Annotated in this window: 42 protein-coding genes; 28 read left to right on the forward strand and 14 right to left on the reverse strand. The window is 67.7% G+C overall.

Features of this window, described 5'->3' with window-relative positions; genetic code table 11:
• The first annotated feature begins 231 nt into the window (after positions 1 to 231).
• The 3 genes from FBZ87_RS18175 (at position 232) to FBZ87_RS18185 (ending at position 2970) form a co-directional block, all read left to right on the forward strand.
• Positions 232 to 1422 (forward strand): glycosyltransferase family protein, encoded by a 1191-nt coding sequence (locus FBZ87_RS18175; protein WP_246134472.1) that lies wholly within the window; start codon positions 232 to 234, stop codon positions 1420 to 1422.
• The gene (glf, locus tag FBZ87_RS18180; protein ID WP_145611943.1) at positions 1415 to 2572 is read left to right on the forward strand and encodes a UDP-galactopyranose mutase; all 1158 of its coding nucleotides are present in this window, start codon (positions 1415 to 1417) and stop codon (positions 2570 to 2572) included. The genes FBZ87_RS18175 and glf overlap by 8 nt, the downstream gene beginning before the upstream one ends.
• A gap of 110 nt (positions 2573 to 2682) precedes the next feature.
• Positions 2683 to 2970, forward strand: a complete 288-nt coding sequence (locus tag FBZ87_RS18185) for a hypothetical protein (RefSeq protein ID WP_145611945.1) — start codon at positions 2683 to 2685, stop codon at positions 2968 to 2970.
• On the opposite strand, the gene FBZ87_RS18190 is transcribed toward FBZ87_RS18185, so the two are convergent.
• Positions 2965 to 3990, reverse strand: a complete 1026-nt coding sequence (locus FBZ87_RS18190) for a patatin-like phospholipase family protein (protein WP_145611947.1) — start codon at positions 3988 to 3990, stop codon at positions 2965 to 2967. The genes FBZ87_RS18185 and FBZ87_RS18190 overlap by 6 nt on opposite strands.
• A gap of 405 nt (positions 3991 to 4395) precedes the next feature.
• On the opposite strand from FBZ87_RS18190, the gene FBZ87_RS18195 reads away from it, so the two are divergent.
• From FBZ87_RS18195 to FBZ87_RS18205, 3 genes are all read left to right on the forward strand, one after another.
• Positions 4396 to 5895, forward strand: coding sequence for an ATPase domain-containing protein (locus FBZ87_RS18195; RefSeq protein WP_145611949.1), 1500 nt, complete (start codon positions 4396 to 4398; stop codon positions 5893 to 5895).
• A gap of 152 nt (positions 5896 to 6047) precedes the next feature.
• The gene (locus FBZ87_RS30100) at positions 6048 to 8360 is read left to right on the forward strand and encodes an ATP-binding protein (RefSeq protein WP_145611950.1); all 2313 of its coding nucleotides are present in this window, start codon (positions 6048 to 6050) and stop codon (positions 8358 to 8360) included.
• Between the two features lie 106 nt (positions 8361 to 8466).
• Complete coding sequence (locus FBZ87_RS18205; protein WP_145611952.1) at positions 8467 to 9696, forward strand: DUF2252 family protein; 1230 nt, start codon at positions 8467 to 8469, stop codon at positions 9694 to 9696.
• A 7-nt stretch (positions 9697 to 9703) separates the two neighbouring features.
• Here FBZ87_RS18205 and FBZ87_RS18210 read toward each other — a convergent pair whose 3' ends face one another.
• Together FBZ87_RS18210 and FBZ87_RS18215 are read right to left on the reverse strand one after the other, a co-directional pair.
• Positions 9704 to 11656: a hybrid sensor histidine kinase/response regulator gene (locus FBZ87_RS18210; RefSeq protein WP_145611954.1), complete on the reverse strand. Its 1953-nt coding sequence runs from the start codon at positions 11654 to 11656 to the stop codon at positions 9704 to 9706.
• Between the two features lie 304 nt (positions 11657 to 11960).
• Positions 11961 to 12371, reverse strand: a complete 411-nt coding sequence (locus FBZ87_RS18215) for a con-10 family general stress protein (protein WP_145611956.1) — start codon at positions 12369 to 12371, stop codon at positions 11961 to 11963.
• A gap of 366 nt (positions 12372 to 12737) precedes the next feature.
• Here FBZ87_RS18215 and FBZ87_RS18220 point away from each other — a divergent pair, with 366 nt between their 5' ends.
• Positions 12738 to 13247: a YciE/YciF ferroxidase family protein gene (locus tag FBZ87_RS18220; protein ID WP_145611958.1), complete on the forward strand. Its 510-nt coding sequence runs from the start codon at positions 12738 to 12740 to the stop codon at positions 13245 to 13247.
• 67 nt (positions 13248 to 13314) lie between these two features.
• Here FBZ87_RS18220 and FBZ87_RS18225 read toward each other — a convergent pair whose 3' ends face one another.
• Positions 13315 to 14382, reverse strand: a complete 1068-nt coding sequence (locus FBZ87_RS18225; RefSeq protein WP_145611960.1) for an alpha/beta hydrolase — start codon at positions 14380 to 14382, stop codon at positions 13315 to 13317.
• A gap of 35 nt (positions 14383 to 14417) precedes the next feature.
• Complete coding sequence (locus FBZ87_RS18230) at positions 14418 to 16475, reverse strand: alpha-L-arabinofuranosidase C-terminal domain-containing protein (RefSeq protein ID WP_246134473.1); 2058 nt, start codon at positions 16473 to 16475, stop codon at positions 14418 to 14420.
• A gap of 344 nt (positions 16476 to 16819) precedes the next feature.
• Here FBZ87_RS18230 and FBZ87_RS18235 point away from each other — a divergent pair, with 344 nt between their 5' ends.
• Both FBZ87_RS18235 and FBZ87_RS18240 read left to right on the forward strand, forming a co-directional pair.
• Positions 16820 to 18475 (forward strand): GH39 family glycosyl hydrolase, encoded by a 1656-nt coding sequence (locus FBZ87_RS18235; protein WP_145611962.1) that lies wholly within the window; start codon positions 16820 to 16822, stop codon positions 18473 to 18475.
• Positions 18476 to 18536: 61 nt separating this feature from the next.
• Entirely contained in the window at positions 18537 to 21218 is a 2682-nt protein-coding gene (locus tag FBZ87_RS18240; RefSeq protein WP_246134474.1) for a glycoside hydrolase family 3 C-terminal domain-containing protein, read from the forward strand.
• A 57-nt stretch (positions 21219 to 21275) separates the two neighbouring features.
• Here the strand turns inward: FBZ87_RS18240 and FBZ87_RS18245 are convergent, their stop codons facing one another.
• Entirely contained in the window at positions 21276 to 22109 is an 834-nt protein-coding gene (locus tag FBZ87_RS18245) for a FadR/GntR family transcriptional regulator (protein WP_246134475.1), read from the reverse strand.
• 44 nt (positions 22110 to 22153) lie between these two features.
• Complete coding sequence (locus FBZ87_RS18250) at positions 22154 to 22384, reverse strand: tautomerase family protein (RefSeq protein ID WP_145611966.1); 231 nt, start codon at positions 22382 to 22384, stop codon at positions 22154 to 22156.
• Between the two features lie 705 nt (positions 22385 to 23089).
• Here FBZ87_RS18250 and FBZ87_RS18260 point away from each other — a divergent pair.
• The 4 genes from FBZ87_RS18260 to FBZ87_RS18275 all read left to right on the forward strand — a co-directional run bounded on the left by FBZ87_RS18260 (position 23090) and on the right by FBZ87_RS18275 (position 29396).
• Positions 23090 to 25939 (forward strand): TonB-dependent receptor, encoded by a 2850-nt coding sequence (locus tag FBZ87_RS18260; RefSeq protein WP_211106991.1) that lies wholly within the window; start codon positions 23090 to 23092, stop codon positions 25937 to 25939.
• Between the two features lie 175 nt (positions 25940 to 26114).
• A complete protein-coding gene (locus tag FBZ87_RS18265) occupies positions 26115 to 27650 on the forward strand; it encodes a tryptophan halogenase family protein (protein ID WP_145611970.1) in 1536 nt (511 codons plus the stop codon).
• A gap of 15 nt (positions 27651 to 27665) precedes the next feature.
• Complete coding sequence (locus FBZ87_RS18270) at positions 27666 to 28373, forward strand: SapC family protein (protein WP_186454835.1); 708 nt, start codon at positions 27666 to 27668, stop codon at positions 28371 to 28373.
• Between the two features lie 15 nt (positions 28374 to 28388).
• On the forward strand, positions 28389 to 29396 hold the full coding sequence (locus FBZ87_RS18275) for a cupin-like domain-containing protein (RefSeq protein ID WP_145611974.1): 1008 nt from the start codon (positions 28389 to 28391) through the stop codon (positions 29394 to 29396).
• 5 nt (positions 29397 to 29401) lie between these two features.
• Here the strand turns inward: FBZ87_RS18275 and FBZ87_RS18280 are convergent, their stop codons facing one another.
• Positions 29402 to 30952 carry a tryptophan halogenase family protein gene (locus tag FBZ87_RS18280; RefSeq protein WP_246134476.1) on the reverse strand — a complete coding sequence of 517 codons (1551 nt, stop codon included), beginning with the start codon at positions 30950 to 30952 and terminating at the stop codon, positions 29402 to 29404.
• Positions 30953 to 31090: 138 nt separating this feature from the next.
• Here FBZ87_RS18280 and FBZ87_RS18285 point away from each other — a divergent pair, with 138 nt between their 5' ends.
• The 5 genes from FBZ87_RS18285 (at position 31091) to ku (FBZ87_RS18305) (ending at position 38174) form a co-directional block, all read left to right on the forward strand.
• The gene (locus tag FBZ87_RS18285; RefSeq protein ID WP_145611976.1) at positions 31091 to 31423 is read left to right on the forward strand and encodes a hypothetical protein; all 333 of its coding nucleotides are present in this window, start codon (positions 31091 to 31093) and stop codon (positions 31421 to 31423) included.
• A 76-nt stretch (positions 31424 to 31499) separates the two neighbouring features.
• A complete protein-coding gene (locus tag FBZ87_RS18290; RefSeq protein WP_145611978.1) occupies positions 31500 to 32741 on the forward strand; it encodes a TolC family protein in 1242 nt (413 codons plus the stop codon).
• Positions 32738 to 33910 carry an efflux RND transporter periplasmic adaptor subunit gene (locus FBZ87_RS18295; RefSeq protein ID WP_145611980.1) on the forward strand — a complete coding sequence of 391 codons (1173 nt, stop codon included), beginning with the start codon at positions 32738 to 32740 and terminating at the stop codon, positions 33908 to 33910. Before FBZ87_RS18290 ends, FBZ87_RS18295 begins: the two co-directional genes overlap by 4 nt.
• A 170-nt stretch (positions 33911 to 34080) precedes the next feature.
• Positions 34081 to 37302: an efflux RND transporter permease subunit gene (locus FBZ87_RS18300; protein ID WP_145611982.1), complete on the forward strand. Its 3222-nt coding sequence runs from the start codon at positions 34081 to 34083 to the stop codon at positions 37300 to 37302.
• Between the two features lie 59 nt (positions 37303 to 37361).
• Positions 37362 to 38174 (forward strand): non-homologous end joining protein Ku, encoded by an 813-nt coding sequence (gene ku, locus FBZ87_RS18305; protein WP_145611984.1) that lies wholly within the window; start codon positions 37362 to 37364, stop codon positions 38172 to 38174.
• A 10-nt stretch (positions 38175 to 38184) separates the two neighbouring features.
• Here the strand turns inward: ku (FBZ87_RS18305) and FBZ87_RS18310 are convergent, their stop codons facing one another.
• The 3 genes from FBZ87_RS18310 to ku (FBZ87_RS18320) form a co-directional block, all read right to left on the reverse strand.
• On the reverse strand, positions 38185 to 38799 hold the full coding sequence (locus FBZ87_RS18310; protein ID WP_145611986.1) for a glutathione S-transferase family protein: 615 nt from the start codon (positions 38797 to 38799) through the stop codon (positions 38185 to 38187).
• Positions 38800 to 38886: 87 nt separating this feature from the next.
• The gene (ligD, locus tag FBZ87_RS18315) at positions 38887 to 41457 is read right to left on the reverse strand and encodes a DNA ligase D (protein WP_145611988.1); all 2571 of its coding nucleotides are present in this window, start codon (positions 41455 to 41457) and stop codon (positions 38887 to 38889) included.
• A gap of 3 nt (positions 41458 to 41460) precedes the next feature.
• Positions 41461 to 42345 (reverse strand): non-homologous end joining protein Ku, encoded by an 885-nt coding sequence (ku, locus tag FBZ87_RS18320; RefSeq protein ID WP_145611990.1) that lies wholly within the window; start codon positions 42343 to 42345, stop codon positions 41461 to 41463.
• 117 nt (positions 42346 to 42462) lie between these two features.
• Between ku (FBZ87_RS18320) and FBZ87_RS18325 the strand changes: the two genes are divergently transcribed.
• The 3 genes from FBZ87_RS18325 (at position 42463) to FBZ87_RS18335 (ending at position 46513) form a co-directional block, all read left to right on the forward strand.
• Complete coding sequence (locus FBZ87_RS18325) at positions 42463 to 43542, forward strand: zinc-binding metallopeptidase family protein (RefSeq protein ID WP_145611992.1); 1080 nt, start codon at positions 42463 to 42465, stop codon at positions 43540 to 43542.
• A gap of 139 nt (positions 43543 to 43681) precedes the next feature.
• Positions 43682 to 44902, forward strand: coding sequence for an ROK family transcriptional regulator (locus FBZ87_RS18330; RefSeq protein WP_145611995.1), 1221 nt, complete (start codon positions 43682 to 43684; stop codon positions 44900 to 44902).
• A gap of 99 nt (positions 44903 to 45001) precedes the next feature.
• Positions 45002 to 46513 carry a carboxylesterase/lipase family protein gene (locus tag FBZ87_RS18335; RefSeq protein WP_145611997.1) on the forward strand — a complete coding sequence of 504 codons (1512 nt, stop codon included), beginning with the start codon at positions 45002 to 45004 and terminating at the stop codon, positions 46511 to 46513.
• 7 nt (positions 46514 to 46520) lie between these two features.
• On the opposite strand, the gene FBZ87_RS18340 is transcribed toward FBZ87_RS18335, so the two are convergent.
• Positions 46521 to 47084, reverse strand: coding sequence for a TetR/AcrR family transcriptional regulator (locus tag FBZ87_RS18340; RefSeq protein ID WP_145611998.1), 564 nt, complete (start codon positions 47082 to 47084; stop codon positions 46521 to 46523).
• A 101-nt stretch (positions 47085 to 47185) separates the two neighbouring features.
• On the opposite strand from FBZ87_RS18340, the gene FBZ87_RS18345 reads away from it, so the two are divergent.
• Positions 47186 to 48595: an amidase gene (locus tag FBZ87_RS18345; protein WP_145612000.1), complete on the forward strand. Its 1410-nt coding sequence runs from the start codon at positions 47186 to 47188 to the stop codon at positions 48593 to 48595.
• 26 nt (positions 48596 to 48621) lie between these two features.
• On the opposite strand, the gene FBZ87_RS18350 is transcribed toward FBZ87_RS18345, so the two are convergent.
• Complete coding sequence (locus FBZ87_RS18350) at positions 48622 to 48933, reverse strand: helix-turn-helix domain-containing protein (protein ID WP_145612001.1); 312 nt, start codon at positions 48931 to 48933, stop codon at positions 48622 to 48624.
• Positions 48934 to 49016: 83 nt separating this feature from the next.
• Between FBZ87_RS18350 and FBZ87_RS18355 the strand changes: the two genes are divergently transcribed.
• On the forward strand, positions 49017 to 49379 hold the full coding sequence (locus tag FBZ87_RS18355; protein ID WP_145612003.1) for a VOC family protein: 363 nt from the start codon (positions 49017 to 49019) through the stop codon (positions 49377 to 49379).
• 52 nt (positions 49380 to 49431) lie between these two features.
• Here the strand turns inward: FBZ87_RS18355 and FBZ87_RS18360 are convergent, their stop codons facing one another.
• The gene (locus tag FBZ87_RS18360) at positions 49432 to 50463 is read right to left on the reverse strand and encodes an aldo/keto reductase (RefSeq protein ID WP_145612005.1); all 1032 of its coding nucleotides are present in this window, start codon (positions 50461 to 50463) and stop codon (positions 49432 to 49434) included.
• 99 nt (positions 50464 to 50562) lie between these two features.
• Here FBZ87_RS18360 and FBZ87_RS18365 point away from each other — a divergent pair, with 99 nt between their 5' ends.
• The 5 genes from FBZ87_RS18365 to FBZ87_RS18385 all read left to right on the forward strand — a co-directional run bounded on the left by FBZ87_RS18365 (position 50563) and on the right by FBZ87_RS18385 (position 57666).
• Positions 50563 to 51183 carry a TetR/AcrR family transcriptional regulator gene (locus FBZ87_RS18365; protein ID WP_145612006.1) on the forward strand — a complete coding sequence of 207 codons (621 nt, stop codon included), beginning with the start codon at positions 50563 to 50565 and terminating at the stop codon, positions 51181 to 51183.
• 268 nt (positions 51184 to 51451) lie between these two features.
• On the forward strand, positions 51452 to 54928 hold the full coding sequence (locus FBZ87_RS18370; protein ID WP_211106992.1) for a glycosyl hydrolase 2 galactose-binding domain-containing protein: 3477 nt from the start codon (positions 51452 to 51454) through the stop codon (positions 54926 to 54928).
• A gap of 187 nt (positions 54929 to 55115) precedes the next feature.
• Positions 55116 to 55964: a universal stress protein gene (locus tag FBZ87_RS18375; protein WP_145612008.1), complete on the forward strand. Its 849-nt coding sequence runs from the start codon at positions 55116 to 55118 to the stop codon at positions 55962 to 55964.
• Positions 55965 to 56077: 113 nt separating this feature from the next.
• Positions 56078 to 56632, forward strand: a complete 555-nt coding sequence (locus FBZ87_RS18380; protein WP_145612010.1) for an Hsp20/alpha crystallin family protein — start codon at positions 56078 to 56080, stop codon at positions 56630 to 56632.
• Between the two features lie 200 nt (positions 56633 to 56832).
• Entirely contained in the window at positions 56833 to 57666 is an 834-nt protein-coding gene (locus FBZ87_RS18385; protein WP_145612012.1) for a universal stress protein, read from the forward strand.
• Positions 57667 to 57671 lie beyond the last annotated feature (5 nt).

Consider the following 57671-nt stretch of genomic DNA (forward strand, 5'->3'; position numbering starts at 1 on the left):
GCCCTGTTCTTGCAGCTTCAGACGCCGGAACACGCGCGGAACACACAGCGTGGGCAACCGGCCACCTTCCCCGACAAAGAACCCCCGGATTTTCCGGGCGGCAGGAGTAATGCCATGCAGGACGCACGGGCACTCAGCCCTCGCCCACTCAGCCCTCGCCTTGACTCGATTACCCCCGGCGCGGCTCGCGCGCCCGATTTGGTCTGCTTTTCCCATCTGCGGTGGGATTTCGTGCGCCAGCGCCCGCAGCATCTGTTGAGCCGCGCGGCCAAACACTACCGGGTCCTGTTCATCGAGGAACCGGTCTTCACGGCGGAGGGTGACGCGGGCCTTCCCCGCATGGACATCACCCCGAGGCCCGAGGGCGTTTCCCCCGATGGCGTTTCCCCCCATGGCGTTTCAGTGGCGGTTCCCGTTCTTCCCCCCGGCCTCAACGACGACGCCGTGACCTTCCACCTGAGCCAGCTGGTCCACGCGCTGCTGGCCGGCCGCGACCCGTCGTCCCGGGTGCTGTGGTACTATACGCCGGCGGCCCTGGACTTCACCGGGGACCTCCCGGCGGCGGTGACGGTCTATGACAATATGGACGAGCTGTCCGCCTTCTTGGGCGCGTCGCACCAGCTGCTGGCCCAGGAAAACGCCCTGTTCGCCAAGGCCGACCTGGTCTTCACCGGCGGCATGAGCCTGTACGCGGCCAAGCGCCACCGCCATCCCGCCGTGCACGCCTTCCCCTCCAGCATCGACGCGCGGCATTTCGCCCAGGCCCTGAGCTATGATGGGGCCGAGCCGGCGGACCAGGCGGGCATCCCCCACCCGCGCATCGGCTTCTTCGGCGTGATCGACGAACGCATGGACCTGGACCTGGTGGGGCAACTGGCCGACCTCAGGCCCGACTGGCACTTCATCATGCTGGGCCCGGTGGTCAAGATCGACGCCGCCAGCCTGCCCCGCCGGGCCAACCTGCATTGGCTGGGCGCGAAGGGATATGACGAGCTTCCCCGCTACCTGGCCGGCTGGGACGCGGGCTTCATGCCCTTCGCCCTGAACGAGGCCACACGCTTCATCAGCCCGACCAAGACGCCGGAGTTCCTGGCGGCCGGCGTGCCGCTGGTGTCCACACCCATCACCGACGTGGTTAACCCCTATGGCACCAAGGATCTGGTCAGGATCGCGGACGGCGCAGCGGCCATGGCGATTCACCTGGACGGCCTGCTGACGCAGCCCCGGGATCTGTGGCGGGCGGCGGTGAAGCGCCAGCTGGCCGCGACCTCGTGGGACAAGACCTGGGCCGCCATGCGCACCCTGATCGAGGGTGTCGCCGCGGCGAAAGCACAGCCGGTGCGGAAAAGCCCGGCAGCCGCGCAGCCGGCACGGCACGCGTTCACGGCGGCACCGGCGGAGCAGGAGCCCGCCCATGTTTGACTGGTTGATCGTCGGTGCCGGATTCGCCGGCAGCGTGCTGGCGGAACGCCTGGCCAGCCAGCGGAACGAGCGCGTCCTCCTCATAGACCGCCGACCCCATGTCGGGGGCAACGCCTACGACCGCTACAATGAGGACGGGCTGCTGATCCATCAGTATGGCCCGCACATCTTCCACACCAACAACGGCCAGATCGTCGACTACCTGTCGGCCTTCACCGCATGGCTCGACTACAGCCACCGCGTGCTGGCGTCGGTGGATGGCCAGCTGGTGCCCATCCCAATCAATCGTACCACCCTCAACATCCTCTACGGGCTATCCCTGTCCAGCGACGAGGAGGCCGCCGCCTTCCTGCGGGCACGGGCGGAACCTGTGGACCCCATCCTGACGTCGGAGGATGTGGTGGTCAGTGCCGTGGGACGGGAACTGTATGAGAAGTTCTTCCGCGGCTACACCCGCAAGCAGTGGGGCCTGGACCCCAGCCTGCTGGACCGGTCCGTCACCGCGCGCGTGCCCACGCGCACGGACACGGACGACCGCTACTTCACCGACAGTTTCCAGGCCATGCCGCGCGACGGCTACACGCGGATGTTCGGGCGCATGCTGCACCACCCGAACATCAAGATCATGCTGCAGACCGACTACGCCGACGTGCGGGACGTGGTTCCCCACAGACGGCTGATCTACACCGGGCAAATCGACGAATTCTTCGGATACCGCCACGGCCCGCTGCCCTACCGCTCGCTGCGGTTCGAGCATGTGACCCTGGATCGGGCGCGGCACCAGCCGGTGGCGGTGGTGAACCACCCCCAGGACCAGGCCTATACCCGGGTCACGGAGTATAAGCACCTGACGGGCCAGGTGCACCCCAAGACGGCCCTGACCTATGAGTATCCCAGCGACGTCGGCGACCCGTACTATCCCGTGCCGCGCCCCGAGAACCAGGAGCTTTACCGGCGTTACGAGGCCCTGGCCGACGCCACGCCGGACACCTGGTTCGTCGGCCGCCTGGCCACCTACCGCTACTACAACATGGACCAGGTGGTGGGTCAGGCCCTGGCCACGTTCCGGCGCATCGAGGAGGGGCTGCCCCGGCACGGCCGCACCGCCGCACCGGCGGCGGCGACCTTGGAATTGGCCGGTGGCCGATGACGGGACCAGGCCATCACACGATCCATGGATCCCGGGTTCACAAAAAGGGCGACCGCGGATACGGGGTCGGGTGTTGATCGCGGAGCCCCATCCCTATTTGGAGAAGCAGCATGCCGCAGCCCCCCAACCGCCCACCCGGGCAAACCAGGAACAAGGGACCGTCGGACGATCCCCGGGCGCATTCCGTGGACGGCGCCACCTCCCGATTGCGCGAGGATATCGACAGCGGCCGCACGGGCGACAAGGTCGATTATCCGGATCCGGCGGCGGCCCCCCTGGGCACCGATGAGGAGGCCGCCGGCACCCCGACGCCGCCCGGGGCCGCAGAACAGGCGCGACGCGTGGAAAGGGCGATGGCGCCCCCACCCCGCAAAGGGGCCCGCCCCGGGCTTTCATGATAGAACCGGCCGAACCGGGGCGATGTAGGTGAAGCCTTCGGCCGCCGGCGCGGATCGCCACTGGTCGATGGCCGCCCGCATATCCTCCAGCCCGGCCCGCCAACGCTCGGCGATGGACTGGGCGGAGAAGTTGAGGCTCTTGCCCACCTTCTCATGCGGCGGGGCCTGGTGGGCGGCGTGCACCACGGTCAGGCCGCCCACCAGGCCGGCGCGCTCGCGCAGGGCGTATTCGCGGCGCAGGCCCGCCAGGGCGCGCTGGGCATGGCCGGCGCATTGCAAATCCTGGCACCGGGCCAGCGTGGCCGCCATGTCGGCCGGGGGCCGTCCGTCAATAGAGAACAGCTCGCTGGCGAAGCACAGCAAGTCACCCTCCGGCCTTTCCAGCACCGGCAGATCCAGCGGCATGTTGTTGCGGTGGACAGGGTCGCATAGCAGGCGGCCGTCCAGATCCACGGGCGGGAACAAGGGCATGGCCGCGGTGCTGGCCAGCAGGTGCCGGTCGGTGATGGGGTGGGCGGCGCTGTCGAAATAAACCTCCTGCCCCGTCGTCACGTCCAGGCATCCCACGGTCAGCCGGATGTCGCCACCGTTCAGCAAGCCATAGTCCAGCAGCCCTTCCAGCGTGGCGGCCATGGGATGGTGGTCCATGAGGGCGATGTCATCGGGCAGACCTGGCAGCATCGTCAGCAGGCCGGGGAAGCGCCGCGTGAAAAATCCCGGCCGGCCCATCATCAAGGTTCCCAGGGCATGCACCTCGTTGTAATCGTCCCGGCCGGCGGCCGCCAGCCAGGGCGGACTGGCCGCGCTGGCCAGTTCCCAATATCGCCGCAGCCGGGGCAGGCGCAGTTCCGCCGGGTTCCCCGCGATCAGCGCGCCCATGACGGCACCGATGGAGGCCCCGACGATCCAGTCAGGCTGGATGCCGGCCTCGGCCAACGCCTCATAGGCGCCACCATGATAGGCGCCCAGCGCGTTACCCCCGCCCAGCACTAGGATGGTCGCGTCAGCTTGCCTGTCCATTGGAAGGAATTCTCCACAGCCATCAGGTTACGGGCGTGTCAAGAAGTTGCCGCTCCGTCGGTTCCTTCGGGGTGTTTTCCCAATCGCCGGGGTATCCCAGTAGAATTCGCGATGTCACTGCTTCTGAATATTTCGGCTTACGTCCTTATGGTCGATTCCCGTCCTGGGGACTCGATGTATTTCTTTCCCGATTGGATGTTTCCGCCGACCTTCCCTCCCCGGGGAGTTGCTTTCATAAATTACGGTCTTTTTCGCCACTCCCGTCCTTAAGACCGGTTCGCCGGAAACGCCGCTGCATACCAAGCGCGACGGCTGTGGGGTTTCCGGGAACCACCGGCGGGATCGCCGGGTTGGAGGCCGCAGCCTTGGAGCATCCGCAACCTGCAATTCGGAACGAGGGCCGCCTTGGTTGAAACGAAGACCCTATCACCCAGGGCCGCAACCGGTATCCCCGGTCTGGACGATGTACTGATCGGCGGGCTGTCGCGCCACCACACCTTCCTGATTGAAGGGGAGCCTGGCTCGGGAAAGACGACAATCGCCCTGCAGTTCCTGCTCCAAGGCGCCGCCGAAGGGGAGCGTACCCTGTACGTCACAATGTCGGAGACGGAGGCCGAACTCCGCGAGGGTGCCAGCGTGCGGGGATGGGATTTGCCGCCCAGCATCCAGATATTGGAGCTCGTACCCCCCGAATCCCTTCTGGACTTGGACCAGCGCCAGACGCTGATCCACGCCTCCGAGCTGGAACTCGGCGAAAGCATCGAGCGTCTGCTCAAAGAGGTCGAACGCGTCAAGCCGGACCGTATCGTCCTGGACAGCTTGTCGGAGCTGCGCCTTCTGGCCCAGAGCTCGCTGCGGTATCGCCGCCAGGTGCTGACGCTGAAGCACCATTTCGCCCGCCTGGGGGCGACTGTCCTTCTGCTGGACGACCTGACCACCGATACCTGGGACAGGACAGTTCACAGCGTCGCCCACGGCGTCGTCCGCCTGGAACAGCTGGCCCCGGCCTATGGCGCCGAACGGCGGCGGTTGAGGGTGCTCAAATATCGCGGAACGGCCTTCAGGGGCGGCTTCCACGACTTCGTCATCGGCGCCGAGGGCGTCCGCGTCTTTCCCCGCCTGGTCGCCACCGAACACAAGACGCGCTTCACCCGCGATGAACTGAAAAGCGGCAACACCGCCCTGGACCAGCTTCTGGGTGGCGGGGTGCAGGCTGGCTCCAGCACGCTGGTCATCGGTCCGGCGGGAACAGGGAAGTCGCTGCTTGCCATGACCTTCGTCGCGGCCGCCATCGCGCGTGGCGAGAAGGCTGCGGTCTTCGTATTCGATGAGGAGATGGGCCTTCTCCTCAAACGGATGAACGCTTTCGGCATCGATCTGGAGACGCTTTGCGCCAGGGGCGACGTGTTCATCGAACAGGTGGACGCGGCCGAGCTGTCGCCCGGTGAATTCTCCCATCGGGTCCGCGCCGCCATCGACGAACGGGACATAAAGACCGTCGTCATCGACAGCCTGACGGGGTACGAAGCGGCCATGCCGGAAGAACGGGCCCTCATCCTCCACCTTCACGAGGTCCTGCTTTACCTCAACCGCCAGGGAGTCGCGACGTTCGTGACAGTGGCGCAACACGGGCTGGTCGGCACCATGGAAAGCCCGGTCGACATCACCTACCTGGCCGATACCGTCATCCTGCTCCGCTATTTCGAGGCCGATGGCGACATCCGCAGGGCAATATCCGTCGTGAAGAAGCGGACCGGCGCGCATGAAAGCACGATCCGGGAATACCGCATCGGGAATGACGGGCTTCAACTGGGCGAACCGTTGCGGGGGCTTCACGGTGTGCTGCGCGGCACGCCGCTTTATACCGGCGCGCGCGGCGCCCTGTTTGACGGCAACCGAACGTGATCCCCGGCCCGCATTCCCTCTGTACCCTTATCCTGACACCCACGGGGCGTGACGCGACAATCGCCGCAAGCATCCTGCGGGACGCCGGTCTCCCTTCATCCATCTGCCACGATGTGGGGGAGCTGCATCGACAAATCGTTGCCGGGGCCGGCATGGCACTGGTGACCGAGGAGGAATTGCTGAAGGCCGACCTCGCCCCCCTGTTCCGTTGGGTGGCGGAACAGCCCTCCTGGTCGGATCTGCCCTTCATCGTGCTGACCCTGCGCTCCGCGCCCGCCACCGGACCCGCGGCTGAAATGCTGGCCGATGGATTGGGCAACGTCACGTTCGTGGAGCGGCCATTCCGTCCGACCTCGCTGGTCAGTGTGATCCGGTCCGCCGCCCGGGGGCGCCGGCGGCAGTATGAGGCCCGCAGCCGCATCGAGGAGCTGCGGGAAAGCCGCGACCGGCTGGCGCATGAAACCCACATGCTCGAACTTCTGAACCAGACCGCCATGCGGATCGCCGCCGGCCTTGATCCGCAGACGGTAGGGCAACGCGTCGTCGACGCCGGCGTGGAACTGACCGGGGCTGCCTATGGCGCCTTCCACGACGCCACCGGTCCGGCCGGAGCTCCCCATCCGCCCTATGCCTGGTCGGGCCCATCGCAGGACGTCTTCGCGGCGTTCCCGATACCCCGGAACCTCGTGCGGCACGACGACATCACCCAGGACCCGCGGTACCGCCTTGACGACCCCGGCCGCGCCGGGCCGGGCATCGCCAGCTATCTGGCCGTACCTGTCCTCTCCCGCTCGGGCGACAGGCTCGGCGGCCTGTTCTTCGGCCACCCGGACGCCGGCATGTTCGACGAACGGTCGGCACAGATGGCCAGCGGCCTGGCCGCCCAGGCGGGCGTCGCCATGGACAACGCGCGCCTGCTCCGAGAGGTGCGGGGCATCAACGCCACCCTGGAGGCGCGGGTCGAGGAGCGGACGCGCGAGCGCGATCGGATGTGGCGCCTGTCGAATGACCTGATGGCGGTTCTGGATGCCGAGGGGACGCTATTGGCCATAAATCAGGCCTGGACGGCCGTGCTGGGCTGGCCGGAAGAGCGACTGCGCGTCACCAATCTGCTTGATCTGGCCCACCCCGAGGACATCGGCGGAATCAAGCACCAGATGAAGCGGCTGAAGCGTGGGGACCCGATATCGAACTTCGAGGGTCGGCTGCGCGCGGAGGATGGAAGCTTCCGCAGGATCGCCTGGACCGCGTCACCCGATGAAGGCTTGCTGTATACCGTCGGGCGCGACGTCACGGCCCAGCGCGAAGTCGAGGAGCAGTTGCGCCAGTCGCAAAAGATGGAAGCCGTGGGCCAGCTCACCGGCGGCATCGCCCATGACTTCAACAATCTGCTGCAGGGCATCACCGGCTCACTGGACCTTGTCAACCGCCGGCTGACGCAGGGGCGGACCAGCGATGTGGAGCGCTTCACCGCCGCAGCGATGGCTTCGGCCAACCGCGCGGGAGCCCTGACGCACCGCCTTCTGGCGTTCTCCCGCCGTCAGCCGCTGAAACCGTTACCGGTCGATGCCAACAGCCTCATCGCCTCCATGGCTGATCTGCTGCGCCGAACCCTGGGAGAGCGCATCGATCTGGAACTCGTGCCGGCGGACGGCCTGTGGCCAACGCTGTGCGACCCGAACCAGTTGGAGAACGCCATCCTCAACCTGTGCATCAACGCGCGCGACGCCATGCCGGATGGTGGCAAGCTTTTCATCGGGACTCGCAACGTCCATCTGGAGGGGCGGCAGGCCCTGGGCGCCAGCGATGTGCGACCGGGGCGCTATGTCTGCATTTCCGTGACCGACACGGGCGTCGGCATGCCCCCGGAAACGATCCGCCGGGCCTTCGATCCCTTCTTCACAACCAAGCCCCTGGGCCAGGGCACGGGACTGGGCCTGTCCATGATCTACGGCTTCATGCGGCAGTCCGAGGGGCATGCCCGGATCGAGAGCGAGCTGGGAAAGGGCACAACCGTCAAACTCTACCTGCCGCAACACGACGGGCGGGGTGAAGAGGCCGAGGCGAGCCTGGGGGCGGCGGAAGACCATCACGCGCGCTCGGACGAGGTCATCCTGGTGGTGGAGGACGAGCCGGTGGTGCGCAAGCTGATCGTCGAATTGCTGGGCGAGTTGGGGTACCGGGTGCTGGAGGCCCATGACGGGCCCTCGGGCCTGGCCATCCTGCAATCAGACCAGCAGATCGATCTGCTCATCACCGACATCGGGCTTCCGGGCCTCAATGGCCGGCAGATGGCCGAGGCCGCCCGCCCGGCGCGGCCCGGCCTCAAGGTCCTGTTCATGACCGGCTACGCTGAAAACGCCATGCCCTCGCAGGACTTCCTGGCGCAGGACATGGAACTAATCACCAAGCCGTTCCCAATGGATGTCCTGGCCCAGCGCCTGAGCAAGATGATGGCACGATAAGACGCCACCCCGGGAACCAGCGCCTACCGAATGCGGTTTAACACGGTTAGGGGTCCGGCCGCCTTCGGGGCGTCCGGCGCGTTGACCGATGGGGAAGCGACACCGCATGACCAGACCTGAGGATAGGGCGGAGCGGCTGCGGAAGATCCGCAACGGGAAGATGGCCAAGTCTGCCCATGCCTACGTCAGGGGCAGCACCGTCAAGTTCTACGAATGGCTGGAGTCCGGGCCGGGCGATCTGCCCCAGGGGCCGCCTGTCTGGATATGTGGTGACTGCCATGTCGGCAACCTGGGGCCCGTGGCCGATTATAAGGAGCGGGTGGCCATCCAGATCCGCGATCTGGACCAAACCGTCATCGGCAACCCCGCCCACGACCTGATCCGGCTGGGCCTGTCGTTGGCCTCGGTCGCACGCGGCGCCGACCTGCCGGGCGTCGTCACCGCCCACATTCTGGAAAACCTGGTGGCCGGCTATGAGCTGGCCTTGGCGGGTGATTTCGATGATGAGGGCGAAAAGGCCCTGATGCCCGGCAGCATCCGGAATTTGCTGGACCGCTCCGTCCGCCGGCGCTGGCGCCACCTGGCGTGGGAGCGGTTCGACACGGTCAAGCCCGAGGTGCCGCTGGGTAAACGCTTCTGGGCCCTGACCGACGCCGAACGCGCCGCCCTGCACGCCCTGTTCCGGGAAGAGGCGGTCCGGGATCTGGTCACCGGCCTGCAATCCCGTGACCGTGGTGACGTGGTCCGGCTGGTGGATGCCGCCTATTGGCGAAAGGGCTGCAGCTCCCTGGGCCGCCTGCGCTTCGCCGCCATGGCTCAAATCGGTGACGGCAAGGGCGCCTCCTTCTGCTTGATCGACCTCAAGGAGGCCGTGACGGCGGCAGCCCCCCGATCGCCGGAGGCAAGCATGCCCCGGGACAACGCGCTCCGGGTCGTGACCGGCGCCCGGGCGCTGTCACCCAAGCTGGGCCGCCGCATGGTGGCAACACGCCTGCTGGACAAGGCCATGGTGCTGCGCGAACTGATGCCGCAAGACCTGAAGCTGGAGGTCGACCGGCTGACGTCCGCCAAGGCCAAACCGCTGGCCGCCTACCTCGGTGGGGTCGTGGGGGTGGCCCATGGCCGGCAGATGGACCCTCAGGACCGGTCCGCCTGGCTGAAGGACCTGGCCCGCGCCCGCTCCGCCAGGCTGGACGCGCCCGGTTGGCTGTGGAGCAGCGTCGTGGACCTGCTTGGCATCCACGAGCGCGCCTATCTGGAACACTGCCGGCTGCACGCCCTGCCACGCTTCCGCACCGGGAACGCGGCCGCCTGCGAGCTGCAGCGCACGGGATGAGGGCCGGTCAGGCGGCCTCGAGCGCGTTGCCGATGGCCAGGGCCAGTTCCTCGATGCGGTAAGGCTTGGCGAGCACCTGGTATCCGTGCTGGGCGGCGGGCTCCTCGCTGTACCCAGTGGACAGGATGACCGGCAGGCTGGGACGCAGGCGCTTGACCTCCCGCGCCAGGTCCAGCCCATTCATCGCGCCGGGCATGACGATGTCACTGAACAGCAGGTCGAAGTCCCGCCCGGCCAGGATGAGGTCCAGCGCGTCCTGGCCATTGGGGACATGGGTCACGTCGTAGCCCAAATCTTCCAGCGCCGATCCGATGATCGGGGCCAGGATGGGGTCATCCTCCGCCACCAGGAGCCGGGCGGTGCCGCGCGGGGCGGCGCCCTGGAAAGAAACCAGAGACGCCCTGGGCGCGTCCGCCGCCCGGGGCAATATCAAGGACACGGTCGTGCCGGCACCCACGGCGCTGTCGATCCAGGCGGCACCGCCCGACTGGTGGGCGAAACCGTAAACCTGGGACAAGCCCAATCCGGTGCCCTTGCCCGTCGCCTTGGTGGTGAAGAACGGGTCGAAGGCGCGGGCCACCACCTCGGGCGGCATGCCGCCGCCAGTATCGGACAGATAAACCCGCACCGCGTCGGTCCGCCCCTCCCATCCGCTGACGTTTTCCGCGCCTAGCACCAAACTGCCGCCCGCCGGCATGGCATCGCGGGCGTTGGCCGCCAGGTTCAGCAGCGCCACCTCCAGCTGGACGGGGTCGGTCTGCACCGGCCACACACCGCTGGGTAGCGCCAGCGTCACCTCGATATCGCTGCGGACCACCTGCTTGATCAGCCCGATGCAGCTGAGCAGGGCGTTCCGCAGGTCCACCGGCTCCACATCCATCTGGCGCTGGCGCGAGAAGGTCATGAGCTGCTGTATCAGCTTGGTGCCCCGGTCCACCGCCTGCATCCCGGCCTCCACCAGGCGCGCGTTGCGTCTTTTGTCCCCACCGCGGCCAATCATCTGCAGGCATCCTGAAATGGCCTGCAACAGATTGTTGAAGTCGTGGGCCATGCCGCCCGTCAGCTGGCCGATCGCTTCCATCTTCTGGGCGTGGCGCAGCCTCTCCTCCAGCTCCCGGCGTTCGGTGTTGTCGCGGGTGATCTTGGCGAAGCCCACCAGCTTGCCGGTGTCGTCCCGGATGGCGTCGATGATCACATGTGCCCAGAACCGGGTGCCATCCTTGCGGACACGCCACCCCTCCTTCTCGTAACGGCCCTCGGCTTCCGCGATGGCCAGCGCGCGGGCGGGCAGCCCGGCAGCCAGATCTTCCTCGGTATAGAAGCGCGAGAAATGTTCGCCGACGATCTCTTCGCTGCGGTACCCCTTGATCCGCTCGGCCCCGGCGTTCCAGTTGGTCACGTGGCCGGTGGGGTCCAGCATATAGATCGCATAGTCCGTGACGCTTTGGACCAGCAGGCGGAAGCGCGCCTCGCTCTCCCGCAGGGCCTGCTGGGCCTCGCGCCGCTCCGTGATATCCCGGGTGACCTTGGCGAAGCCGATCAGGGTGCCGGCCTCATCCCTGACGGGGTCGATCACGACGCTGGCCCAGAACCGCGTCCCGTCCTTGCGCACGCGCCAGCCCTCAGCCTCGAACCGGCCCTCGCTGGTGGCGATGGCCAGGGCCCGCTGGGGCACCCCGGCCTCGCGGTCTTCCTGGGTGTAGAAGCGGGAAAAGTGCTGGCCCAGTATCTCACTGGTCTCATAGCCCTTGAAGCGCCGGGCGCCGGGGTTCCAGCTGCTGACCACGCCGGTCGCGTCCAACATGTAGATCGCGTAGTCGTCGATGGCGTCCACGAGAAGCTGGAATCGCCGGGTGTTGCCCCCTTGCGCCTCACCGGTCGCGATATCCGTTTCCAACGGCAAACCCTCAATCATGCGGCGGCCGGAAACAGGGCCACCGATGTCCAGTCCATAGGCCATTTAGATCATGGCATGGACCAGAAATTCATTAATAAATGTGGTATATTTATTTGGTCATAAGCAGGAAAAACTGAATTCTATTAAGTTCTTAGTCATCCAAATCCACCCAACCGTGCTGTGTTTTAATACCCCCGAAGAGCCGGACCACACCGTCGGCAGGGCTGAAACCTCTTTTCCGCCGGAAGGGGGCGGAGGCCGCTGGCCCAAGAAAACAGCGGGGCCATCCGACAAGGACAGCCGCCGCCGCTCTCAATCTGCGGGAGTCAACCGCGCATCAAAGTGTTCACCTCCACGCAGGGCGGTCCTAACGGTGCCCATGGGAGGCTTCACCGCCCTTGCGGCCCGCCTCGGACGCGCGCTCCGGATTGTTGGCGAAGTTGCCGCCACCGCCCCGGTTGCCACCGCCCGACGCCTCGCCACCCTTGCGGCCGGCCTCGGCCGCCCGCTCGCGGTCGTGGGCGAAGTTGCCGCCGGAGGCCTCACCGCCCTTGCGACCGGCTTCAGCGGCCAGTTCGCGGTCCTGAGAGAAACTACGCTTCTCGTCCGGAACGCTGGCGCCACCCTTGCGGCCGGCCTCGGCCGCCAGCTCATGATCCTGCGAGAAGCTGCGCTTCTCATCGGGCACGCTGGAGCCGCCCTTGCTGGCAATATCCCGCTGCTTGTCCTCGTCCATCGAGGCGAAGCCGCGATTGGAAGTTCCATTGTCCTTGCTCATGACGTCCTCTCCATTCTGGGGAAGCACCGCCGTCTCCGTAATGGTGCACCCGGCGCGCCATGCCCGGATGTCTTATCTTTCCGACGGTGTGTCATATAAAGGCCAATCGTCCGTAATGGTTCCAGATTTTATGAGATAAAACTATTTAATGAAGTATAGATAAGTCAAAGCTGCGCTTAAATTCCAGATATACATATACTTCCACTTGCGCGCGATCGGAAGCCCTGGTCCACGCCCATGCTTTCAAGGGTACCCGCCGATGAAGATTTCATTCCGCATGGAACGGGAAGCCAGTGTCCGCGCTTTTCCGCCAGCACATCCTGGGCGGGACCATATCGGACCGTCCATCAAACCGGAGAGGACGCCATGGCGCAAAAGACCCTGCAAACCATGTTCATCGAGGAACTGCGAGACATCTACAGCGCGGAACGCCAGATCATCCGCGCCCTGCCGAAGCTGGCCAAGGCGGCGTCGGCCGACGATTTGAGGCAAGCGCTGGAGACCCACCTGGAGGAAACCCGGGGCCAGGTGGAGCGGCTGGACAAGGTGTTCGAGACGCTGGACACAAGCAGCCGTAGCCGCGGCAAGAAGTGCGAGGCCATGGAGGGCATGCTGTCGGAGGCCAATGAGCTGCTCGACCTGGGCCTGTCGCCGGAGGCCCTGGACAGCGCCATCATCGCCGCAGCCCAGAAGGTTGAGCATTATGAAATCGCCAGCTACGGCTCCGCCATCGCCTGGGCCTTGGCGCTTGGGTACAACGAGGCCGCCGACATCCTGTCCGAAACGCTGGAAGAGGAAAAGAACGCGGACCAGATCCTGAACAAGGCGTCCCGCACCGTGAACGACACGGCGGCGGAACAGGTCCGTGCGGCCTGACGGACCGGAACACTGACACGGCCAGAGCAAAAGCCCCGGTCGAGGTCGACCGGGGCCCGCTGGCCAATCAGGGCGCCTCTCCGAAATCCAGGTTGCGGCTGAAGAAGGGGATGACCTGTTCCTGGATGCGGAACGCCACATGGCTGGTGTGGGTGCCCGGATAAATCTCGAAACTGTTGGGAATGTGGTAGGTGTCCAGAGCCTCATGCAGCTTGCCGGCGTCCACCTTCAGACCGTCCTGGTCGCCCACATCGATGGCGATGGCGCGGTACCGGCGCAGCCCCCCGATATACTGGTCCATGAAGGCCAGCGGAGCGTTGGCCGCCCATTTCGCCAACACCTCCGGCCGCTGCTGCCCATCCTTCACAGGCAGGTCCAGGTACAACGGCGGGTTCTGCGGGTTGGGAGACCAGGCGGCGGCGGTGGCCAGCTGCGCCCGCGCCATGAACGGCAGCGTGCTGGAATCCGCCGGCGCCTTCACCGCCTCCAGCGTTTCCCAGGTCTTGGGGTCGATGGGCCCCAGGGTCCGCGGCGAGAGGCAGCAGGGGCTGAGCATGTAAAGCGCGCCGAAGACATCGGCATGCTTCATGCCGATACGGGAGGTGCCGTAACCGCCCATGGAATGGCCGGCCAGGCCCCGGCTCTCGCGCTTGGCGATGGTGCGGTAGTGCCCGTCGATATAAGTCACCAGGTCGCGGGAAATGAAGGTCTCGAAATCGCCCGTGGTCACCGAGCTGGAATACATGGAGCCATTGTGGACCGTCTTGCTGTCCGGCAGGACGACGATCATTTCCCGCGCGCCTTGGGCGTAAGCGCCTTCGATCGTCTGGGGCACATGGATTTCCGCCATCCATTGGGCGGCACCGATGGAATAGCCGTGCAGGGCGTAGACCACGGGGTAGCGCTTCTTTGGATTGGCGGCATAGCCGGGGGGCAGAACCACGTAGACGTCACGGTCCACGGCATCGCCCTCGAGGTTACCTTCCAACGTGGGGGCATGCACGGTGATATGTTCCACCGTCACCGCGCGGGCGCCAGGCACCGGGGCGGGGGCCTCCGTTGCCACCTGGGCCCGGGCAGGGCCGACGCCCCCCACCGCCAACGCTATGGCAAGGCAATAGGCCGCTTTTCTCATTCGTTCCTCCCTGGAATATCATTGGCCTGGGGAAATCACTGGCCGGCGACCCGGGCGGGGCCGCCCATGCGGATCGGAAACTCGTAGATCGAGGTGGAAAGCGCCGGCACGGTCAGCGGCCCGCGCAAGGACGGGGCCGGCGCCTCGATGATGGTCACCTGCGGGGCGGCACCCACCTTGTTCTGCGCGTCCAGATCCGGCCCGCACAGCCGCCAGACGCGGCCGGCACCATCGGCCTGCGCCCCCTGGACCGCCAGCGACAGCGGTTGCGACTGGAAAGTGGCGTTGACCACGGCGACCCGCAGCGAGCGCCGGTCGGGGCTGAGGCCGGCGACGATGTCCAGCGGATGGGTCGGGCTGCCCGACTTCACCTGGGGGTGATCGTAGCCCACCGCGAACTTCGGGTCCGGGGGTGGCGCGTCGCCCGTCACCGCCACGGGTATGACACCGGCACCGAACCGCTCCCCATAGAGTTTGAAGACCTGGCCCGTCGCGTTCAGGGTGGCTCCCGCCGGCGTCACGTCCAGGGTGGAGATGCCGAAGGTGAAGGCGCTCATGCGGATGAAGTCCGAATGGCGCAGCATCTCCTGCATCACCATGGAATAGGCCAGCGCCAGCTTCAGGGTGGGTTTGTTGCCGGCCCCGATGTAGGCGTACTCATCAATGGACAGGAAAATGGGCTTCTGCGTCATCGCCGGGAAGCGCCGCTGGTAGATGGCCCATTCCTCCGCCTTCATGCGCACCTGGTTGGCGGGGGCGCGGGCGAATTCCATCAGCTCGTCCGCCGGCGGGGCGTCGGGGCGCTTCTCCACCGTGTCATACCAATGCTCGCTCAGGCCGTCGAAGTCGCCCCAGGCCTTGGCCAGCAACCCGCCGGTCCAGTCATTCTCGGTCCCGAACTTGGCCTGGATGCTCTCCAGGCTGGCGTTCTCCTTGGCGTCGCGCGGATGCATCTGGTCCGGCATGGCGCCGGAGCCGATCAGGGTGATGGTGGGGTCCACGGCCCGCATCGCGGCGGCGAACTCGCGGTGCTTGATCATGAAATAGTCCAGCGAGGTGCGGCCGATCTGCCACCAGCCGTAAGGCTCGTTCCCGATGTTCCAGTAGCGCACGCCATAGGGCTCGGAATGGCCATTGGCGGCGCGCTTGGCACCCCATTCGCTGGTCGCCGGGCCGTTCAGGTATTCCACCTCCTCCGCCGCCGAATGGGCGTCGCCCAGGCCGGCGTTGACCGTCACATAGGGGTCCACCCCCAGCAGGCGGGTCAGCGCCATGTACTCGTCCATGCCAAGGTCATTGGGCTGCATGGCGCTCCAGGCGTAATCGTAGACGGGAGGCCGCCGGTCGCGCGGGCCCAGGGCCTGATGCCAATCCCAGTTCGACAGGAAGTTCCCGCCCGGCAGGCGCCAGAAGCCGGAGTGCAGCGACTTCAGCACGGCGATGGTGTCCGCCCGCCAGCCGTCCACATTGTCCGCCGGCATGAGGGTGACGGTGCCCACGCGGAAGAAGCCGGCGCCGGCGCCTGTCACCTCGAACCGCGCGTCCGCCGTGTCGGCCCCTGGCTTGAACGCGAAATCCAGGCTCTGCCATTCCGCCGTCAGCGGCGGCAGGGTGACCGCCTGGCGGTCGCCCGCGCCCGGCCCCCAGACCAGCGCCACCGTCAGCACCGTGCCCGGGGTTCCGTTGGCGACGATATGTCCGACATATTCACGCCCCTGCGCCACGCCCAGCCCGCCCTGGCCGAAGCCATGCGGCGCGGCCGCGTCCACCGCCACGCGAACGCTCTGCGCACCGACATAGGGCTGGGCCCGGTCCATGGTCACCGCCGCCTCATCGCCGATGGGGCGCCATTTGCGATTGACCAGGGCCGGCTTGCCCTCCACCGACAAGGGCTGCGGCGGGTCCTTTCCCTCGGCGACGACGGGGAAGTAGAACTTGCGGTCATCCAGCAGTTCCGCCCACAGCGCACGGTTCATGAGGCCGCCGATGGGTTCGATGAACATGCCATAGGCGTAGGGCGTGACGGCGGCGCTGGCGCGCGTGGCGTCGATCCGCGCGACGACGGGCCGCGCGATGACGGGGCGCGTTGTCACGGGTTCCGCCGCCGCGTGCGCGGCACTACCCAGCAATATTGTCGAAAGCGCGAGAACCGCCCCCAGGCGGCTGTGCGTGGCTGCCATTGTTCCCTCCCAGGTGGGCCCTTCCCTGACGGGTTGCCCGGTTTTTGCCCCCCGTCCGTGACGGCGGGAGGTGTGCATGTCGCGCAATGTGAGCGCTAACATGATTTAATTGTCTGAGTATTTGATTTGGAGTCAAGATGTGTCAGGGTGGCGCCACAAAAAACGGGCAGCCACAAAAACGGGAGGAACGGGTGGCGTCGGGCGATTGGCGGAGCGAGGACGGCCGGAGGGGCCGGGCGGCCCGGCGGCGGAGGCGGATGCGCACCTTGGCGGCCGGCCTGCTGGCCCTGAGCCTATCGTCCGGGCTGGGGCTGGGCCAGCCCGTGCCGACACCGGTGTCCATCACCGTGGACCTGGCCCATCCGGTGGGCCCCGCCCATCCCCTCTACGCCTGGTTCGGCTATGACGAGGCCAACTACACCACCATGCGGGATGGCCGGGCCCTGCTGACCGAACTGCACGACCTGGCGCCGGTGCCGGTGCACGTCCGCACCCATCATCTGCTGAGTTCCGGTGACGGCGTTGCGGCCCTGAAATGGAGTTCGACCAACGTCTATTCCGAGGATGCGGCCGGCAACCCCGTCTACGACTTCCACATCCTGGACGGGATTTTCGATGCCTACCGCGATGCCGGCGTGGTGCCCATGGTGGAACTGGGCTTCACCCCCAAGGCCCTGGCCAGCGGCACAGGAACCTATGAGGACGTCTACCCCGACGCCGCCATCGGCGGTACCGTGCACAGCCCGCCCAAGGATTACGCCAAGTGGCGGGCGCTGATCTGCACCGTGGTGGCCCACCTGGCGGACCGCTATGGCCGACAGACCGTGGCCGGCTGGTATTTCGAGGTGTGGAACGAGCCGGACATCCCCTACTGGCACGGCACGCCCACCCAATATTTCCAGCTGTACGACACCACCGTCGCGGCGGTGCGGTCCGTGCTGCCCCAGGCCAAGGTGGGTGGCCCCGCAACCACCGGGCCCGGCGGGGCTAGCGGCGCCCAGTTCCTGAAGGACTTCCTGGACCACGTCGCCGCCACGCGGGCGCCGTTGGACTTCATCTCCTTCCACGCCAAGGGACAGCCCACCATCCAGGACGGGCAGGTCACCATGGGCCTGGCGCAGGAACTGACGGACGTGGACAAGGGCTTCGCCCTGATCGCCAGCCACCCGGAATTCCGACCCCTGCCCATCATCCTGTCGGAGGCCGACCCCGAGGGCTGCGCCGCCTGCTCCATGACCGTCAACCCCGCCAACGCTTATCGCAACGGCGCCCTTTATCCCGCCTATACCGCCGCCGCCTACAAGCGCCTGTTCGAGCTGGCCGACCGGCACGGCGTCAACCTGCTCGCCATGCTGAGCTGGTCGTTCGAGTTCGAGGGCCGGGCCTATTTCGAAGGCTTTCGCGACCTGTCGACCAATGGCGTCGACAAGCCCATCCTGAATTTCTTCCGGATGGCGGCGATGCTGCGCGGCACCCGCGTCGCCACCACCGGCCCCCATTCCCGCTCGGCGGCCGATATCATCGCCCACGGCGTGCGCGACGCGCCGGACATCGATGCCCTGGCCACCGCCGACGCACGCGGCGCCGCCGTGATGGTGTGGAACTATCATGACGAAGCGAAGCCGGCCGGCGGCACGACCGTGGCGCTAACCCTCACCGGCCTGCCCAAGGCGGCGTCGCGGGTGCGGTTCAGCCACTACCGCATCGATGACCGCCACTCCAACGCCTACACCGCCTGGCAGGCCATGGGGTCACCGCAGGACCCAACCCCGGCGCAACTGGCGGAGCTGAAGGGGCAGGCCGGGCTACAACTGATGGAATCGCCTCGTTGGCTGGCGCCCTCGGGCGGCACTGCCACCCTCATCCTGGATATGCCGCGCCAGTCGGTCTCGCTACTGGCGCTGGATTGGTAACGACGGCCCCGGCCGACCTTGAAAGCACTTGAGAAAAGAACAAGGAATGGGAAGGAAAAGAATGCGTTATCGCCCCCTCACACGCGCGCTCCTGCTCGGCGCCGCCTTCTTCGCCGCCAGCACCCAGGTGCGCGCGGACCAGCCCGCCTCCCCCGCCGTCGGCGAGGCGTGGCAAAAGGCGCAAAGCCTGGTCGCCCGCATGACCCTGGATGAGAAGCTGGGCCAGTTGGTCAACGTGGCGCCCGCCATCCCCCGGCTGGACATCCCCGCCTACAACTGGTGGACGGAATCGCTGCACGGTGCCATCGGCGCCGTCCCCACCACCAACTTCCCCGAGCCCATCGGCCTGGCCGCCACCTTCGACGCGCCCCTGGTGCACGACGTGGCGGGGACCGTCAGCGTGGAGGTGCGCGCCCTGCACACCCTGGGCCGCGCCACCGGCCACCTGGGTCGCATCGGCACCGGGCTGGACACCTGGTCGCCCAACATCAACATCTACCGCGACCCGCGCTGGGGCCGCGGCCAGGAAACCTATGGCGAGGATCCCTATCTGACGGCGCGCCTGGCGGTGGCCTTTGTCGGCGGCATGCAAGGGCCCAACCCCGACCTGCCGGACGTGGTGGCCACACCCAAGCATTTCGCCGTGCACAGCGGCCCGGAATCGACCCGCCATGCCGCCAACGTCTACGTCTCGCCGCACGACCTGGAGGACACCTACCTGCCCGCCTTCCGCGCCGCCATCGTGGAGGCGCGCGCCGGATCCATCATGTGCGCCTACAACCGCATCGACGGGCAGCCGGCCTGCGCCAGCGACCTTCTGCTGAAGGACCATCTGCGCGGCGCCTGGCACTTCACCGGCTATGTCGTGTCGGACTGCGACGCGGTGAAGGACATCGCCGACAATCATAAATACGCGCCCGACCAGGCCGCCGCGGTGGCCGCCGCCCTGAAGGCCGGGGTGGACAACGAGTGCAACGTCGCCACGCTGTTCGGCGGGGGCGGCGGGCTGGCGGCGCGTTACAAGGAGGCGTACACGCGCGGCCTGATCGGTGCGGCGGACATCGACCTGGCGCTGGTGCGCCTGTTCTCCGCCCGCTACCGCAACGGCGACCTGCCCGGCCTGGATCGTCCCAAGCAGGACGTGCCCGTCCAGGCCATCGGCACGGCGGAGCATCAGCAGCTGGCGCGCAAGGTGGCCGGTGAAAGCATGGTGCTGCTGAAGAACGACGGCGTGCTGCCCCTGAAACCCGGCGTCAAGGTGGCGGTGATCGGCCCGCATGGCGATTCCACCCGCGTGCTGCGCGGCAACTATTCCTCGGCCCTGTCGGCCCCGCCCGTGTCGGTGCTGGACGGCCTGCGCCAGGTGATGCCCGGCGCCCGCATCACCCACGTCCCCTTCAACGAGACCGTCATGGACGGTGACCCGGTGCCCACGTCCGCCTTGGTGACGCCCGACGGCAAACCAGGCGTGCGGGCGCAATATTTCAACGCCAACGGTCCGGTGAAGGCCCCGGCGCCGGACGCGCCCTTCGGCTCCATGCCGCCGCTGGAGGTGACGTCCAAGCCCGTGCTGACACGGGTGGAGGCTGGTGTGGGCGGCAGCGGCCATGACCAGAAGACGGTGGCGGAGAATTACCGTGTGGTCTGGACGGGCTTCCTGGTACCCCCTGAATCCGGCACCTATCGCCTGGGCATGACCGGATTCTCCGGCGGGGAGTTCGAGTTCGATGGCCGCCGCGTGGACCTGGGCACGCCGCTGTGGGGTGACCTGCCCAAGCTGGAAACCGTGACCCTGGAAAAGGGCAAGCGCTATCCCATCCGTGTCGCCACCGACGTGCACAGCATGGGCGGGGTGGAATTCCTGTGGAAGCGGGTAGCGCCGGCCGCCGCCGCTGACGGTGACCTCGCCACGGCCGTGGCCGACGCCGACGTTATCGTCGCCGCCGTGGGCCTGAGCGCCGACCTTGAGGGCGAGGAGATGAAGCGCCAGATCGAGGGCTTCGCCGGCGGCGACAAGACCTCCCTCGACCTGCCCTCGGAACAGCGCCGCCTGTTGCAGGCGGCCAAGGCCACGGGCAAGCCGGTGGTGGTGGTCCTGCTGAACGGCAGCCCGCTGGATCTGTCCTGGGCCAGGGACAACGCCGCCGCCATCGTGGAGGCCTGGTACCCCGGCCAGGCGGGGGGCCTGGCCGTCGCCGACGTGCTGTCGGGCAAGACCAACCCGGCCGGCCGCCTGCCGCTGACCTTCTACCGCAGCGTGGCCGATCTGCCGCCCTTCGACGATTACGCCATGACGGGCCGCACCTATCGCTACTTCACCGGCCAGGCCGTCTACCCCTTCGGCTACGGCCTGTCCTACACCCGCTTCGACTACGGCCCCGTGACCGTGGAGCCGACGCACGGCGGCGCCGAGAACGGCGTGCGCGTGACGGCCACGGTGACCAACACCGGCGATCGCGCAGGCGACGAGGTGGCGCAGCTGTACCTCAAGCCGCCGGCGTTCGAGGGAGCGCCCCGCCTGGCATTGCGCGGTTTCCAGCGCCTTTCCCTGGCGCCGGGTGAAAGCCGCACGGTATCGTTCGAGCTGTCGCCCCGCGACCTCAGCTTCGTCACCCGCGACGGCGACCGCCAGGTCATGGCCGGCACCTACCAGGTCAGCGTCGGTTCCGGCCAGCCGGACAGCGGCGTGGCCGTGAAGCAGGCGCAGTTCGCCACCACGGCGGCGCTGTCCATCGAGCGGTAAGCCGAAGTCCGCGCGCGGCCCAGTCTACGCCTTGCCAGTCTACGCCTTGAAAGACTGCTACGCCTTGAAAGACTGGGCCGTGTCGCGCAGCGCCTCGGTGATCAGCAGGCGCATGGCGTCGCGCGCCGCCTCGGCATCGCGGGCGGCGACGGCGTTCAGGACGTAGCGGTGCAGGGGGATGGGGTCGCGCAGCACCACCCCCTCGCGCAGCTTGTGGATGGTGCTCCACCGCACCGCCGCCCCGATGCTGACCGCCAGCGAGCCGATGAGCGGATTGCTGCTGGCCTCCAGCAGGGTGTCGTGGAAGTCGGCATCGGCGGCCTGCCCCTCCTCCGCCGCCAGGGTGTGGCGATCCATTATGTCCAGCGCCGCCGTCATTCGGGCCAGCTGTTCCTCGGTGCGCCGCTCCGCCGCCAGGGCGGCGATGCCCGGTTCCACGATCATGCGCAGCTCGAACAGGCTGTAGATGAAGTCCTTGCTGGGCTCAGCCGCGAAATGCCAGGCCAGGACGTCGGGATCCAGCAGGTTCCAGCGCGACCGGGCGCAGACCTGGGTGCCGCTTTTGGGCCGGCTCTCCACCAGCCCCTTGGCCGCCAGGATGCGCAACGCCTCGCGATAGGCGGAGCGGGAGACCTTCAGCCGCTCGGCGTTGACGATCTCATTCTCCAGGACATCGCCCGGCTGGTAGCGGCCGGTGACGATGTCGGTGCCCAGCTTTCGGGCCAGGGAGCCGTGCAGCCGACCCATCGGGGAACCCCGGCCCAGACGGGTCAGCCCGGCGATCAATTCATCCATACGACAATCCGCCGGCGCTGACGTCCACAGGGCGGCCCCACGATAGGCCACCGCCAGCACCGTTGTAACATTCGCGGCGGCAACGGCACCAGCCATCGCCGGCACCGCATCCGTCGACGGCCCATCTTGGGCAGGGTCTCTTACCGCGGATCGTAGCCCGGCTTCTTATAAAGGGTCGTGGGCTTGTCCACGATGTCGGGCTTGTAGACCGTATCCACCCAGTCGGCGGGATCGACGTCTTCGATGCTGATGGAAACCGATGCCTCGCTGCTGCCCATGTGGGTCATGAGGGTCCGGGTCAGTTCCTCGGCCAGCTTGGCTTTCTGCGCTTCGCTGCGGCCGGCGTACATCTTCACGATGATGTGGGGCATGGATCAGGCGGCTCCGTACAGGGTCGAGGTCCATCAGTTGGCCGGCCCGCATGGGGGCCGCTGAAACAGGCGGGTGACAGGCGGGCCACATTAGCAGAGGCCGGGCGCGTTCAGGGGCCGCGATCACGCGTGGTCTTATGAGATGGCCTCAGGCCCGCGGCGGCGCTTCGGGCGACCAGCGCGTTTCCCTTACTGGTTGTTGCACCTGCGAAAAACGCCGGAGTCCCCATGCCGCGCCGCCGTTGTGGGCCAAGGTCATTGGTTGAGACCGCTCTCATCGGCCCGTCGCCACCGGAAATGTTGGTACAAATGACACACTCACCCTCTCAAAATCGCAATGTTCAGATTTTTGTCGCCCCTACCCGCACCCTGTGGTAGCGTTACCATTGCATAGGGTTGAGGGCTTTCCACGACAGTGGCGGCTTAGAATTACTCTAGCGAACGGGAGGATGAACGCTGGCCGGCAAATCATGCCGCTTGGCCGCCAGCCATAAGCTACACACGGGATTTTGCATATAAATATGATAGCGCTAACAGCAGCTGTTGGCGCTTCCGTTTTTCTGCGCCCCGTGCCCGGTATCACAAACAAAATCAGTGCCTTCAAAACTAGGGAGGGAAAATATGGTGAGTATCCAAAGAAAAAAGGGAGCGCCCAAGTCACCGACGGCGAATTTCCGCACGGCCGTTCTGGCCGGTGTTTCGCTGATGACCATCGCGGGCCTGGCAATGCCGGCATTCGCGCAAACGACTCAGCCCAGCCCAGGCACAGGAACAGGCAAGGGCGGCGCCAATTCCGACACGATGGAAGATATCATCGTCACCGGCATCATCGGGTCTCTGCAACGTAACCTTGATATCAAGCGCGAGGCGGATGGCATCGTCGACGCCATTTCGGCCGAGGACATCGGTAAGTTCCCCGATTCCAACGTCGCGGCCTCGATGCAGCGCATTCCCGGCGTGTCCATCAGCCGCGGCACCAGCAGCATGGGCGGCGTGCCCACCTCCACCGGTGACGCCACCGCCATCACCGTTCGCGGCTTCGGCCCCAGCTTCAATGAAACGTTGTTCGACGGCCGCGTGTCCGCCTCGGCCGCCAGTTCCGGCCGCGGTTTCGACTTCAGCTCCGTCAGCTCCGATTTCGTCGGACAGATCGACGTCCTGAAGTCGCCGGATGCGTCCCTGTCGGCCGGCGCCATCGGCGCCACCGTCAACATCAAGTTCCCCAAGCCGCTGGAGCATTCGGGTTTCCGGGCAACGGGTTCCGTCTCGGGCTCCTACGCCTCTGACGCGGATGGCGCTTCACCCAACGGCGCTTTCCTGGTCAGCGACACCTTCGCCCACGACACCTTCGGCATCCTGCTGGCCGCCGGCTTCAACGAGACCCAGACCCTGGGCAACCACGTGAACAGCCAGGGCTGGATCGGTACCACCAGCGACAAGTTCGGCAGCCTGGCGTCCGGCACGCCGTCCGGCGTACCGGCCTGGTTCATCCAGGACTACGGCCTGTACCAGGAACACAGCGACACCATCCGCAAGTCCGGTCGACTGGCGCTGCAGTGGCAGCCGTCCGACCAGCTTGAAATCACGCTGAACGACGACTTCCAGCGTGAGGACGCCCACCAGAACCAGTACGGCTACAGCATCTGGTTCAACTCGGGCGCCCTGCAGAACGTGAAGCTGAACAGCAACGGGTCGGTGACCGACTTCGTTCAGCCCAACACGCCGACCGATTTCCAGGCCCAGTACAACAGCCAGGTCCTGCAGAACAACCTGTACGGCCTGAACGTCAAGTGGACGCCAACCAACAACTGGAAGATCACGGTCGACGCCGCCCGGTCGGAATCCTGGCAGAACCCGGGCGATCAGCTGACCAGCCTGGACGCCGACGTGGGTTACGGCTCCTGCGCCAGCGGCACCTGCATCAACACCAACAATGTGGGCATCACCGGCGTCGCGGCTGGCGCTCTGCCCTACCCCACCGTCTACGGGCCGAACGGCGACGCGTCGCACTTCACCAACGGCTTCATCGGGTCGCACGTCTTCCCGATGAGCTCGACCCGCAACTACAACGTGATCGACCAGGGCAAGGCCGAGGCTGAATGGAAGAGTGGCGACACCACCATCCGCTTCGGCATGCAGTACATCGATAACAAGGAAGACCTGAGCAGCTACGACACCTTCACCAACAGCGATTGGCAGGCGTACAGCGGCTACGGTCCGGCGTCGGGCTCGCCCACGGGCGTGGCGCTGCCGCAGGACTGGTTCACCAAGACCTTCAGCACGTCCAACTTCATCCCGGGCTTCGCCAACAACGGCAACCTGCCGCCGCAGATCCTGATGGCCAACCCGGGCCAGATCCTGAACTACCTGCAGTCGCTGGGCAATCCGCAGACGAAGAACATTCCTGGCTTCAACTACGGCTGCTGCACCCCGCCCTTCGACGGCACCTACCGCCTGATCCTGTCCCCGGGTTCCAAGCGCGACATCGAGGAAGAAACCTTCGCCCCCTATGTCGCGGCGACGTTCAAGACCCAGGTGGCGGATATGCCGCTGAAGGTCAACGTGGGCGCCCGCGAGGAAATCACCCACGTGACCTCCTCCGGCCTGGGCCAGACGCCGACCGCCTTCACCGTGACGCCGGGCGACAAGACCGCGTTCACCGTGGCCTACGGTCCCGTCACCACCGTCTCGGGCACCAACAACTACCAGTTCCTGCTGCCCAACCTGGATCTGACCTTGGGCGTCACGGACGACCTGCAGGTGCGCTTCAACGCGTCGCGCACCCTGACCCGTCCGCCGCTCAACAACATGACCCCGGTCTACAGCATCAGCACCCAGCGCGTCGGCACGGTGTCGGCGTCGGGCGGCAACCCGCAACTGATGCCCTACCTGTCCGACAACGTGGACATCGGCGCCGAGTACTACTATCAGCGCAACTCCTACGTCGCGATCGACGGCTTCATGAAGAGCGTCACGAACTTCGTGGTCGGCGGCACGTCGCAGAAGAGCTTCGCCGGCGTTCTCGACCCGACCACGGGCAAGGACGTCCAGTACGCCTACAGCACCTACCTGAACGGACCGTCGGCCCAGGTCTATGGTCTGGAAATGTCCATCCAGCACGTGTTCGATGACACCGGCTTCGGCTTCCAGGCCAACGCCACCGTCGTCGGCACCGACAAGCCCTATGATCCGAACAACCTGTCGGTCAGCGGCTTCGCGGTCACGGGTCTGGCCAACTCCGCCAACTTCGTCGGCTTCTACGACAAGTACGGGTTCCAGGCGCGTGTCGCCGTCAACTGGCGCGATGAGTACCTGGACCACTTCGGCCAGGCGCAGGGCGGTTCCATCTACGGGTCCGAGCCGACCTTCGTCGATGCGGCCTGGGAAGTGGACTTCAGCACCAGCTACGACATCAACGAGTATGTGAGCGTCTACTTTGAAGCCTTGAACCTGACCAACGAGACCTACTCGACCCATGGCCGGTACAAGGAGCAGCTGCTGGACGCCGTCGCCTACGGGCAGCGGTACACTGTCGGCGCGCACTTCAAGTACTAAGGTTTGTTTGTGAGCGTACCTTCCTCCTAAACTCCTGGGGGGCCGCCGTGGCACGTGGCGGCCCCTTTTTTCCCTCTGAAGGAGCGGGAGAAAGGCCTTACACTGGACCGATACCGGATGCCGCACGTCCCCGCCAGGGAGGGGGGCCGCCATCCCCGAAAACCAGGATGCCTTCATGGATCGTCCCATCCAGCATATCGTCATCGTCGGCGGCGGTACCGCCGGCTGGCTGACCGCGGGCGTCATCGCCGCCCGGCACAAGGCGCGCATGGCCTCGGGCTTCAAGGTCACCTTGGTGGAATCCCCTAACGTCGCCATCATCGGCGTGGGCGAGGGCACCTGGCCCACCATGCGCACCACGCTGGAAAAGATGGGCGTGTCGGAGACGGAGTTCTTCCGCCACTGCGACACCGCCTTTAAACAGGGCGGCAAGTTCGTGGGCTGGACCACCGGCGCCCCGGATGACGCCTATTACCACCCGCTGATGCTGCCGCACGGCTGGTCCCAGGTGAACCTGGTGCCTCATTGGCTGCAGGATGGGCGCGGCCGCACCTTCTCCGCCGCCGTCTGCCCACAGGAGGCCATCTGCGAGGAAGGCCTGGCGCCCAAGACCATCGCCACGCCCGAATACCGGGGCCTGGCCAACTACGCTTATCATCTGGACGCCGGCAAGTTCGCCAGCTTCATGCAGAAGCACTGCACGGAAAAGCTGGGTGTCCACCATGTCCTGGCCGATGTCACCGAGGTGAAGCAGGATGAAAGCGGCGACATCACCGGCCTGGTGACCGAGCAGGCGGGTGAGATCACGGGCGACATGTTCGTGGACTGCACCGGTTTCCGCGCCCTGCTCATCGAAAAAACCTTGGGCGTGGGCTTCAAGGACTGCCGCGACGTGCTGTTCTGCGACACGGCGCTGGCCATCCAGGTTCCGCACGAGAGCGACGACGCCCCCATGGCGTCGCAGACCATCGCCACCGCACAGTCGTCCGGCTGGATCTGGGACATCGCCCTGCCCACCCGGCGCGGCCTGGGCTACGTCTATTCCAGCGACCATATCGATGAGGAGGCGGCGCGGGCCGAGCTGGCGCGCTACGCCGGCACCCAGGCCGAGGCGCGCAAAATCCCCATCCGCTCCGGCCATCGCGAGATGTTCTGGAAAAACAACTGCGTGGCCGTGGGCTTGGCGGCGGGTTTCCTGGAACCTCTGGAAGCTTCCGCCATCATGCTGATCGAGCTGTCGGCCAAGATCATCGCCGACCAGCTGCCGGCCCGCCGCAGCGTCATGGATGTGGTCGCCCGCCGCTTCAACGAGGTGACGCACTACCGCTGGGGCCGCATTATTGATTTCCTGAAGCTGCACTATGTCCTGACGCAGCGGACGGACACGGCGTTCTGGCGGGACAACGTCGATCCCGCCTCGACACCGGAACGGCTGCAGGATCTGTTGCGCCTGTGGAAATATCGCGCGCCCTGGTTCCTGGATGAGTTCGACCGGCTGGAGGAGGTGTTCCCCGCCGCCAGCTACCAGTACGTGCTGTACGGCATGGGCTTCCGCACCGAGGTGGACCCCGTCGAAAACAGTGCCGACGCCCTTCTGGCAAGCCGCATCATGGAGGAGAATGCGGCCATGGCCCAGAAGATGAGAGCGAACCTGCCCAAGAACCGCGACCTGGTGCGCAAGATCCGCGACCACGGCATGCAATCGATCTGAGCCCGGATGGGATCCATGACCAATATCGCCATCGTCAACGCCCATACCCATCGCGACCTGCAGGTGAAGGCCAAGGCCAGCCCCGCCTTCGACGCCAAGCATTTCGTCACCGTCATCGTGGCCGAGTTCCCCCTGCTGGCCGTGCAGTGCCCCATCCTGCTGTCCAAGGACGCCGAAACCGGCGCCTTCGTCTGCGGCGCCGTGCTGGGTTTCACCCAGAATGAAAACCTGTTCCTGACCCCGGACGGCTGGCAGGGCTACCGCCCGCTGACCCTGCAGCGCGGCCCCTTCTATACGGTGGGGGAGGACCTGGCCATCGACCTGGACGACGCCCGGGTGGGCACCGACGCCGGCGAGCCGCTGTTCGCGCCGAACGGGGAGATGACCCCCTATCTGCGGGGCATCATCAATGCCATGCAGGAGCTGCGCCCGGGGCTGGAGCGTACCAAGCGCTTCATCGAGACGCTGATGAACCTGAAGCTGATAGAGCCCATCGACATCAGCCTCAGCTTCGACGACGGCAGCCGGCATGAGCTGGCCAACCTGTACACCATCGACCGCGAGGCCCTGCGCGCCTTGCCAGATGCCGCCGTGCTGGACCTGTTCCGCCGCGGCTACATGCAGCTGATCTACCTGATGATCGCGTCGCTGAAGCATGTGCCCCTGATGGCGGAGCGCAAGAACAAGCAGCTGAGCACCGGCCCGGCTCCGGCCTGGGGCTGACGGCGGCGCACCCCCATGACGACCGAAGTCGCCGAACGCGACGGCCGCACCATCACCTCGCCGGGGCAGTTCCTAGGTGAGGTGGTGGCGGCGGGCCGCCCCCTGATCCTGCGCGGCCTGGTGGCGCATTGGCCGGTGGTGGCGAAGGCCACGCCCACCGCCCTGCGCGACTATCTCGGCGGCTTCGGACCCGGCGCGGCCATGGAGACCTTTGTCGGCCCGCCGGAGATCCGGGGCCGGTATTTCTACGGCGCGGACCTCAAGGGCAACAATTTCGAACGCCGCACGCTGCGCCTTGGCGAAGCGCTGGACCAGATGGTTCGGGCCCTGGATGACCCCGCCTCCCCCACCCTCTACGCCGGGTCGCTGACTTTGGACGAGCATCTGCCGGGATTCGCGGCGGAGAATGCCATGCCCCTGCTGCCGCCCGGCGTGGCGGGGCGCATCTGGCTGGGCCACGCCTCCAGCGTCGCCACCCATTACGACGCGTTCGAAAACCTGGCCTGCGTGGTGGCCGGCAAACGGCGTTTCACCCTGTACCCGCCGGCGGCCGTGGGCGACCTTTACGTCGGCCCCATCGACAACACCCTGTCGGGCCAGCCCATCAGCCTGGCCGCATCCGACCCCGACAACCCCGCCTATCCGCGATTCCACGCCATACGCGACCAGGCGCTGGTGGCGGATCTCGGGGCCGGCGACGCCCTGTTCCTGCCCAAGCTGTGGTGGCACCAGGTGGAGGCGACCGCCCCCTTCAACGGCCTGGTCAACTATTGGTGGGACGCCTTCGCCACCGGCCCGGACGCCCCCTTCACCAGCCTGCTTCTGGCCATGATCACGATGGCGGAGCGGCCGGAGGCGGAGCGCCTGGCCTGGCGTGCCTTCTTCGACCACTACGTCTTCCGCCCTCAAGGCCATCCCCTGGCCCACCTGCCGGCGGAGCAGCACGGCGTGCTGGGCCCCCTGAAGGCGGGCAACTACGGCCGCATCCGCGCGCGGGTGATGCAGCTGTTGAGAGGTGGATGAAGGGGTCACCTCCCCGCCGAACAGTGCCGGTCGATGAAGGCCTGGTGGTGGGGCATGGTCTGTACCACCCGGCCGATCACGTCGTGGATGTTGGCCAGGGCACCGCGCATCTTCTCCGGATCCAGCAGGTCGGTCAGCGGGTCGTAGCGACGCGGGATCAGGCCCTGGCCGGTGAAGACGTAAAGCCAGCTTTGCTCGGGGAACAGCTCCGTATCCTCGCGCTGGATACGGCCATGGCTTTGGAACAATTCGATCTTGGCCCTCAGGCTGTCCGGCCAGTCGATGCCGGCGCAGTGGCGCCAGAACTCCGTATCCCGCCGTTCGTTGGTCGCGTAGTGCAGCACCAGGAAGTCGCGGATGCGCTCATACTCGAACGCCACCATCCTGTTGTAGCGGGCGACGTCCGCCGGCTCGCACCGCCGGTCGGGCAGCATCTGGATGAACAGGGCCAGGCCCCGGTGCACCATGTGGATGCTGGTGGACTCCAGGGGTTCGAGAAAGCCGCTGGCCAGGCCCAGGGACAGGCAGTTGCGCTTCCAGGTTTCACGGCGGCGGCCGGTGACGAAGCGCAGGATGCGGGGGTCGGCCAGGGGCTTGCCCGCCAGGTTGGCCAGCAGGGTCTCCCGCGCCGCCTCATCGTCCAGGAAGTCGCGGGCGTAGACCACGCCGTTGCCTTCACGGTGCTGCAGCGGAATGCGCCATTGCCAGCCGGCATCCCGCGCCGTCGCCAGCGTGTAGGAGGGCGGCGCGCCCGCCCGCTCGCTGGGCACGGCGACGGCACTGTCGCACGGCAGGTAGCTTTGCCAGTTCTCATAGCCGGCCTGCAGCGCCTCCTCGATCAGCAGGCCACGGAAGCCGCTGCAGTCGATGAAGAAATCGCCTTCGACCCGGCGGCCATCCTCCAGCCTGAGGGCGGCGATGAAGCCATCCTCGGGCCGCAGGTCGATCTTCACCACCTTGCCCTCCACCCGGGTGACCCCCCGCGCCTCGGAATAGGTGCGCAGATATCGGGCGAACAGGGCGGCATCGAAATGCAGGGCGTAGGTGATGCCCTCCAGCGGCGATCCCGGCGCCTTCACCGGGCGCATGAAGCGATTGTGCGCGGCCGCCTGGGCCTGCAGCGAATATTCCTCCAGCGGGGCGGCGGCACCGGCCAGCCGCTGCCGCATCCAGTAGGCGGGGAAGCCTATCCCCTCCATCTCGAAGCCGGTGTGGCCGAAGGGATGGAAATAGGAATGGCCCAGGCGGGTCCAGTCCTGGAAGCGGATGCCCAGCTTGAACGTGGCGTTGGTCTGGCGGATGAGGTCGTCCTCATCAATGCCCAGCACGCGGATGAAGTTCATGATGGGGGGTATGGTGGCCTCACCCACGCCGACGGTGCCGATCTGTTCGGATTCCACCAGCTGGATGTCGCACTTCAGATTGCGCAGAAACTTGGCCAGGCTGGCGGCCGCCATCCATCCGGCGGTGCCGCCGCCGACGATGACGATGCGGCGCAAGGGGGCGTTGGTAGCGGTATCATCCGAAGGTTGCGGCGAAGTGTGCGGCGCGGCCATGCGTTGGGTCCCGGCGATGTCTCTCCCTGTTCCCCCTTTCTATCGTGGCGAGACACAGGGCGTCACAACTTTTTGTGGCGCCCCCATAAATCGCCGAAAGACTTGAAGCCGGCGGGCTTAGTCGCCAAATTGGCGGCCATGCGCTGGTTGCTCGCCCTTCTGCTGCTGTTCACGGCGGTGTTCGACGGCCCGTCCCTGACCGAGATGGCAGGCGGCGCGCCGACGTGCGGCGTCGTCCAGGAGCATGTGGCCGTGGACGGGGCGCCCGACCCCACCGATGGCCTGCGCCACAGCACCGTGCATTTCCACGCCGGCCAGGGCCCCTGCGGCCATGTCCATGTGGCCGACGCCGTCGGGCCCGCGCTTATGCCGGGGCCCAGCGTCACGGTGCGCCTTGCGGCCCTGCCGCCGCTGGACCAGCCTTACACCACCCGCGCCCTGGCCCCGCCGGACCGGCCCCCGGTCGCCTGATCGATCCCCGCGCGCTTTCGCGCCCTAGCGCCGCCCCCAGGGGCGGCCCGATCGATCCTGCTTGTCCGGAGCCTTCATGCGCATCCCGATCCTCGGGCTGGCCACGGCGCTTGCCGTTGGCCTGTCCACATCCATTTGGCCCGCCTGGGCCACACCCCCAAGCGACACCTCCCTCACCGCCCTGGTCGCCCAGGCGCTGGCCACAAATCCGCGCCTGAAGGCCGCCCAGGCCCGCGCGGCCGCCGCCCAGGGCGACGTCGTGCAGGCGGGCGTCCTGCCCAATCCGCAGGTCTCGCTGCAGACGGAGAACCTGGCCGGGTCCGGCCCCTATCGCGGCACCCGCGCCATGGAAACGACCGTAGGCCTGAACCAGCTGGTGGAGCTGGGCGGCAAGCGCGGCAACCGCCAGGCGGTGGCCACGGCGGCCGAAAACCGCGCCCGCTTGGATGCCGACATCGTGCGCCTGGACCTGGTCCGTGAGGTGCGCGTGGCCCATGCCGCCCTGCTGGCCGCCACCGCCCGCCGCGCCATCGTGGAGGAACAGCGCGGCCTGGCGGCGGAAACCGCCCGCGCGGTCGCCGCCCGGGTGCGGTCCGGCCACGACAGCGCCATCCAGGAGGACCGCGCCGCCACCGACCTGCGCCAGGCGGAGATCGAGGCGGCCCGCGCCGTGCGTGATGAGACCGCCGCCCGCCGCAGCCTGGAACTGCTGGTGGGCGGCCCGGTGCCGCCGCTGGATCCGGCCGCCCTGCGCGACTTGGGCGCCGCCCTGCCCGCTGCTGCCGGCGGGACCACCCCCGACGTGGCCCGCTGGCGGGCGGAGGTGGGCCGCACCCGCGCCGCCATCGCCGTGGAGCGGGCGCGGGCCGTGCCCGATGTGACCGTGGGCGCCGGCGTGCGCCGCTTCAACGACGGGCGCGACACCGCCCTGGTGCTGGGCGTCACCATCCCCATCCCCGCCTTCGACACCAACCGGGGCGGCATCCATCGCGCCTATCAGGAGAGCACCGAGGCGGAGATGGAATTGGACCGCGCCACCCGCGACCAGGACACCGCCCTGGCCATCGCCCGCGATCGCGTGGCGGTGGCCCGGACGGAGGCCGAGACACTGGCCGGACAGGTCGTCCCCGGGGCGGAACAGGCCGCCGCCGCGACCCGTGAAGGCTACCGCCAGGGCAAGTTCCCCTACCTGGATGTGCTGGACGCCCAGCGCACCCTGCTGGCCGCCCGCCTGACCCTGGTCGCCGCCTATCAGGACTATCACCAGAGCCGCGCCGACCTGGACCGGCTGACCGGCGCCGAGGAGGCCCAGCCATGACCCGTATCTCCACGCAGACCCTGGCACGCCTGGGCGCCGGTGCGCTGGCCCTGGGCGGGCTGGCCATCTGGATCGCCACCGGCGAGGCGCCCAAAGGTCAGGAACCCGCCGCCCATGAGGCGCATGACGACGGGCTGGTGCGCCTGACGGCGGAGCAAGCCAAGGCCGCCGGCATCACCACCGCCATCGCCGGCCCCGGCCGCCTGGTCCGCCAGGTGCGCGTCACCGCCACGGTGACGGCCGACCAGGACCACATCGTCCATATCGCCCCCCGCATCGCCGGCGTGGTGGCGGAGGCGCGCAAGAAGCTGGGCGACGCCGTCGCGGCCGGCGAAGTTCTGGCCCTGATCGACAGCACGGAGGTCGCGGACGCCCGCGCCGAGTACCTGGCGGCACGGGAAAACGAAGAGCTGGCCCGTACCACGGCGGCGCGAGAGGAGGCGCTGTGGCGCCAGCGCATCTCGCCCGAGCGCGATTACCTCCAGGCCAAGGCGGCGGCGGCGGAAGCCGGGATCCGCACCGGCCGCGCCCGCCACAGCCTGCAAGCCTTGGGGCTGGATGAAACCAGCGAGAGGTCCAAGGGCGCCAACCTGCAGCGGCTGGACCTGCGCAGTCCCATCGCCGGGCACGTCATCGCCCGGGGCGCCACCCGGGGCGACCGCCTGGCGGCCGACGCCGACGCCTATGTCGTGGCCGACCTGGCCAGCCTGTCCCTGACCTTCCCCGTCTATGCCCGCGACCTGCCCTTCGTGGCGGTGGGCAAGGAACTGGATGTCAGCGGCGCGGATGGCCGCACGGTCACCGCCCGCGTCACCCATGTCGGTCCCGTTCTGGATCCGGCCACCGGCGCCGCCCCCGTGGTGGCGACCCTGGAAAACCCGGACGGATCCTGGCGGCCCGGCGACTTCGCCACCGGCACGCTGGCGGCGGACGCGCAAGCAGCCGCCCTGCTGGTGCCGGAGGACGCGGTGGTGACGCTGGAGGGCCGGACCCAGGTGTTCGTGCCGGTCCCCGGCGGCTATGAACGGCGCCCGGTCACCCTGGGACGCGGCGATGGCACCCGCGTGGAAGTGCTGACCGGCCTTAAGCCCGGCGACAGTGTCGCCGCCGGCAACGCCTTCATCCTGAAGGCGGAGGCCGGCAAGGGCGACGCCGGCCATGACGAGTGAACCCTGCGGCATGCATGCCGCTGTAGGACGCGACTGCATCCGCCGCAGCATTCCGGGAAGCGCAGTGGACCGGAATGCGAGGAAAGCCAAGTCGCCGGATGGCGACGCCCGGCGCCTGAGGGGGCGGCTGACCGGCCACGGTCGGACGCCGCACATATAAAGGACGATCCATGCTTGAACGCATCCTCACCCTTTCCGTGCGCCACCGCTGGATGGTGGTGGCGCTGGCCCTGCTGACGATGGCCGTGGGCGGCTGGACGGCCCTGCGCTTGCCCATCGACGCCGTGCCCGACATCACCAACAAGCAGGTGCAGATCAACACCACCGCCCCGGCCCTGTCGCCGGTGGAGGTGGAGAAGCAGGTGACCTTCCCCATCGAGACGGCGCTGGCCGGCATCCCAGGGTTGGAGGGCACCCGCTCGCTGTCGCGCAACGGCTTCTCCCAGGTCACCGCCCTGTTCGCCGAGAACGTGGACATCTACTTCGCCCGCCAACAGGTCGGTGAACGCCTGGGCGAGGCGAAGGCCGCCTTGCCCGAGGGGGCGGAGCCCCACATGGGGGCGCTGTCCACGGGCCTGGGCGAGGTCGCCATGTGGACCGTGTCCCTGGCCCCCTTCGACCCCGCCAAGGTCACGCCGGGCGCCGCCGGCTGGCAGGCCGACGGCAGCTACCGCACGCCGGAGGGCGAGGTGCTGACCACGGAGGCGCAACGGGCGACCTATTTGCGCACGGTGCAGGATTGGATCATCCGGCCGCAGGTGAAGGGCGTGCCCGGCATCGCCGGGGTGGACGCCATCGGCGGATACGTGAAGCAGTACCAGGTGGCGCCCGATCCGCAGCGGCTGGCCGCCCGGGGCCTGACCCTGGCGGACGTCGTGCAGGCGCTGGAGCGCAACAACACCAGCGCCGGCGCGGGCTATCTGGAACGGCGGGAGGAGGCCTACGTGGTGCGGGCCGATGGCCGCTTGCGCGACAGGGAGGACATCGCCGCCGTGCCCGTCGCGACCCGTGACGGCACCCCCGTCCTGCTGCGCGACGTGGCCACCGTGACCCTGGGTCATGAACTGCGCAGCGGCAGTGCCAGCGAGAACGGGCGGGAGGTGGTGGTGGGCACCGCCCTGATGCGGATGGGTGGCAACAGCCGCACGGCGGCCGCGGCCGTGACGGCCAAGCTGGCCGACGTCGCCCGCACCTTGCCCCCCGACATCAGGGCGGAGGTGGTGCTGAACCGCACCAAACTGGTGGACGCCACCATCCACACCGTGGGCAAAAACCTGGCGGAGGGAGCCCTGCTGGTGATCGTGGTGCTGTTCGCCCTGCTGGGCAATATCCGCGCCGCCCTGATCACCGCCGCCATCATCCCCGTGACCATGCTGCTGACGGCCATGGGCATGGTGCAGGCCGGCATCAGCGCCAACCTGATGAGCCTGGGCGCACTGGACTTCGGCCTGATCGTCGACGGCGCCGTCATCATCGCGGAGAACTGCCTGCGCCGCCTGGGACATCGCCAGCATGCCCTGGGCCGCCCCCTGGCGACGCCGGAACGGCTGGCGGAGGTGGTGGCCGCCTCGACGGAGATGATCCGCCCGTCGGTCTACGGCCAGGCCATCATCATCCTGGTCTATGTGCCGCTGCTGACCTTCACCGGGGTGGAGGGCAAGATGTTCCAGCCCATGGCCCTGACGGTCATCACCGCCCTGGTGGCCGCCTTCGTCCTGTCCCTGACCCTGGTGCCGGCGCTGATCGCCCTGGCCATCACCGGGCCGGTCAATGAGACAGAGAACCGCGTGGTCGCGCGGGCCAAGGGCTGGTACGCGCCGATCCTGGAAAGGGCATTGGCGGCACCCTTGCCCTGGATCTTCGGTGCCGCCTGCCTGTTCCTGGTCAGCGTGGGCCTGTTCACCCGCATGGGGCAGGAATTCATCCCCACGCTGGATGAGCAGGACATCGCCGTGCAGGCGGTGCGCATCCCAAGTACCTCGCTGTCCCAATCCACCGCCATGCAGATGGAGGTGGAGCGCGCGGTGAGCGCCATGCCGGAGGTGGCCTTCGTCTTCTCCAAGACGGGCACGGCGGAGATGGCGGCGGATCCCATGCCGCCCAACGCCTCCGACACCTTCATCATCCTGAAGCCGCGCGCGCAATGGCCCGACCCGGCCCTGCCCAAGGCCGAGCTGGTGGCCCGTGTCGAGGCGGCGCTGGGCCATTTGCCCGGCAACGCCTATGAGTTCACCCAGCCCATCCAGATGCGCTTCAATGAGCTGATCTCCGGGGTGCGCAGCGACGTGGCGGTGAAGCTGTACGGCGATGACTTCGAGGCCCTGCGGGCATCGGCCAACCGCATCGCCGGCGTGCTGCAGGGCATTGCCGGCGCGGCCGATGTGCGGGTGGACCAGGCGGCGGGCTTGCCCACCCTGGACATCCGTATCGACCGCCAGACCGCCGCCCGCTTTGGCCTCAGTGCCCAGGACGTGCAGGACGTCGTGGCCATGGCGGTGGGCGGGCGGGCCGCCGGGCAGGTGTTCGAGGGCGACCGCCGCTTCGACGTCACCGTGCGGTTGGCCGACGCCTTGCGCAACGACCTGGACACCTTGCGCGCCCTGCCGGTGCCCTTGCCCGGCCAGGGCAAGGAGGGCCCGCGCTTCGTACCGCTGGGCACCGTCGCCAGCTTCACCTTGGCGGAAGGGCCCAACCAGATCGGGCGGGAGGACGGCAAGCGGCGCATTGTCATCCAGGCCAATGTGCGCGGCCGGGATATCGGCAGCTTCGTTACCGAGGCGCAGGCGCGGCTGGCCACGGTGTCTCTGCCGCCCGGTTATTGGGTGGCATGGGGCGGGCAGTTCGAGAATCTGGCGGCGGCGCGCGACCGGCTGGCGGTGGTGGTGCCGGCCTGCTTCGTCGCCATCTTCCTGCTGCTCTATGGCGCCTTGGGCTCGGCCCGAGATGCAGGGCTGGTGTTCAGCGGCGTGCCGCTGGCCCTGACCGGCGGCATCGCGGCCCTGTGGCTGCGCGGCATGCCCTTCTCCATCTCCGCCGCCGTGGGCTTCATCGCCCTGTCCGGCATCGCGGTGCTGAACGGCCTGGTCATGGTGTCCTTCATCCGCCAGGCCATCGCCGTCGGCGACGATCCCCTGGCCGCCATCCGCGACGGAGCGCTGACCCGCCTGCGGCCGGTGCTGATGACGGCGCTGGTGGCCTCGCTGGGGTTCGTACCCATGGCCCTGGCCACCGGCCCGGGGGCGGAGGTGCAGCGGCCGCTGGCCACCGTCGTCATCGGCGGCCTGATCAGCGCCACGGCGCTGACCCTGGTCGTCCTGCCGGCCCTCTACCGCCGCTTCGCCGTGCCCCGTGAGCTGGCAACGGTGACGGCGGTTCCGACGCTGGCGGAGTAAGGGAACCGGGCGTCCCATCCGGCGGTTTCCTGGGGTCTAACGCCGTAGGAGATCGCCGGATGGCGCCGCGTTCATTCTGGAAGGGCTATCTCAAACTGTCCCTGGTCACCTGCCAGGTGGCCATGACGCCGGCCACGTCGGAGAACGAGAAGGTCCGCTTCCACACCCTGAACCGCGAGACGGGCAACCGGGTCGTCAGCCATTATGTCGACGCCGTCACCGGCAAGCCGGTGGACGAGGACGATGAGGCCAAGGGCTACCCCAGGGGCGAGGACGATTACCTGATCCTGGAGGATGACGAACTGGACGCGGTGGCGCTGGAAAGCACCCGCACCATCGACATCGAGATGTTCGTGCCCCGCGATAGCATCGAGTGGATTTGGTACGACACCCCCCACTACCTGACGCCCAGCGATCCGGTTGGGGAGGAGGCGTTCTCCGTCATCCGCGAGGCCATGGCCGCCACCGGCAGGGTCGGCATCTCCCGCCTGGTGATGTACCGCCGGGAGCGGGCCGTGATGCTGGAGCCGCAAGGCAAGGGCATCATCGTCTGGACCCTGCGCTACGGCGATGAGGTGCGCGATGCGGACGCCTATTTCGGCGGCATCCGCGAGGAGAAGCCCGAGCCAAAGCTCATGTCCCTGGTGAAGACCCTGATCGAGGAGCGCACACGGCCGTGGGACCCTTCGCTGGTGGATGACCCCGTGCAGGATCGCCTGCTGGACCTGATCGCCGCCAAGAAGAAGGGCCGCAGACGCCCGGCCAAAGCCAAGGCGCCGGAGGCCGATACGCCCAGCAACGTCATCAACATCATGGATGCGCTGAAGAAAAGCCTGGCCGCCGAGGGCAAGGGCGCGCCCAAGCGACGCTAGGCCGACCCGCTCAGGCGTACGGCACGGCCTGGAATTCGGGCAGGGCCTCCGCACGATCCGACAGGCGGACCAAACCGGGATGCTTGGCCGGGTCGATCAGGCCGGGAGCCATGTTCTGGGCGAAATACCAGGCGACGGCGGTGGTGATGTCGGCCTGGTTGGGACGGTCGCCGCCCATCCAGGCGCCGCCGTCCCCCACCTCGCGCTCCAGCAGGTCGAACGCGGTGATGGCCTGGGCGCGCACCCGCTCCAGCCAGGGTTGGTGCTGCTTGTCCTCGGGGCGCAGTTCCAGCTCATAGACCACCTGCACGGTCTTCTCGCATGCCACCAGCGCCAGGCCGATAAGGCGCTGGGCCCGGATGAAGGCGGCCGGGTCGGCGGGCATAAGGTGCTTGTCCGCCGGCACCAGGCGCTCCAGCGCGTCCAGGATCAGGGTGCTGTCCACGAGCACCGTGCCGTCGTCCAGCACCAGGGTCGGCGCCTTCACCACCGGGTTGATGGCGGCGAAGGTGTCATAATGGCGGAAGACGGACACGCGCTCATGCTCGAAGGGCAGGCCCATGGCCACCAGCGAGATCCCGACGCGGCGGACATAAGGTGAATCCGGCATTCCGATCAAGCGCATGGGGGGGCCTCCTGGGCCTTTGGGGAGCTGTTGGGGGCGCATTCTGCCTGAAACCGGGCGCCGCGCCAGCGCCTTGATCCGGCGCCCCTATCCTGCGCGCTTGCGCGCCGGTCTTTTCGCCTCCTCCAGGGGCCGGGCCGCCGGCCGGAAATCCGCCCATGGGTCGGCGGAGAGGGCGGCCAGGCGCGTGGGCGCCGTCATGACCGTGAAATAGGCCGGGCCGATGGCGGGGCTCAGTTCCTCCCACGCCATGGGCATGGAGACGGCAGCACCGGGCCGCGCGCGGGTGGAATACGCCGCGACCGCTGTGGCGCCCCGCTGGTTGCGCAAATAGTCGACCAGGATCTTGCCGGTGCGCTTGGCCTTGGTGATGGTGGCTACGAAACGGTCCGGGCTGTCGGCCGCCATGGCGTCGGCGATGCCCCTGGTGAAGGCCTTCACGGCCGTCCAGTCGGCCTTGGGCTTCAACGGCGCCACCACATGCAGGCCCTTGCCGCCCGTGGTCTTGACGAAGGCCGCCAGGCCCGCCTGCTCCAGCCTGTCCTTGACCTCACGCGCGGCGTCGATGACGGCCTGCCATGCCACGCCCTCCCCCGGGTCCAAGTCCAGGGTTATGGTGTCCGGCCGTTCCCAGTCCTTGAGGGTCGAACCCCAGGGGTGGATTTCCAGCACCGCCGCCTGCACCAGGCCCAGCAGGCCGTCCAGGTCGTTGACCGCGATCAGCGGCCCTTCCGCCGGCTCCGTAGGGTCGGGCACCTGGACGATGGCTTTGCTCAGCCCCTTCCAGGCATGCTTCTGGAAGAATTTCTCACCGGCGATGCCGTTGGGGCAGCGCAGCAGGGCCAGCGGGCGGCCGACGATGAAGGGGGCGTTGGACCGCCATACCTCCGAGTAATAGTCGGCCAGGCCGGCCTTGGTCACCCCCTCGTCCGGCCAATAGAGGCGGTCGGGATGGCTCAGCTTCAGCAGGGGCTTGGGCTCCGCGCCATCCGCCGCGCGGGCGGTTCCTGCCGGCGCATTGGCGGCTGGCTCACGCACGACGTCTTTCGGGTCCTTGTCTTCCCGCAGGCCGCGGAAAGCGGCGTGGCGGATGTTACCGTCGCCCGTCCAGGTGCGGAAGTCCACCTCCGCCACCAACTCCGGCCGGACGTAGCGCACCAGGCGCCGTTCCTCCGCCGTCAGGGTGTCGTCGAAGGGGCTGTCCTGCACCCGCATGCGTTCCAGCCGGCGGAACAGTTCTTCCGCTACCGAAACGGTATAACCGGTGCCGACGCGGCCGACGTGGCGCAACTTGCCCTGATCATAGACCCCCATGACCAGGGAGCCGATGGCGCGGCGCGCGGTGGTGGAGGGGACATAGCCCGCCACCACGAATTCCTGCCGGTTGCCGCACTTGGACTTGATCCATCCCTTGCCCCGGCCCGGCCTGTAGGCGGCGTCGCGCACCTTGGAAACGATGCCCTCCAGGCTCAGGCGGCACGCGTGGTTCAGCACCAGGCCACCGGACTCATCAAAATGCTCGCTGTACCGCAGGGGATCGCCGGCTTCCGCCAACAGGTTCTTCAGGGCCGCCTTGCGCTGCTCCAGCCCGACGCCGCGCAAATCCTGGTCTTCCAGATAGAGAAGGTCGAAGGCGTAGAACAGGAAGCGGTCGCTGCGGCCCTCGCTGAGGTCGGCCTGCAAGGCGGAGAAGTCGGAGGCGCCGGCCGCGTTTTCCACCACCAGCTCACCATCGATCAGGGCCTTGCCCACCGGCAGCGCCGCCAGCGCCTCCGGCACCGCCTTGCCAAACTTCTTGGTCCAATCCAGGCCGCCCCGGGTCAGCAGCTTCACCCGCCCCGCCTCGACGCGCGCCTGCAGGCGGTAGCCGTCGAACTTGATCTCATGCACCCAGCGCTCACCCACCGGGGGCTTGGCCTGCAGCGTGGCCAGGGCTGGTTCCACGAAGTCGGGCAGCGGGCCGGCTTTGGCGCCTTTCAGGGGGGGCGTCGCCGGAATTTCCGCGCTCTTGGGCGCGGCCTTACGGGCCGGCGGGCGGGCCTTCTTCTCGATCTTGCCCGTTTTGGAGGACCAGCCCGGTTCCTCCCCCGCCACCTCATTGATGACGCGGCCCGTCTTCACCGATTCCGGGCGCTCCTCCAGGATGTCCGGATCGCCCTCGCTGCGCGCGGCCTCGTCCTCGCCCTTGATCAGCAGCCAGTTCTCGCGCTTCTCCCCCGGCCGCTTGTGCATGCGCACCAGATGCCAATGGCCGCCCAGCTTTTCCCCGTGCAGCTCGAAATCCAGATGGCCCTTGGCATAGCCCTTGTGGGCGTCACCAATGGGGGTCCACTCGCCCCGGTCCCAGACGATGACCGTGCCGCCGCCGTATTCGCCCTTGGGGATGGTGCCTTCGAAGTCGCCATAGTCCAGCGGGTGGTCCTCGACATGGACGGCCAGGCGCTTTTCGCCGGGCACCAGGCTGGGCCCGCGTGTGACGGCCCAGCTCTTCAGCACGCCGTCCATTTCCAGCCGAAAATCATAATGCAGGCGGGTGGCGTCATGCTTCTGGATGACGAAGCTGTGGCCCGCCTTGCGGCCCTTGCGCCCGCCCTCGCGTCCCCGAGGCTCGGGCGTGGCGGTGAAGTCGCGCTTCTTGTGGTAGGTCTCCAGCGCCATGGCTCAGCTGGCCTTTCGTCGGGCGGGGACCGCCTTCGGCTTGGGCGCCGCCCGGGCGGAGCGCGGTTTGGCGTGGTTGGCGTTGGATGCGGCCTTCTTGGCCGACGGTTTGCCGGCCAGCCCCGCGCTTTCGCGCAAGGCCGCCATCAGGTCGGTGGTCTTGGCCGGCGGCGCCCGTTTCCGCGCCGGCGGCGCCTTGCCCTCCAGCTTGGCCTTCACCAGGTCGGCCAGCGCCGCCTCGTACCGGTCATCGAAGTCCTCAGGCTTGAAGACACCCTTCTTGGTCTCGATGATGTGTTTGGCCAGGTCCAGCATCTCGCCCTCGATCTTGATGTCGGCGATCTCATCGAAGGCCTGGGCGGCGGATCGCACCTCATAATCGAAGTTCAGGGTGGTAGCGATCAGGCCGGCGCCATGGGCGCGGACCAGGACGGTGCGCACCCGGCGGAACAGCACCGTCTGCGCCAGCGCCGCCACCTTTTTGGCGCGCATGCCCTCTCGGATCAGGGCGAAGGCCTCGTCCGCGTGCCGATCGCTGGGCGCCAGGTAATAGGGCTTGTCGAAATAGACGTCATCGATGTCGGCGCAAGGGATGAAGGCCAGGACGGACAAGGTCTTGTCGCTTTCCGGCACGACGGCGGCCACCTCGTCCGGCTCCAGCACCACGTAGTCGCCGCGAGCGACCTCATACCCCTTCACCTGGTCCTCGCGGTCCACCGGCTTGCCCGTCTCGCTGTCCACGAACTGCCGATGCACGCGGTGGCCCGTGGCTCGGTTGACCGTATGGAAGGCGATGCGTTCGGAGGAAGAGGCGGCGGTATAGAGCGCCACCGGGCAGCTGACCTCCCCGATCTTCAGGAACCCCTTCCAGTTCGCCCTGGGTGCCATGGCCGCCGCCTTCCACGTTAGGATGGCGACTCAACGCCGGCGGCGGCGTGCGGGTTCCGGGAACCACGGCCGGCGGGGCATAGTTTAACGCGCGCCACCAGCGGGGGAGATTCGAGCGTGAAGCTGTTCAACTGCCAGTCCTGCGGCCAGATGCTGTATTTCGAGAACCGCGTCTGCGAACGCTGCGGCCACCGCCTGGGCTACCTGCCCGATGACGATAAAATGCATGCAGTCGAGGCGGAGGGGGACGCCTGGCACGCCCTGGGCGCGCCTGAGCAGTTCTACAAGTTTTGCACCAACGCGGAGTTGGACGCCTGCAACTGGCTGTTGCCGGCAGGGTCGGATGAGCCCCTATGCGCCGCCTGCCGCCACAACCGCACCATACCCGACGTGTCCTGCCCCACGGCGCTGGCCCAATGGCGCAAGATAGAGCTGGCCAAGCATCGGCTGTTCTACACCCTGATCAAGCTGGGCCTGCCCCTGGCCAACCGGACGGACGACCCGGAGGGTGGTCTGGCCTTCGACTTCCTGGATGACCCACCCCAGGGGACATCCGAAGGCGCCGTCATGACAGGACATGACAACGGTTTGATTACATTGGCCTTGAAGGAGGCCGACGATGCGGAGCGCGAAACGCGCCGTACCCAGCTGCATGAACCCTACCGCACGCTGCTGGGCCATTTCCGGCATGAGATCGGCCATTACTATTGGGACCGATTGGTGCGGGATGAGGACAGGCTGGACGCCTGCCGTGCGCTGTTCGGCGATGACCGGCAGGATTACGGCGCCGCCCTGCAACGCCATTATGACCAAGGCGCCCCGGCCGATTGGCAGCAGACTTTCATCAGCGCCTATGCCGCCAGCCACCCGTGGGAGGATTTCGCGGAGACCTGGGCGCACTACCTCCACATCGTCGACACGTTGGAAACGGCCCACGCCTTCGGCGTACGGGTGCGCCCGACCGTTGACCGCACCGGCGACCTGTCTGCCAAGGTCGACTTCAACCCCTATCGCCACGGCACCATCGCCGACATGGTGGAGGCTTGGCTGCCCATCGCCTTCGCCGTCAACAACATCAACCGCAGCATGGGGCAGGTGGATTTCTATCCCTTTATCCTGACCCCGGCCGTCATCGCCAAGCTGGGTTTCATCCACGACCTGGTGGGTGCCGACCGGACGGCCAAGGCAGCGGCGTGAGGAGTTTCGGCCATCGTTCCGGCACCGCATCTGTCTTGCCGGGACAGAGGGCGACTTTTTCTTGTGACTTGCCGATTGTCACAGGCCAGACTGGGGTGTAATCCGACAGCGATGTCATCCCCAGGACAGGCAACAGGCCATGCTCGACGGCCACAGTCACGTTGACGCCCTCCACGCCATTGCCGCCAGCCTGTCCGGCACCAACCTGGAGCGGGCCAGCGACCATAACCAGCGCGTCACGCTGCAGGCCATCCGCGTCAGCGGCCAGATCACCCGCGCCGAACTGGTGGAACTGACGGGCCTGACGCTGCCGGCCATCGCCAACATCACCAAGCGGTTGCTGGCCGAGGGGCTGATCGTGGAGGCCGGGCGCCAGCACGGTGGCCGGGGACAGCCCGCCATCCTGCTGGAGATGAACCCGGACGGCTGCTTTTCCATCGGCGTCACCATCGACCGCGACCACATGACCCTGGTGGTGCTGGACCTGCTGGGCACGGTGCGGGCACGCGCCTCGCGGGAGATCGACCTGGCACCGCCGGAGGTGGTGGCCCAGTTCTTCCGGACGGAAATCTCCGCCATCTTGGCAACCACGGGCCTGCCCCTGTCGCGCTTCATCGGCATCGGCGTCGCCATGCCCGACGACATCGGACGCGTCAGCCTGGCGCGCTGGCCCCAGGCCTATGCCGCCTGGCGCGACGTGGACGTGGCCCGCCTGTTCGCCGATGTGCTGCCCCTGCCCGTGTTCGTGGAAAACGACGCCACCGCCGCGGCGCTGGGAGAGTTGCAGTTCGGCCACGGCCTGCGCCATCGCAGCTTCTTCTACATCCTGATCAGCGGCGGCCTGGGCGGCGGCATCGTCGTGGACGGCAGCCAGTTCCGCGGCGCCCGGGGCCGCAGCGGAGAGATCGGCTTCCTGCCCGTGCGCTCGGACCGCACCACCGCCCGCACCCTGCAGGAGGCCGTGTCCCTGTCCGCTCTGTACGACCGCCTGGCCGCCGCCGGCTACACGGTGGATGAGCCTGAACAGCTGTACCGGCTGGCCGGCACCCCGGCTGAGGCGGTGGTGGAAGAGTGGATAGAGCTGGCGGCCGACCTGATGACCGACCCGCTGGTGGCCACCAACTGCCTGGTCAACCCCGAGGCCATCTTCCTGGGCGGGCGCCTGCCCGCCCCGCTGCTGGACAGGCTGGCCGCCGCCCTGAACCATCGCCTGGGCGAATTGCGGGACATCCCCCAGGTGGCGCCCGTGCTGCGGGCCGCCATGGCAGCCGACGCGCCCGCCGTGGGCGCTGGCATGCTGCCCTTCACCGATCGCCTGCTGCCCAGCCGCGCCGCGCTGATGAAGACAGCTGACAACTGAAACCGTCCTCTGTCCTGTCGGACAGAAAGCCGCGCTTGATTAAGTAAAACGACTTCCTTTAATTGGGCCGCGACCACAGCGCCTAGGGAGGGCGGCCCGGTGATCCAACGGATAATCCAGACGCTTTTGGCGCTGACCCTAATGCTTGGCGGCGCGACGCAGGCTGACGCCGCCACGGTGGAAGTCTTCACCAGCATCGGCGCCCTACTCGGCACGGATGATGGCCAGGGCGGCGCCCTGTTCCAGGGCATCCCTTTCGCTCAACCACCCGTGGGTCCGCTGCGCTGGCAGCCGCCGCAGCCCGTCGGCTGGGTACGGCAGACACGCGACGCCACCCGGCCCTCACCGCCCTGTCTGCAACGCGGCTATGGCTGGAACGACGCCCTGGCTGCGCGCAGCCAGGAGGATTGCCTGTACCTGGACATCCGCACCCCGGCCCTGCTGCCACGCGCCGCCCTGCCCGTCATGGTGTGGATCCATGGCGGCGCCAACCGCGCCGGGGCGGCAGATGGCACCGTGCTGTCCAATTTGGCGGGTCAGGCGGTGGTGCTGGTAGCCATCCAGTACCGGCTGGGTACCTTCGGCTTCCTGTCGCTGCCGGAACTGACGGCGGAGTCCCCGCACCACGCCTCGGGCAATTACGGCCTGATGGACCAGATGGCGGCATTGGCCTGGATCCGCCAGAACATCGGCGTGTTCGGCGGCGATCCCGGCAACATCACCATCTTCGGTGAGTCCGCTGGCGGCCAGGACGTGGGCCAGTTGCTGCTGGCGCCCCATGCCCGCGGCCTGTTCGCCAAGGCCATCGAACAGAGCGGCACCGCCGGCTTCGGCGTTCCGCCCCGCACCCTGGCCGAGAATGAGGCCCTGGGCCAACAGCTGCTGGACCAGGCGGGGGTGAAAAGCCTGGCGCAGTTGCGCACCCTGTCCGGGGCGGACATCCTGGCGGCCACGGACAGGCTGAAACCCACCACCATCGCCGACGACAGCTTCATCTGGCTGCAGGCCGTCATCGACGGCTGGATCCTGCCTCAGGCACCGGAGGACCTGCTGGCCGGCGCCGCATCCGTGCCGCTGATGATCGGCAGCAACGCCCGCGAGCTGACGCTCTACGGCGGGCCGGACGCCGTGGTGCCCACCATCCGCCAGGCGTTCGGCCCCAACGCGGCGAAGGCGCTGGCCTTTTACGGCATCAAAGGCATGGCCCTGCCCACACCGGACCCGCGCCTGGGCGACGTGGCGACGCAGCTGGCCGATGACCTGACGTTCCGCTGTCCCGCCCTGCATGTGGCGGCGGTGCACGCAGCCGGCGGGCATCCCACCTGGGTCTATCATTTCGACCGCAGCCCCGCGCAGGGGAGTGTCACCCACGGCAGCGACCTGCCCTACGTCTTCGACGGGCGGCCCGCCGGCGCCCCCGGCGACGACACGCCCACCCTGCAACGCTATTGGGTCAACTTCGCGCGCAACGGCGATCCCAACGGCCAAGGCCTGGCCCGCTGGCCCGCCTACGACGCCAGGGGCGCTTACCTGGCCTTCACCGATGCCGGGCCGCAGGCCATGACAGCGCTGCGCGGGCCCCTGTGCGGCCTGCGCCCGCCCACACCATAGGCGCGGATCACGCGGGCAGCAGGCCCGCCGCGCGATAGCTGTCGACCAGGGTATCGTACAGGGAGATGTCCGCCCGGCTGCGCGCCATCAGCTGCGCGCCGGAGATGGCGGCGAAGATCGCGCGCGCCCGCGCCTCCGCCTTGTCAGGCGCCACGATGCCGGCGGCCACCAGCCCCTTGGCCAGCCAGGCGACATTGACGTCGGCGAAGGCCCGCACCTCCGCCTTGACGATGTCCGGCAGGTCATCGACTTCGGCGGACATGAAGCTGCACAGGCAAAGGCGGTTGTCGTTTTCCAGCGCGCGGCGAAAAGCCTGCGGATACCGCCGCAGGGCAGCTGCCGCATTGGGCGCCTGGGCCGCCATGGCCTCCAGCTCCACCGCCGTATCCTCCCAATAGCGCTTGGCCACCGCAGCGGCCAGGTCGGCCTTGCTGGGGAAGTGGTGATAGATGCTGGCGGCCTTGATACCCACCGCCGCCGCCAGATCGCGGAAGTTCAGCCCGCCATAACCGTGCGCCTGCGCGATCTGCCGGGCGGCGGCCAGGATCGCTTCCTTGGAGTTCGTGCTCATTTTCTCACCCCGCCAACCTAACAACTGTTAGATAGGCCTTGACGCCCAAAAAGGAAAGCCCTATCCGTTTACCTACCAAACGTTAGGTAGGATATACCGACATGACATCCGACATCCTGTTTTCCGATGCCACCACGCTGGCTCAACTGATCCGCACCCGCGAGATTTCACCGGTGGAGGTGGTGCAGGCACACCTGGACCGCATCGCCGCCGTGGACCCCAAGGTCAACGCCATCGTCACCGTGGCCGCCGGTGCGCTGGATGCCGCCAAGGCGGCGGAGGCGGCCGTGCTGAAGGGTGAGGAGCTGGGCCCGTTGCACGGCGTGCCTTTCACCGCCAAGGATTCCATCGATACCGCCGGTGTCGCGACCCAGCGCGGGTCGCCCATCTTCAAGGGCCGCGTGCCGGACACCGACGCCGTCAGCGTCGCGCGGCTGAAGGCTGCCGGCGGCATCCTGCTGGCCAAGACCAACCTGCCGGAGTTTTCGTACTCGATCGAATCCGACAACCTGCTGACCGGCCGGTCCAACAACCCCTGGAACCTGGACCGAACCCCCGGCGGGTCCAGCGGTGGTGAGTCCGCCGCGATCGCCGCCGGCATGTCGCCCCTGGGCCTGGGCACGGACCTTGCCATCTCCGTCCGGGGCCCGGCGGCGCAGACCGGCATCATCGGCCTGAAGGCTACACACGGCCGCGTGCCCATGACCGGCATCTGGCCGCGCGCCCCGCGCCGTTTCTGGCACGTGGGGCCCATGGCGCGCAGCGTCCGTGACATCGCCCTGGCTTATGCGCTGCTGGCCGGCCCGGATGGCGCCGACGCCTTTTCGAGCATCACGGGGCCGGTCGACACCGGCATCGGCGCAGCCCCCATCCGGCCGTTGCGGGTGGGCTGGCTGGTTGAGCCGGGTTTCGGGCCCGTTGACACGGAGGTGGCTGCGACCGTGCAGGCCGCCGCCGAAGCGCTGAAGGGCAGCGGCTGCGTCGTGGAACCGGTGCGCATCCCGGCGCTGGAACGTGACTTCGCCCTGGACGTGTTCCTGCGCCTGCACATCATGGAGATGAAGCCGGCCTTCGTGGAGGCCACCGCCGGTCAGCCACCGGAGAACCTATTCCACATCGCCCAGGCCATGCTGGGGGCGCCCGAGACGTCCATGGCGGACTTTATCGAGGCGGAGCAGGCGGCGGAGCGGTTGAAGGACGGCTTCGCCGACTATTTCAGCCGCTATGACGCCCTGCTGTGCCCCGTGCTGCCCCTGCCGGCCCATGGGCACGACGTCACGGAAGTCACGATCAACGGCCAGACGGTGAGCGCGCTGAACGTCATGGCAGCCACGTCACCGCTGAACGTGACCGGCTTGCCCGGTCTGTCCTTGCGCTTCGGCACCAGCCGCGATGGCCTGCCCATCAGCGTACAGCTGGTGTCCGGCTGGATGGCGGAATCGACCATCCTGCACCTGGCGTCATTGCTTGAGGGGGTGAGCCCGGTGCGCGGCCTGCACCCGGACCTCTAACCACCACACGCCGCGGCATCGACGCCCTAACCGGCGGAGGTGCCGCGGCGGCCGCGCCAGGGGAAACGGGGCTCCACCACCGCCGGCTCCGTCCGGCGGCTGCGGGTGATGGTCACCAGGTCGCGCCCCGCCAGATGACGCAGGGCATCCTGCACCGCGCGCTTGGACAAGCCGGTGCGCTCCGCCAGCTCGGCATGACTCAGCATGGCGCGGCCGTTCACCGTGTCCGCCACCAGCGCCAGATAGACCAGGTAGGCGGACGGCCGGTGATCGTGCCCCACCAGGTCGCGCATCAGCGTATCCAGGACGTAGCTGTCGATCTCTATCTTGGCAATCATTGCTATAGCAATGCCTGCTTATCTACCGACCTTCAAGGGTCCATGCTAGTCGTGGGCACCCAAGAAGCCGGGAGAGAGCGGGCATGATCAGGCATCTGAAATTCGTCGGCATTCCCACCAAGGATCAGGACCGGGCGCTGGCATTCTGGACGGGAAAAATGGGTTTCAAGGTCGCGACCGATCAGCCCATGGGCAATCAGCGCTGGATCGAGCTGACGATTCCCGGCGCCCAGACCGGCGTGGTGCTGTTCACCCCGCCGGGCCAAGAAGACAGGGTAGGCACCTTCTTCAACGGCAGCTTTCATTGCGATGACCTGGAGTACACCTTTGCCAAGCTCAGCGAGCGGGGCGTAGTCTTCGTTTCCGGCATCGAGAAGCAGCCCTGGGGCAGCTACGCCCGCTTCCAGGACCCGGACGGCAACACTTTCGTGCTGTCCAGCCGGTGAAAGCGGCGGGCGTCCTGTCCTGCCGGTCGGAAGCGGGCACCCACCGCTTCGCCTAGGCCGCCGCGCGCTCGGCGGCCGGCCGGCGGCGCAGGTCCGCCTTCTGGATGGCCGGCGGGTCATACATGGCGGTCAGCGCGCCCAGGTCGGTGCCGGGTGGCACGATGGCGTCGATGCGGTCCAGGATCTCGTCGGACAGCGACACCTCGGCCCCGGCCAGCAGGTCGTCGAACTGCGCCGGGGTGCGCGGTCCCAGAATGGCGGCGGTCACGCCCCGGTGGGCGATGGCGAAGGCCATGGCCAGGTGGGTCAGGGACAGGCCCGCCTCCGCCGCCACGCCCATCAGCTGCTCCACCGCGTCCAGCCGGCGTTCATCCGCCATCTGCTTGGGAAAGCGGCGCGCACGCAGGCTGTCGGGCATGGCCTGGCCCTTGCGGTAGCGGCCGGTCAGCATACCCATGGCCAGCGGGCTCCACACCATGGCGCCCATGCCGTACCGCTCGCATACCGGCAGCACCTCGCGCTCGATGCCGCGGTTCAGGATGGAATAGGGCGGCTGTTCGGCGCGGAAACGGGCCAGGCCCCGCCGCTCCGCCACCCATTGCGCCTCCACGATGTCAGACGCCGGGAAGGTGGAGGTGCCGATGGCGCGCACCTTACCCGCGCGCATCAGGTCGGTCAGGACGGACAGCGTCTCCTCGATATCCGTGTCGGGGGCAGGCCGGTGGATGAGGTAGAGGTCGACATGGTCGGTCCCCAGCCGGCGCAGCGAATCCTCCAGCGCGCGGGTGATCCAGCGGCGGGAATTGCCTTGCTGGTTGGGATCTTCACCCATGGGCAGGTGGGCCTTGGTGGTCAGCACCACATGGTCGCGCCGGCCCTTCAGGGCCTTGCCCACAATCTCCTCAGACTCACCCCGGCTGTAGAAGTCGGCCGTGTCGATGAAGTTGATCCCGGCATCAAGCGCCTTGTGGATGATGCGGATGGCCTCGTCATGGTCGGGGTTGGCCATGGCCCCGAACATCATGGCGCCCAGGCAATAGGGGCTGACCTTCATGCCGGTGCGGCCCAGGGTGCGATACTGCATCGCCCTCTCCTTCTCTCTAGCGTCGATGGGTGCTATATATAAACGGAACAGCGTTCCGGTCACATATACGGAACACTGTTCCGTTTTTCAAGTGAGGATATGGTGGACGACACGGCGGGAGAGATCCGTCCTGAAGATGACGGCAAGCCGCGGCGGGTGCGTGCGGATGCGCAGCGCAACCTGGACGCCCTGCTGCGCGCAGCCATGGCGGTGTTCGCCACGTCCGGCGTCGATGCCCCGGTGCGGGAGATCGCGGAGAAGGCCGGCGTGGGCATCGGCACCGTCTACCGCCATTTCCCCCAGCGGTCGGACCTGATCATCGCCGTCTTCCGGCAGGAGGTGGACGCCTGCGCCGACGCCGCCCCCGCCCTGGCGGCGGCGCATGACCCGGGAAAGGCGCTGAGCCGCTGGATGCGCCGGTACTTGGATTTCATCGCCGCCAAGCGCGGGCTGGCAGCCGCCTTGCATTCCGGCGACCCCGCCTATGAGATCCTGCCCAGCTATTTCCAGAAGCGCCTGGTACCGGCGCTGCAGTCCCTGCTGGACACGGCGGCGGCGGCGGGGGTGGTGCGGGGCGGCTTCGCCGCCACCGATCTTCTGCGGGCCGTCGCCGTGCTGGCCGCCCCGTCGCAGGAGATGGGGCCGGAGCATGGGCGGCGCATGGTGGATTTGCTGCTGGACGGCCTGCGCTATGGCGCCGGCCCCTCCCCAGGCGCCTGATCCGCCTCAGGGTCCCAGCCGGCCGGCTTTTTCCTCCAGCAATACGCGGTGGCAATACCGACAAGCATAACCCCATGGCCCCGCTTCCTTCCCTCTTTTTTATTTAAAAAAGTTGTTTTATTAAATTAACCCTCACCTGTTTGTCGGTAGGCCTTCACGTCGGCCCCCGGGACAGGGAAACCGGATAGGATGCCGCTCGGCGTCCAACGTCCGTGACCAAAGAATAACGGTCCGCCCGGCGGGGTCGACCTGGGAGGGAGGCCTTAAAATGCGGATGCCCAAAAACCATAGCCGCGCCCAGAAGACGGGCCAGGGCCTGCTGTGGGCCACCCTGATGCTGTCGGCCGCCTGGACCGCGCCCTTGGGCGCGATGGCGGCGCCGATGGCCGCCGACGACGTTTACGGCCCCTACAATGCCGCCTTCCTGGCCGGCGGCGATGGGCTGACCAAACCCTTGCGCGGCGCGCCCCTGCCCACCACCGGCCCCTGGACCCTGTCCACTTGGTTCCAGGCCGACGACGTGGCCGGCGGCATCGTGCTGCTGGCCGGCGTGGGCGACCCGGCCCAAGGCCGCTACCTGGCGCTGAAGGACGGCCGACTGGCCTTGCGCATCGGTTCTAGTGAAACCATCAGCGGCGGGTCGGCCGTGAAGGCCGGCACGTGGCACCACGCCCTGGCCAGTTCCGACGGCAAGACCGCCTGTCTGTATCTGGATGGCGCCGAGGTGGCGCGCGGCACCCTCGCCCAGGTCAACGTCACCCCGGTGGTGGGCTTGGCGCCGCGCCTGGGTGGCGCCTTCGCCGGCCGCGTCGCCGGCTTCACCATCGCCCCCCAAGCGCTGGGCGCGGCGGGGGTTAAGGCCGCCGCCCAGGGCAAGCCCGCCATCGACCTGATCAATTTCGAGGCCGCCAGCCCAACTTGGCCGCTGCAGGTCAAGCAGATGATGGGCCAGGTGACACCGCAGGACCCGTGGACCCTGCCCAAGTCCGGCACCGGTTTTTCCAAGCCCGTGGCGAAACCTCTTCCCACCGGCCCGGCGCTGAAGGCCGATGGCGCCGACAATTGGACCGTGGGCGGCTGGCGCCTGGCTGAAGCGCCCAAGGTGCAGGGCGATGGCGCCCGCATCTCCCAGCCGGGGTTCGACACCGCGTCCTGGTATGTGGCGACCGTGCCCGGCACGGTGCTGACCACCCTGGTCGACCGCGGCGTCTACCCCGACCCGGATTACGGCCTGGACAACCTGGCCATTCCGGAAAGCCTGAACAGGCAGGACTATTGGTATCGGACCGAGTTCGACGCCCCTGTCGACCTGCAGGGCCGCCATCCGCTGCTGACCTTCAAGGGCATCAACTACGCCGCCGAGGTGTGGCTGAACGGCGAACGGCTGGGCAGCGTGCGCGGCGCCTTCATCCGGGGGCAGTTCGACGTCACCGGCCATCTGCGCCCGGGCCAGAAGAACGTGCTGGCGGTCAAGATCAGCCCGCCGCCCCACCCCGGCCTGCCGCATGAGCAGTCAATCGCGGCCGGCGTGGGCGAGAACGGCGGCATGCAGGCGCTGGACGGCCCCACCTTCATCGCCAGCGAGGGCTGGGACTGGATCCCCGCCGTCCGCGACCGCAATACCGGCCTGTGGCAGGACGTGACCCTGACCGCCACCGGCGCGGTGCGCATCGGCGACGCCCAAGTGGTGACCAAGCTGCCCCTGCCTGACACCAGCAAGGCGGACATCACCATCACCGTGCCGGTGGAGAACCTGACCGGCCAGCCGGTGCAGGCCGAGATCCGCGCCGCCTTCGACGACGTGACGGTGGCCAAGACCGTGACCCTGGCGCCGGGCGCCGGCAGCGTTGCCCTCACGCCCGCTGAATTCCCGCAGCTGAGGGTCCGGAACCCCACGCTGTGGTGGCCCAACGGCCTGGGCGATCCCGCCCTGCACACCCTGACCCTGACGGCCGCCGTCGGTGGGGCCCAGGGGAGTATGAAGTCGGATGAGAAGCACACCCGCTTCGGCATCCGCGAAGTCAGCTATGAGCTGTCGCTGATGGACAGCGGTGGCCACCTGCGCCGGGTGGAGGTGGACCCCACGGCCGCCTTCCAGCGGGGTGAGCGCGTGGTCGATGGCAGCCACACCGGCATCCACAAGATCGCCGGCGGTTGGGTCGCCTCCTTGGTTCCGGGCGCGGAGAAATCCCCGGCGGTGAAACCGCTGGAGGATGCCAGCCTGGCCCCCTATCTGATCCTGAAGGTCAACGGCGTGCGCGTGCCCGCGCGCGGCGGTAGTTGGGGCACCGACGACTGGCGCAAGCGCGTGTCACGCGACCGGCTGGAGCCCTTCTTTCGCCTGCACCGCGAGGCCCACGTCAACATCATCCGCAACTGGGTGGGCCAGAACACCGAGGACGTGTTCTTCGACCTGGCCGACGAATATGGCCTGATGGTGCTGAACGATTTCTGGGAAAGCACCCAGGACTACAACATCGAAGCCCAGGACGTGCCCCTGTTCCTGGATAACGCCGCCGACGTGATCCGCCGCTATCGCAACCACCCGTCCATCGTGCTGTGGTTCGGCCGTAACGAGGGCGTGCCGCAGCCGGTGCTGAACGAAGGACTGGAAAGCCTGGTCGCCACCCTGGACGGCACCCGCTATTACAGCGGAAGTTCCAACCGCGTGAACCTGCAGGACAGCGGCCCCTACGACTACCGCGACCCGTCGCAGTATTTCACCACGCTGTCCCGTGGTTTCGCGGTGGAGGTGGGCACGCCCAGCTTCCCCACGCTGGAGGCGTTCGAGGCCGCCGTACCCCCCACCGACCGTTGGCCGGTCAGCGACAGCTGGGCCTATCACGACTGGCACCAGTCCGGGAACGGCGACACCCACGGCTTCATGGCCGCCATGGAGCGCAAGCTGGGGGCGGCCACCAGCCTTGCCGACTTCGAGCGCAAGGCCCAGCTGATGAACTATGAAAGCCACCGGGCCATCTTCGAGGGCATGAACGCCGGCCTGTGGACGGTGAACAGTGGCCGCCTGCTATGGATGACGCAGCCGGCGTGGCCCAGCACCAACTGGCAGATCATGAGCCACGACTACGACACCCATGGCGCCTTCTACGGCGTGCAGAAGGCGGCAGAGCCCCTGCACGTGCAGCTGAACGCGCCGGATGACGGGATCAGCGTGGTCAACAATACCCGCGAATCCCGGAAGGGCCTGTCGGTGCGCGCCCGCGTGCTGACCGTGGCGGGTCAGGTCATCAGCGACCAGACGCAGAAGGTCGACGCCCCGGCCGACGCCGCCACGCCTGCGCGGAGACTGGACCTGGCCGCCGCCATCCAGGCCAATGGCCTGGTGCTGGTGGAACTGGAGCTATCGGATACCTCCGGCACGCTGTCGCAGAACGTCTACTGGCGCGCGGCAGACGAGGCCGCCACCCGCCGCCTGAACGACCTGGCGCCGCAGCCCATGACCCTGGCCACGCGCACGGAACGGGCGGGTGACGAGGTCAAGGTGCACGTGACCTTGACCAACACCGGGACCGCCGCGTCCCTGATGAACAAGCTGACCCTGCAGAACGCCGACGGCAGCCGCCTGCTGCCGGCTTATGCCAGCGACAATTACGTCTCCCTCCTGCCGGGCGACCGGCGCGAGGTCACCATCGCCTACCCCGCCGCCTTGGCCCAGGGCCAGCCCAAGGTGGCCCTGCGCGGCTGGAACACCCAGCCGGCCACGGCGGCTGTCACCGTGCCCTGAAGCCTGCGGGCTGTCGCCGTTCCCATCGGGAATGGCGACGCCTGTTGTGCGTATCCCCTCCGGCGCGGGCCCCTTGACCTGAGTCAATGCGGCGCCGACCCGGCATGACAGACTGCGATCAGAGCTGGCGACCCGGCATCGTGCCACGGCACGGACAGGCCGCTCCCCTGTGACGAGGGCGGGTGTCATGATCACGGAAATACTGGTTCATCTGGACGGAAGTTCCGACGACGAGTTCCGGTTGCTGCATGCCGAGCATCTGGCAACCGCGCACAGGGCCCACATCCGGGGGCTTTACTGTGAAAGCCTGCCCGAGATCGTCCTCACGCTACCGCAGTACGCCGTCAGCCGCAGCGCGGCATCCGAACAGATGACCGAGCTCAAGGCCCAGGCGGACAGGACGGAGAAGGCCATCCGCCTTCGGCTCGACAAGCTGAGCGTCCCCTATGACTTCCGCCGGTTCGATGTCCTGGCGGACGGCGTGGACCGCGTCGTGGCCAGCCAGGCGCGCACCGCCGACCTGACGGTGGTGCGCACGCCCTACCAGCCTGGCTTCGCCCTGCCCGGCCGGGCGCCGGAGTTCGTGGAAGCCGCCCTGTTCGGATCCGGCCGTGGTGTGTTCGTCGTGCCGGAAGAAGATCCGGCCCGGCTCCGGCCCCTGGACACCATCCTCGTCGCCTGGACCGACAGCAAAGAGGCGGCGAACGCCGTGGCCCAGGCCATGCCTTTCCTGAAAAAGGCGACCCAGGTGGTGGTCGCCATGGTCGAAGGCGACAAACCGGCGGAGGCCGGCGGCACGGAGCCTGGCGCCGATGTGGCCCGGTACCTGGACCGCCACGGCGTGACCGTCGAATTGCGCCACCTTCGGGAATGGAACACCGTTTCCGAGGCCCTTTTCAATGAAGCGAGGCGTCTGGACGCCGGTTTGCTGGTGGCGGGCGCCTACGGCCATTCCCGGCTGCGGGAATGGATCCTGGGGGGTGTCACCCGGGACATCCTGACGAAAACACCCCTTCCGGCCCTGTTGGCCCACTGACGCGAAAGACGCGGCCATGAAGCCCATTCCCGGCATCCGCAAGCGGGTGGGCACGGGACCGGCAGCCGCGCGACCGCCCTTCCCTGTTCACCAACCGTGAAAGGAGACATGCCATGCCTGAAGCAACCGTCCCGACTGAGCCGGCCAAAGCCACAGCGCCGCAGGCCGTTCCAGTCAACACCGATGCCACTGCTTCGCCCTTCCACTTCTGGAACTCGTTTCGTGACGAGCTGGATAGCGCCTTCGGCCGCTTCTCGCGCTCCCTGCTCAACGTCCCCGCCCTGTGGCGGTCGCCGGACACCGATCCCTTGCGCCATTTCGAGGGCGCGTTCGGCATGTCCATTCCCGCCGTCGACATCACCGAGCGGGAGGCGGACTACCAGATCACCGCGGAATTGCCCGGGATCGAAACCAAGGACATCAGCGTGTCCCTTGCCGACAACGTCCTGACGCTGAAGGGGGAGAAGACCATCAACGTCGATGAGAAGCGGGGGGATGTGCACCTGACCGAGCGTCGCTACGGCAGCTTCCGCCGGTCCTTCCATGTGCCCAGCGACACGGATGTGGAAAAAATCTCCGCGGCCTTCGACAAGGGCATCCTGACCGTGACACTGCCCAAGGCCGGCACCGGCGCCAAGCCGGAACGGACGATCCCGATCGCCCATTAGGGCAGAAGGCGGTGGCGGTATGTGACGACCAAGCTGGAGGGGTCCTTGGTCTGAATGCTTCGGGATCACGCCTTCTTCCCGTGGCCCGTTGAGCCAGGTCAAGGTCCCGCCAGCCCGCCTGCGGCAAGCTGTGTTCCAGAGCTGGCGACCACCCCCATGCCCCCATGGACAGGCCGCTTCACCGAAGGAGGGCCGGCGCGATGATCAAGGAAATTCTGGTTCACCTGGATGGCGGCGACGACGACGAAAGCCGCATCCTGCATGCCGACCATCTGGCGATCGTGTATCAGGCCCACGTCCAGGGCTTGTACATCAACATCCTGCCCGAACCGCCGGAGAGCATATCGCACTACGCCGTCAGTCGCAGCCTGCTGTCCCAGCATCTGGACGACGTCAAGACCCAGTGCCGGCTGGTGGAACGCGCGCTGGCAGAGCGCCTGGGGAAACTGGCCGGCCCTCACGATCTGCACCGCATCGACTGCCGTGCAGCGAATGTCCAGGGGCTGGTCGCCACCCAGGCCCGCACGGCGGACCTGCTGGTGGTGCGCACGCCCTATCGTATCGCCGAGCCCAATCGCGCCAGCGATGTGGTGGAGGCGGCGCTGTTCGGATCGGGCCGCGGGGTGTTCGTCATCCCGGAAGAGGATCCGTTGCGTCTGCGGCCGTTCGACACTGTGCTGGTCGCATGGAAGGACAGCCGCGAGGCGGCCAACGCCGTGGCCCAGGCCATGCCCTTCCTGCGCCGCGCCAGCCAGGTGATCATCGCCACGATCGACAACGGCGGGTCCAAGGACGCGCCGGGCGACCGTAACCTGGTCCGCTATCTGGAACGGCACGGCGTGGCCGCCGAGATCCGGCGGCTGGGCAAGTGGGACAACATCGCCGCGGGGCTGTTCAACGAGGCCGAGCTTTCGGGCGCTGGCCTGATCGTAGCGGGAGCCTATGGCCATTCCCGCCTGCGGGAATGGGCGCTGGGCGGCGTGACCCGGGACATCCTGACCAAGACCCCGGTCCCGGCGCTGCTGGCCCACTGACGCCG

The sequence above is a fragment of the Nitrospirillum amazonense genome, from assembly GCF_007828035.1.
Classification (GTDB): Bacteria; Pseudomonadota; Alphaproteobacteria; order Azospirillales; family Azospirillaceae; genus Nitrospirillum; species Nitrospirillum amazonense.

Coding starts and splice junctions, on each gene's coding strand:
- FBZ87_RS18220 (WP_145611958.1), top strand. CDS start 12,738: ATGGCGCAAAAGACCCTGCAAACCATGTTCATCGAGGAACTGCGAGAC.
- FBZ87_RS18355 (WP_145612003.1), top strand. CDS start 49,017: ATGATCAGGCATCTGAAATTCGTCGGCATTCCCACCAAGGATCAGGAC.
- ku (WP_145611984.1), top strand. CDS start 37,362: ATGGCGCCGCGTTCATTCTGGAAGGGCTATCTCAAACTGTCCCTGGTC.
- FBZ87_RS18185 (WP_145611945.1), top strand. CDS start 2,683: ATGCCGCAGCCCCCCAACCGCCCACCCGGGCAAACCAGGAACAAGGGA.
- FBZ87_RS18265 (WP_145611970.1), top strand. CDS start 26,115: ATGGATCGTCCCATCCAGCATATCGTCATCGTCGGCGGCGGTACCGCC.
- FBZ87_RS18235 (WP_145611962.1), top strand. CDS start 16,820: ATGCGCACCTTGGCGGCCGGCCTGCTGGCCCTGAGCCTATCGTCCGGG.
- FBZ87_RS18240 (WP_246134474.1), top strand. CDS start 18,537: ATGCGTTATCGCCCCCTCACACGCGCGCTCCTGCTCGGCGCCGCCTTC.
- FBZ87_RS18290 (WP_145611978.1), top strand. CDS start 31,500: ATGCGCATCCCGATCCTCGGGCTGGCCACGGCGCTTGCCGTTGGCCTG.
- FBZ87_RS18215 (WP_145611956.1), bottom strand. CDS start 12,371: ATGAGCAAGGACAATGGAACTTCCAATCGCGGCTTCGCCTCGATGGAC.
- FBZ87_RS18360 (WP_145612005.1), bottom strand. CDS start 50,463: ATGCAGTATCGCACCCTGGGCCGCACCGGCATGAAGGTCAGCCCCTAT.
- FBZ87_RS18375 (WP_145612008.1), top strand. CDS start 55,116: ATGATCACGGAAATACTGGTTCATCTGGACGGAAGTTCCGACGACGAG.
- FBZ87_RS18270 (WP_186454835.1), top strand. CDS start 27,666: ATGACCAATATCGCCATCGTCAACGCCCATACCCATCGCGACCTGCAG.
- FBZ87_RS18190 (WP_145611947.1), bottom strand. CDS start 3,990: ATGGACAGGCAAGCTGACGCGACCATCCTAGTGCTGGGCGGGGGTAAC.
- FBZ87_RS18295 (WP_145611980.1), top strand. CDS start 32,738: ATGACCCGTATCTCCACGCAGACCCTGGCACGCCTGGGCGCCGGTGCG.
- FBZ87_RS18300 (WP_145611982.1), top strand. CDS start 34,081: ATGCTTGAACGCATCCTCACCCTTTCCGTGCGCCACCGCTGGATGGTG.
- FBZ87_RS18250 (WP_145611966.1), bottom strand. CDS start 22,384: ATGCCCCACATCATCGTGAAGATGTACGCCGGCCGCAGCGAAGCGCAG.
- ligD (WP_145611988.1), bottom strand. CDS start 41,457: ATGGCGCTGGAGACCTACCACAAGAAGCGCGACTTCACCGCCACGCCC.
- FBZ87_RS18285 (WP_145611976.1), top strand. CDS start 31,091: ATGCGCTGGTTGCTCGCCCTTCTGCTGCTGTTCACGGCGGTGTTCGAC.
- ku (WP_145611990.1), bottom strand. CDS start 42,345: ATGGCACCCAGGGCGAACTGGAAGGGGTTCCTGAAGATCGGGGAGGTC.
- FBZ87_RS18365 (WP_145612006.1), top strand. CDS start 50,563: ATGGTGGACGACACGGCGGGAGAGATCCGTCCTGAAGATGACGGCAAG.
- FBZ87_RS18210 (WP_145611954.1), bottom strand. CDS start 11,656: ATGGCCTATGGACTGGACATCGGTGGCCCTGTTTCCGGCCGCCGCATG.
- FBZ87_RS18245 (WP_246134475.1), bottom strand. CDS start 22,109: ATGGCTGGTGCCGTTGCCGCCGCGAATGTTACAACGGTGCTGGCGGTG.
- FBZ87_RS18330 (WP_145611995.1), top strand. CDS start 43,682: ATGCTCGACGGCCACAGTCACGTTGACGCCCTCCACGCCATTGCCGCC.
- FBZ87_RS18310 (WP_145611986.1), bottom strand. CDS start 38,799: ATGCGCTTGATCGGAATGCCGGATTCACCTTATGTCCGCCGCGTCGGG.
- FBZ87_RS18260 (WP_211106991.1), top strand. CDS start 23,090: ATGACCATCGCGGGCCTGGCAATGCCGGCATTCGCGCAAACGACTCAG.
- FBZ87_RS18340 (WP_145611998.1), bottom strand. CDS start 47,084: ATGAGCACGAACTCCAAGGAAGCGATCCTGGCCGCCGCCCGGCAGATC.
- FBZ87_RS18350 (WP_145612001.1), bottom strand. CDS start 48,933: ATGATTGCCAAGATAGAGATCGACAGCTACGTCCTGGATACGCTGATG.
- FBZ87_RS18225 (WP_145611960.1), bottom strand. CDS start 14,382: ATGAGAAAAGCGGCCTATTGCCTTGCCATAGCGTTGGCGGTGGGGGGC.
- FBZ87_RS18345 (WP_145612000.1), top strand. CDS start 47,186: ATGACATCCGACATCCTGTTTTCCGATGCCACCACGCTGGCTCAACTG.
- FBZ87_RS18385 (WP_145612012.1), top strand. CDS start 56,833: ATGATCAAGGAAATTCTGGTTCACCTGGATGGCGGCGACGACGACGAA.
- glf (WP_145611943.1), top strand. CDS start 1,415: ATGTTTGACTGGTTGATCGTCGGTGCCGGATTCGCCGGCAGCGTGCTG.
- FBZ87_RS18275 (WP_145611974.1), top strand. CDS start 28,389: ATGACGACCGAAGTCGCCGAACGCGACGGCCGCACCATCACCTCGCCG.
- FBZ87_RS18205 (WP_145611952.1), top strand. CDS start 8,467: ATGACCAGACCTGAGGATAGGGCGGAGCGGCTGCGGAAGATCCGCAAC.
- FBZ87_RS30100 (WP_145611950.1), top strand. CDS start 6,048: ATGGCACTGGTGACCGAGGAGGAATTGCTGAAGGCCGACCTCGCCCCC.
- FBZ87_RS18380 (WP_145612010.1), top strand. CDS start 56,078: ATGCCTGAAGCAACCGTCCCGACTGAGCCGGCCAAAGCCACAGCGCCG.
- FBZ87_RS18280 (WP_246134476.1), bottom strand. CDS start 30,952: ATGGCCGCGCCGCACACTTCGCCGCAACCTTCGGATGATACCGCTACC.
- FBZ87_RS18370 (WP_211106992.1), top strand. CDS start 51,452: ATGCGGATGCCCAAAAACCATAGCCGCGCCCAGAAGACGGGCCAGGGC.